The following is a 49,175-nucleotide window of genomic DNA, read 5'->3' on the forward strand; positions in this document are numbered from 1 at the left end:
CGGGCGTCGCGCGGGTGTGGGGCGTCGCCGAGCTGCCCGCGACGCCGGGCCTGGACACCGAAGCCGTCCTCGCGGCGGCGGCGCGCGGCGAGCGCGGCGCGCTGCTGGTCGGCGGCGTCGACCCCTACGACCTCGCCGACCCGGACACGGCGCTGCGCGCGCTCGACGCCACCCCGTTCGTGGTGAGCCTGGAGCAGCGGCCGAGCGCCGTCACCGACCGCGCCGACGTGGTGCTGCCCGTCGCGACCGTCGCGGAGAAGTCCGGGACGTTCGTGAACTGGGAGGGCCGCGGCCGCCCGTTCGACGTCGTGCTGAAGTCGGCCGGGGCGCTGTCGGACCTGCGGGTGCTGAACGCGCTCGCCGACGAGATGGACGTCCACCTCGGGCTGCCCGGACCGGAGGCGGCCCGCCGCGAGCTGACCGACCTCGGCGGGCACCGCGGCGAGCGGCCCGACGCCCCGAACGTCCCGCAGGCGGTCCCGGCCGAGCCGGGACGCGGCGAGGCGGTCGTGGCGACGTGGCGGCTGCTGCTCGACCGGGGCCGGATGCAGGACGGCGAGCCGTTCCTGGCCGGGACCGCCAAGGGCGCGGTCGCGCGGCTGTCGCCCGCGACGGCCGAGGAGATCGGCGCCCGCGCGGTCGACGGGGTCGGCTCGGTCACCGTCTCGACCGGCCGCGGGTCGGTCGCGCTCCCGCTGGAGATCACCGCCGACCTGCCCGACCGGGTGGTGTGGCTGCCGACGAACTCGGCCGGCTGCGCGCTCCACCGGGACCTCGGGGCGGTCGCCGGGAGCGTCGTGCAGATCGCGGCCGGAGGGCGCGCGACCGAGAACGCTGGAGGCACCGAATGAGCCCGCTCGCGGCGGTACCGCTCGCGGCGCCGGCCGACCCCACGCTCGCCGACTTCGGCAAGGACCCGTGGTGGCTGATCGGCGGCAAGGTCCTGGTCATCTTCGTCTTCCTCGTCGTGATGGTCCTGTTCGGCATGTGGGTCGAGCGGCGCGTCATCGGCCGGATGCAGTTGCGGGTCGGCCCGAACCGGGCCGGGCCGCAGGGCCTGCTGCAGAGCCTCGCGGACGGCATCAAGCTGGCGCTGAAGGAGGACATCGTCCCGCGCCAGGTCGACAAGGTCGTGTTCGTGCTGGCGCCGGTCATGTCGGCGGTCCCGGCGTTCATCTCCTTCTCGATCATCCCGTTCGGCCCGACGGTGTCGGTCTTCGGGCACCACACGCCGCTGCAGGGCACGGACCTGCCGGTCGCGGTGCTGCTGGTGCTGGCGATGGCGTCGATGGGCGTGTACGGGATCGTGCTGGCCGGCTGGTCGTCGATGTCGCCGTACTCGCTGCTCGGCGGGCTCCGCTCGTCCGCGCAGGTGATCTCCTACGAGATCGCGATGGGGCTGTCGTTCGTCGCGGTGTTCCTGTTCGCCGGGTCGATGTCCACGTCGGAGATCGTCGCCGCGCAGCAGGACAAGTGGTTCGCGGTGCTGCTGCTGCCGTCGTTCGTCGTGTACGTCATCACGATGATGGGCGAGTCGAACCGCATCCCGTTCGACCTGCCCGAGGGCGAGGGCGAACTGGTCGGCGGCTTCCACACCGAGTACTCGTCGCTGAAGTTCGCGATGTTCTTCCTCGCCGAGTACATCAACCTGACGACGCTGTCGGCGCTGGCGACCACGCTGTTCCTCGGCGGCTGGCGGGCCCCCGCGCCGATCTCCACGTTCTGGGCGGGCGCCAACTCCGGCTGGTGGCCGGTGCTGTGGTTCATGGTCAAGGTCTGGCTGTTCTTCCTGTTCTTCGTCTGGCTGCGCGCCTCGCTCCCGCGCGTCCGCTACGACCAGCTGATGAAGCTCGGGTGGAAGGTGCTCATGCCCTTCTCGCTCGCCTGGATCATGCTGGTCGCCACCATCCGCGCGCTGCGCAACGACGGCCACGACATGCGGCAGATCGTCATCATCGCCGCCGTGGCCGCCGCGATCGTCCTCGTCCTCGGGGTCATCTGGGAGATGATCCGCGGCGGCGACGACGACAAGGAGGCCGCGAAGCGCCGCACCGGCGGTGCGGGCGGACCGGCCGCGGGCGGTGCGACGGCGGCGGGCGCGGGCGGACCGGCGGACGGCGGGTTCCCGGTGCCGCCGATGGACGCGCCGCACTACCACGGCCGGGGCGCCGCCGCGCGCGTCCAGACGCCGCCCGGACCGTCCACGATCGAAACCCCTCCTGAGGAGGTCACCAGTGGGAGTCACTGATTTCCTGAATCCGGTCAAGGGGTTCGGGGTCGCGTTCCACCAGATGTTCAGCAAGAGCGAGACCATTCAGTACCCCGAGGTGAAGCGGCCGACCGCGCCGCGCTTCCACGGCCGCCACCAGCTCAACCGGTGGCCGGACGGGCTGGAGAAGTGCGTCGGGTGCGAGCTGTGCGCCTGGGCGTGCCCGGCCGACGCGATCTTCGTCGAGGGGGCCGACAACACCGCCGACGAGCGCTACTCGCCCGGCGAGCGGTACGGCCGCGTCTACCAGATCAACTACCTGCGCTGCATCCTGTGCGGGCTCTGCATCGAGGCGTGCCCCACCCGGGCGCTGACGATGACGAACGAGTACGAGCTCGCCGACGACAGCCGCGAGAGCCTCATCTACACCAAGGACATGCTGCTGGCGCCGCTGCGCGAGGGCATGGAGGCGCCGCCGCACGAGATGCGGCTCGGCGACACCGAGGAGGAGTACTACCGGCTCGGTCTGCAGGACGACGCGGGCGCGGCACCGACCGTCCCGTCCGAGGGCGGCGGCCGGGCGAGCGCGGACGAGGCCGTCGCGGCGGAGAAGAGCAAGAAGGCGAAGAGCCGCAAGGGCGGTGAACGGAAGTGACGCCCACGTCCTCGCCGGAAACGTCCTGGCGGCGGAGGTCGCCGACAAGCAGGCCGGGGAGCCGTTCTTCTTCTGGCTGCTGGCCATCGTGTCGGTGAGCGCCGCGCTCGGCATGATCTTCATGCGGCGGGCGGTGCACTCGGCGCTGCTGCTGGCGACCGTGATGCTCTCGCTCGCCGCGATGTACGCGCTGCAGAACGCGCCGTTCCTGGCGTTCGTCCAGGTGATCGTCTACACCGGCGCCGTGCTGATGCTGTTCCTGTTCGTGATGATGGTCGTCGGCGTCAGTTCGACCGACTCCCTCGTCGAGACGCTCCGGGGACAGCGGTTCTGGGCGGCGGTCGGCGCGATCGGGTTCATCGTCCTGCTCGGCGCCGGCATCGGCAACGCCGCGCTGGACGACTCCAAGGGCCTGGCGGCCGCGAACGCGGAGGGCAACATCGTCGGGCTGGCCCGGCTGCTGTTCTCCAAGTACGTGTTCGCGTTCGAGGCGACCAGCGCCCTGCTGATCACCGCGGCGCTCGGCGCGATGGTGCTGGCGCACCGCGAGCGCACCGAGCCGAAGCCGACGCAGCGCGACCTGGCCGCGCGCCGGTTCGCGTCGGGCGGGCACCCGGGGCCGCTGCCCGGTCCCGGCACCTACGCCCGGCACAACGCCGTCGACATGCCGGCGCTGCTGCCCGACGGGACCCCGTCGGAGCTGTCGATCAACCCGGTCATCGCCGCCCGGGCCGACACGGCCGAGCGGCACGCCGACCTGCACGGCGCGACCGAGGCCGAGGCGGCCGGGGCGGACGTCGCCGCGGTGCGGGACGTCACCCACGAGGCGGACGACGCCGACGCGAGTCGCGCGCCGTGAAGGCGGGCTCCCCGGCCGCGGGCGGTCCCGCGGACGGCGGGTCCGCGCAGGGCAACGAAGGCGAGGCCGGTAAATGAGCCCGGAGCACTACATCGCGCTCTCGGCGATCCTGTTCACCATCGGAGCGGTCGGCGTCCTCGTGCGGCGCAACGCGATCGTGGTGTTCATGTGCGTCGAGCTGATGCTGAACGCGACGAACCTCGCGTTCGTGTCGTTCTCCCGCATGCACGGCAACCTGGACGGCCAGATCATCGCCTTCTTCGTGATGGTGGTGGCCGCCGCGGAAGTCGTGGTGGGTCTGGCGATCATCATGACCATCTTCCGGACCCGCAGGTCCTCGTCGGTCGACGACGTGAACCTGCTGAAGTACTGAGAGGGCGGGGATGCAAGCCGAAGGCATCCAGGCCGCGGCCTGGCTCCTGATCGCGCTGCCGCTCGCGGGCGCGCGATCCTCCTCCTCGGGGGGAGGCGCACCGACCGCTGGGGGCACCTGCTCGGCGTCGCCATGTCGGTCGGATCGTTCGTCGTCGGCGCGGCGATGTTCGCGCAGATGCTCGGATACGACGCCGAAGAGCGGCGCCGCACCCTGCACCTGTGGGACTTCATCGACGTCGGCACGTTCAAGGTCGGCATGGACCTGCTGGTGGACCCGCTGTCCATCAGCTTCGTCCTGCTGATCACCGGGGTGGGTTCGCTCATCCACATCTACTCCATCGGCTACATGGAGCACGACCCCGACCGGCGCAGGTTCTTCGCGTACCTGAACCTGTTCGTCGCGGCGATGCTGCTGCTCGTCCTGGGCGGCAACTTCGTCGTGCTGTTCGTCGGCTGGGAGGGCGTGGGCCTCGCCTCGTACCTGCTCATCGGGTTCTGGCAGCACAAGCCGACCGCCGCGACCGCCGCGAAGAAGGCGTTCGTCGTCAACCGCGTCGGCGACATGGGGCTGATCATCGCGATCGCGCTGCTGTTCAGCGCGGTCGGCTCGATCGACTTCACCGAGGTCCTCGGTGAGGGCGCCGAGCACGTCGGCCTCGCCTCGCAGCTCAGCACCGGGACGGCCACCGCCATCGCGCTGCTGCTCCTGCTCGGCGCGTGCGGCAAGTCGGCGCAGCTCCCGCTGCAGTCCTGGCTGCTGGACGCCATGGAGGGCCCGACGCCCGTGTCGGCGCTGATCCACGCGGCGACGATGGTCACCGCGGGCGTCTACCTGATCGTCCGGTCCGGGCCCATCTTCGAGCTGTCGACGACCGCGCAGCTCGTCGTGACGATCGTCGGCGCGGCCACGCTGCTCGCCGGTGCGATCATCGGGTGCGGCAAGGACGACATCAAGAAGGCCCTCGCCGGGTCGACGATGTCGCAGATCGGCTACATGACGCTCGCCGCCGGGCTCGGCAAGGCCGGGTACGTCATCGCCATCGCGCACCTCATCGCGCACGGCTTCTTCAAGGCGGGCCTGTTCCTCGGCGCCGGTTCGGTCATGCACGGCACCAAGGACGACGTGAACATGCGCCACTACGGCGCGCTCCGCGGCGTCATGATGGTCACCTACGCGACCTTCGGGCTCGGCTACCTGGCGATCATCGGGTTCCCGGGCCTGTCCGGCTGGTTCACCAAGGACGTCATCATCGAGACGGCCCTGAACAAGGGCGGCACGTCCGGGTACATCCTCGGCGGCTGCGCGATGCTCGGCGCCGCGATCACCGCCTACTACATGTCCCGCGTCATGTTCATGACGTTCTTCGGGGAGAAGCGCTGGGCGGACGACGTCCACCCGCACGAGTCGCCGAAGGTCATGACGGTCCCGCTGATCCTGCTGTCGCTCGGCTCGCTGTTCGCGGGCGGGTTCCTGGTCCTCGGCGGGTTCGGGACCTTCCTGGAGCCGGTCGTCGGCCACCCCGAGGAGGAGCACCACTTCCAGGCGCTCACCGGGCCCGGCATCGCCACGTTCGTGCTGGTGCTGATCGGCGCGGCCATCGCCTGGCGGCAGTACGGCGCCCGCAAGGTGCCGCGCGAGCAGCCCAAGGGCTCGTTCGTCACCGTCGCGGCCCGCAAGGACCTGTACGGCGACGCCATCAACGAGTCGCTGCTGATGCGGCCCGGGCAGTGGCTGACCCGCCTCGCGGTCTGGTTCGACGGGCGCGGCGTCGACGGCGCCGTCAACGGCCTCGCCGCCGGGATCGGCGGCGGCTCCGGTCGGCTCCGCCGCGTCCAGACGGGCTTCGCCCGGTCCTACGCACTCTCGATGTTCTGTGGCGCCGCCGTCGTGGTGGCCGCCCTCCTGGTGGTGAACGTGTCATGAGCGACTTTCCCTGGCTGACCGTCCTCATCGCGCTGCCGCTGGTGGGCGCCGCCCTCCTCACGGTGCTGCCGTCCGGACGGGACGCGCTGGTCAAGCAGTTCTCGCTCGGCGTCTCCATCGTCGTCGGGGTGCTCACCCTGGTCATGGCGGCGATGTTCGAGCCGGGCGGCGCCCGGTTCCAGTTCGAGGAGAAGTACGACTGGATCCCCGCGTTCGGGGTGCACTGGGCGGTCGGCGTCGACGGCGTCGCGCTCACCCTGATCGTGCTCTCGGTGATCCTCGTGCCGCTCGTCATGCTGGCGTCCTGGAGCGAGGACGACCGGTCCGGCGGCGTCGACGTCCCGGCCAAGCGGTCCGTGAAGACGTACTTCGCGCTGCTGCTGACGCTGGAAGCGGCCATGATCGGCGTCTTCGCGGCGACCGACGTGTTCCTCTTCTACGTCTTCTTCGAGGCGATGCTGATCCCGGTGTACTTCATCATCGGGTACTTCGGCGGCGCCCAGCGGTCCTACGCCGCGGTCAAGTTCCTGCTGTACTCCCTGTTCGGCGGGCTGATCATGCTCGTCGCGGTGATCTGGCTGTACCCGCTGTCGGCGCGGCCGGAGGCCGAGGGCGGCCTCGGGCAGGGCACGTTCCTGTTCTCCGAGCTGTCGCAGATGAACATCGACCCGACGACGGCGAAGTGGCTGTTCCTCGGGTTCTTCATCGCGTTCGCGATCAAGGCGCCGATGGTGCCGGTGCACACCTGGCTGCCGACGCAGCCCAGCAGGCCCCGGCGGGCGCGCTCGTCCTCATCGTCGGCGTCCTGGACAAGGTCGGCACGTACGGGATGCTGCGGTTCTGCCTGGAGCTGTTCCCGGGCGCCGCCAAGTGGGCCACGCCGGTCGTGCTCGGATTCGCCGTGCTCAGCATCATCTACGGCGCGATCCTCGCGATCGGGCAGGTCGACCTGAAGCGCCTCATCGCCTACACGTCGGTGTCGCACTTCGGGTTCATCGTCCTCGGCATCTTCGCGATGACCTCGCAGGGGCAGTCCGGCGCCGCGCTCTACATGATCAACCACGGGTTCTCGACGGGCGCGCTGTTCCTGATCGTCGGCTTCATGATCGTCCGGCGGAGGTCGGCGCGGATCGGCGACTACGGCGGCGTGCAGAAGGCCGCGCCCGTCCTCGCCGGCGCGTTCCTGATCGCGGGCCTGTCCGGGCTGTCGCTGCCCGGCCTGTCCACGTTCGTGTCCGAGTTCCTGGTGATCGTCGGGACGTTCAGCCGGTACGAGTGGGCCGGAGCCCTCGCCGTCACCGGCGTCGTCCTCGCCGCGATCTACATCCTGTGGACCTACCAGCGGACCATGGGCGGCCCCAAGGCCCCGGCGGTCGAAGGCATGAAGGACCTCACGGCCCGGGAGAAGTGGGCCGTCGCGCCCATCATCGCGATCATCGTCGCGATGGGCTTCTTCCCGCAGCCGGTGCTGAACGTCATCAACCCGTCGGTCGAGCAGACGCTGGTGCGGGTCGACCAGCATGACCCGGCACCGACCGACGTCGCCGAGAACGGAGCCCGTCCATGACCCCGAGCGCACCTCTCCTCACGAAGGGGGTCCTCGCGCAAGGCGCCGACATCCCGGCGCCGCACATCGAGTACGCGGAGATCGGGCCGCTGCTGGTCGTCCTCGGCGTCGCCGTCGCCGGGGTGCTGGTCGAGGCGTTCGTCGGCCGCACCTGGCGGCCGCGCGTCCAGGTCCCGCTGGCGTTCCTCGGCCTGCTCGCCGGGTTCGTCTGGACGATCGCGCTGGCGTGGGACGGCGTCCCGCACCACGTCGTCGCCGAGGGGGCCCTCGGCGTCGACGGGACCACCCTGTTCCTGCAGGGCACCATCCTGGTGCTGGCGCTGGTCAGCCTCCTGCTGATCGCCGACCGCGCGGGCGACCGGTCCGGCGGGCACTTCGCCGCGCAGGCGTCCGCGCTGCCCGGCAGCGAGGCCGAGCAGCGCTCGCAGGCCGCGGGAATCGTGCAGACCGAGATCTACCCGCTGATGATGTTCGCCGTCGCGGGGATGCTGATCTTCCCGGCGTCCAACGACCTGCTGACCATGTTCATCGGTCTCGAGGTCATGTCGCTGCCGCTGTACCTGCTGTGCGGTCTCGCCCGGCGCCGCCGCCTCCTCTCGCAGGAGGCCGCGATCAAGTACTTCCTGCTGGGCGCGTTCTCGTCGGCGTTCTTCCTGTACGGCATCGCGCTCCTGTACGGGTACGCCGGATCGGTCACCCTGTCGGCCATCTCGCAGGAGATCAGCCGGGACGCCGGCAGCGAGACCATGCTCCTCGCGGGCGTCGCGCTCCTCACCGTCGGGCTGCTGTTCAAGCTCGGCGGCGTCCCGTTCCACATGTGGAAGCCGGACGTCTACCAGGGCGCACCGACCCCGATCACCGCGCTCATGGCGTCCTGCACCCTCGTCTCGGCGTTCGGCGCGATCCTGCGCGTCTACTACGTCGCGTTCGGGACCCTCGAATGGGACTGGAAGCCCGCCCTGTGGGGTGTGTCGATTCTCACGATGGTCGTCGGCGCGATCGTCGCGATCACCCAGACCGACATCAAGCGGCTGCTGGCCTACTCGTCCATCGCGCACGCGGGCTTCCTGCTCATGGGCGTCATCGCGACGTCGCAGGAGGGCCTGTCCGGGTCCCTGTTCTACCTGGCGGCCTACGGGTTCACCACGGTGGGCGCGTTCGCGGTCGTCACCATGGTGCGGGACGCGGGCGGTGAGGCGGCGCACCTGTCCCGCTGGGCCGGGCTCGGCAAGCGCTCCCCGGTCGTCGCGGGCGTGTTCACGCTCTTCCTGCTCGCGTTCGCCGGTATCCCGCTGACCAGCGGCTTCACCGGGAAGTTCGCGGTGTTCAAGGCGGCCATCGAGGGCGGGGCCACGCCCCTGGTCATCGTCGGCGTCATCGCCTCCGCCGTCACCGCGTTCTTCTACGTCCGCGTGATCGTCGTCATGTTCTTCAGCGAACCGGAGGCCGACGGCCCCGTCGTCGTGGCCCCACCGGCCACCGCGATCGTCGTCGCGGTCGGCGTGACGGCTACTGTGGTACTCGGCGTGCTTCCGCAGCCCATTCTGGACCTTGCGGGAGATGCCACCACGCAAATGTTCGTCCGGTAGGGAGTCTTGGGTGAGCAACGCCTTCGCTGAGGAGTCCGGCGGGCCGGCCGTACAGGAGACCGGCCCGTTCGGGCTTCCCGTGGACTCGGCGCTCGCGGCCGACAGCAGGCAGTTCCTGAACGCCGTCGAGGAACTGCTCCTCGACTCGGTCCGCAGCGACAACCCGCTGCTCAACGAGGCGTCCAAGCACCTCGTCGAGGCGGGCGGCAAGCGCTTCCGGCCGATGCTCGTCAGCCTCGCCTCCCACTTCGGCGACCCGACCGCGGCCGGGCTCGTCCCGGCCGCGGTCGTGGTCGAGCTCACCCACCTCGGCACCCTCTACCACGACGACGTCATGGACGAGGCGACCGTCCGCCGCGGCCGGCAGTCCGCGAACGTCCGGTGGGACAACACCCGCGCGATCCTCACCGGCGACTACCTGTTCGCCCGCGCGTCCGACCTGCTCGCCGACCTCGGCACCGAGCCCGTCCGGATCCAGGCCCGCGCGTTCGCCCGGCTCGTCCGCGGCCAGATCGAGGAGACCACCGGCCCCGCCGAGGGCGCCGACCCCCTCAAGCACTACCTGCAGGTCCTCGCCGACAAGACGGCGTCCCTCATCGCCGTCTCCGGCCAGTTCGGCGCCCTGCTGTCCGGCGCCCCCGCCCCGACGGTCGACACGGTCACCTCCGCCTGCGAGAAGATCGGCATCGCCTTCCAGCTCTCGGACGACATCCTCGACATCGAGTCCGAGACCGAGGAGTCCGGCAAGACCCCCGGCACCGACCTCCGCGAGGGCATCCGCACCCTCCCGATGCACCACGTCCTCGGCGGCGTCGGCTCCGGCCCCGACGACGCGCGCCTGCGCGAACTCCTCGCCGCCGACCTCACCGACGACGCCCTCCACGCCGAGGCCCTCGCCCTCCTGCGCGCTCACCCCGCCATGGACCGCGCCCGCGCCGACCTCCACCGCGTGGCCGAGGACGCCCGCGCCGAACTCCTCACCCTCCCCGCGAACTCCGCCCGCGACGCCCTCACCGCCCTCTGCGACTACGTCGTCTCGCGCACCGGCTGACCCGTACGGCGGCGGGTTTCCCGGCGCCGTCCACGCCGGGAACCCGCTCGGCGGTCAGCCGCTCGGAACGTTGTCGACCTTGAAGTTCATCTTGACGTCGCCGCCGACGACGGACGTCGCGGTGACCGTCACGCCGTACTGCTTCCCGTCCGCCGTCAGCTTGCAGCGGACGGTGGCGTTCACCCGGGCCGGGAGGTCCTGAGGGCAGGAGAAGGCGTCGGGTGCACGGCCCACCTGGGCGGTCAGAGCCGCCTTGCCCTGCCGGGCGACCTCCGTCCGGCTCACCGACGGGACGTTGCCGCCTGCGGCGGGGCTCTGCGCACCGGGCGCGGACGTCCCGGGCGCCGGGGTCGTGGGGGCACCGGCGCCCGGGGCGGCGTCGACCTTGAAGTTCATCTTGACGGTGCCGCCGTCGACGGACGTGGCGGTGGCCGTCATGCCGCGCTTCTCCCCGTTCACCGTCAGTTCGCAGCGCACGGTCTCGCCCACCTCGGCCTTGAGGTCGGCTTCGCACGTGACGTCGTCCGGTTCCTGACCGACCTGCTTGCCCAGCGCCGCCTTCGCCTGCTGCGCGACGTCGTCCTTGCCGACCGTTTTCGTGCCCACGCTGAACGAACAGCCCGCGGCGAACAGCACCGCCAGTGCTCCCCCCGCGGCCTTCGCGACCACCCGTCTCCGGGTTGACTGCTGCATTGAATCTCCTTGGTCAAGTACCTGTGGCATGCGCTTGGACGCGAGGAGGTGACATGGGGTTCCGGTCCGTGTGACCCTTTTATTAAGGATCGTCCGGTATATGACCTCGGTCGGGCCGTGCCGGACATGACGAAACCCTGGTTTGGCGAGGTCGCCGGAAACCAGGGTCGTCGCGTGCCGGGCCGTCGGGCCGGTGTCAGGCCGGTTGTTCTTCGGTCAGGCCGCGGGCCTTCATGGCGTGCAGGACGAGGTCGATGAGGACCTCCTTGCACGAGTCGAGCTTGCGGGCGTCGCACAGCATGACGGGGACCTTCGGGCCCAGGTTGAGGGCCATCTGGATCTCCGCCAGGTCGTACTGCTGCGCGCCCTCGAAGCAGTTGACCGCGACGATGAACGGGGTGTTGCGGCGCTCGAAGTAGTCGACCGAGGGGAAGCAGTCGGACAGGCGGCGGGTGTCGGCGAGGACGACCGCGCCGAGCGCGCCCAGCGTGACCTCGTCCCACATGAACCAGAACCGCTGCTGGCCGGGTGTGCCGAAGAGGTACAGGACGTACTCGTCCTGCATCGTGATGCGGCCGAAGTCCATCGCGACGGTCGTGGTGTGCTTGCGTTCGACGCCGGAGACGTCGTCGATGCCGACGCTCTCGTCGGTGAGGACTTCTTCGGTGCGCAGCGGGCGGGTCTCGGAGACGGTCCCGACCATCGTGGTCTTGCCGACCCCGAAGCCGCCCGCGATCACGATCTTGACCGCGGTGGGCAGCCGACGCGCGCGCACACTAGAGGGCCCGGAGACCATCGATCACCGCCTTGTAGAGCCTGATGTCGTGCATGTCCGCCTCCGGTTCGGGCTCCTGCATCATGACGAACCCCTTGTCGAGGAGGTCGCCGAGCATGACCCGGACGGTCGCGACGGGAAGGTCGAGGTGGCCGGTGAGCTCCGCCACCGACATCACCGACTGGCACAGCCGGATGATCGCCAGGTGTTCGGGACCGAGGCCGATGGCGCCCTCGGGGTCCGGCCCGGACGCCACCACGAGGGTGATGAGGTCGAACTTGCCGCGGGCCGGTTCCATCCGGCCGCTGGTCATCACGTACGGACGGACCATGGGCCCCGCGTGGTCGTCGAGGAGTTCGCCCTCGGCCGGGGAACGCGGGGCCGGTTCGTCCGGCCAGTGCTCCGGATCCTCGGGGGGCATCATCAGGAGCCCGCCTCGCTCCGCGACGGCGATGTCAGGTGGTGCCCCATGCTCGTGACCAGCATCGCCATCTCGTAGGCGATCAGGCCGACGTCGGCCTCCTCCTCGGCGAGCACCGCCAGGCAGGCGCCCTTCCCGGCCACGGTGACCAGCAGGAACGCCGACTGCATCTCGATGATCGTCTGCCGGACGGGGCCGCCGCCGAAGCGGACCCCGGCGCCCTTGGCGAGGCTCTGGATCCCGGCCGCGACGGCGGCGAGGTGCTCGCCGTCGTCCTGTGTGACCCCTTCGGAGGACGCCATGAGCAGACCGTCGGCCGACAGGACGACCGCGCTGCGGGTGTGCGGGAGTCGGCGGACGAGGTCGTCCAGCAGCCAGCCCAGGTCGGAAGCCGACCCCGTCTTCTGCGTCACTGCTCTTCCTCGCCTTCCGTGTTGCCGAGGGTCGCGGCCGCGTCACTGCGGCCCTGCCGGGTGCCGCGCTGGTACGACCCCATGATCCGCTTGATGTCCTCGGGGGAGCGGCCGGGGTCGTCGTCCTCGTCCGGCTGCGGGGCGGCGGGCTCGTCGGTGCGCAGGGGTTCGGCAAGGTTCGCCTGCGGCACCCGGACGGGCAGTCCGGACGGTGTGATGGAGATGTCGGGCACGGGTGGCAGATCCTCCGGCTCGATGGGCACGGGACGTTCCCCGGTGTCCGCCGGACGGGCGGGCGGGGGGACGTCCGCTTGGGAGCGTGTCTCGTCCACGGGCGCTTCGTCGGTCCGGGTCACGGTCGGTGCCGCGGGCGGACGGGACGTGTCGGCGGGTTCGTCGCCGCCGTTCGCGGGCTCCGCGCCGGACCCGCCGCGCACCGCGACGAGCGCGGGCCCGGCCGGGGCCGCGGCGGTCGCCGCGCCGACTCCGGCGGGCTGCCGCACTTCGAGACCGTTCGGCGTGGTGGCCCCGCCGGTGGCGGCGGCCTGTGCCGGGGCGCGGTGCCGGTCGTCGGGCTGCTCGACGATCAGGTCGCTGGGGATCACGATGACCGCGGTGGTGCCGCCGTACGCGGAGCGCTTCAGCATCACCTGCAGGCCGTACCGCTCGGCGAGCTTGCTGACCACGAACAGGCCGAGCTGGACGGAGCTCTGCAGGTTGAAGTCGGGCGGGTCGCGATCCGGCCGTTGATCTCGGCGAGCTTCTCGTCGGTCATGCCGAGCCCGCGGTCCTCGATGTCGATGGCGAAGCCGTTGCCGACCAGGTGGCCGCCGACCTGCACGACGGTGTCCGGCGGGGAGAACGACACCGCGTTCTCGATCAGTTCCGCCAGCAGGTGGGTGACGTCGCCGACCGCTCGTCCGGCCAGCCCGACCGGGCCGAACGGGAGCACGCTGACGCGGGTGTAGTCCTCGACCTCGCCGACGGCGGCGCGGATCACGTCGACCATCGGCACCGGGTTGCGCCAGCCGCGGGCGGGCAGCGCGCCGGAGAGCACGATGAGGTTCTCGGCGTTGCGCCGCATCCGGGTCGCCAGGTGGTCGAGGCGGAACAGCTCTTCGAGTTCCTTGGTCTCGATGTCGCGGCGCCGCTCCATGGTGTCGAGCATGGTCAGCTGCCGGTGCACCAGGGTCTGGGTGCGGCGGGCCAGGCTCAGCAGGACGTCGCGGATGCCGCGGCGCAGTTCGGCCTGCTCGACGGCGGTGCGGATCGCGGTCTCCTGGACGACGTTGAACGCGCGGCCCACCTGGCCGATCTCGTCGCTGCCGAACTGCAGCGGCGGGGCCTCGGTGGCGACGTCGACCTTCTCGCCGTGACCGAGGCGTTCGACGACGCCGGGCAGCCGCTGCTCGGCCAGTTCGAACGCGGCCTGGCGCAGCCGTTCCAGTTGCCGGACGAGCGCGCGCGCGGTGGTGATCGACACGATGACCGACGCGATGACCGCGAGGAGGCCGAGGCCGCCGGCCAGGGCCAGCCGCAGGATGACCCCGGCGGCGATCGGCGTCGCCCGGTCGACCAGCCGGTCACCGGACGCCTGGATCTTCGCGCGCATCTCGGCGAGGGCCGGTTCCGCGGCGGCGTTCCACTGCTCGGCGGTCACCGGCGGGCGCACCCCGGTGCGCGTCGGCCGTCCGGTGCGGTAGCCCTGCATGATCTGGTTTTCGAGCGCGGAGATGCCGACGATCTTCGGGTTCTTCGTGAGGTCGGCGTAGACGGTCCCGTCCGATTCCCGGATGTCGTTGAGCGCGGACTCGGTGTTGTGCCGCCGCGTCCCGACGATCTGGGTGAACTCGACCATCTCCGCGTCGCTCATCCGGCCGGTCGCGAGGGCGCCGGCCAGCAGGGCGTCCTCCAGGGACAGCAGTTCCCAGGAGCGGTTGAGGTCGAGGAGAAGCCGGGTGTCGCGGGCGAAAGCCTCGTCGTCCAGGGTCGCGAGGGAGTCGTAGACCTCGAAAATGGACGCGATGATGTCGGTGTACTGGTCCTTCACGCGGTCGCGCTCGCCGGAGCGGGCGTCGACGACCTGGCGGGACGTCTCCAGCGACTCCAGCCGCTTGAGCATTTCGTCGCGCCGCTGTTCGAGGGTGTCGTCGGCGAACCAGTCGACGCGTCCGCCGGTGGCGAGTTCCATCGCCTCCGTGCGGGCTTTGTCGGTCTCCTCGCGCTGCGCGGCCAGGGCGTTCTGCGTGGCGGTGCTCGGGTGTGCGAGCTGCACCATGGACAGCCGCCGCTCGCGCTGCAGTTCGGCGATGAGCGGGTCGGTCGGCTGGGCGAGCGCGCTGTCCAGCGTGCTCACGCCGAGGAGATTGACACCCTCGCGCAGGGTGACCCAGGCCGCGAAAACCCAGAGCGCAGTGAGGGAAAGCAACAGGGCCGTGATCTTAGTTCTCAGGCGCGAGTTGCGGAAGCGCATTACTATCGCCCCAACAATTTGTGAATTGACTCGCAACCGCTTCCGCCTGGCTTAGCGGCACGGTCCGCAGAGGGTTCGGTGAGATGCAAGGGCGACCGCTAGCCGCCGTTCCATACGGCGTAGAAGACTAGCAACATGACCATACCCCCTCAAGGTGAACCGCCAACAACCACGGTTTTGTCGCATTTGAGAGGAGTATCGGGCAAGGCGGATGTGGCGGAATTCACCTCACCGAATGTCCTCGACCAGGGAGAGCGCCGCGACGATCGCCGCGCGGACGATCGCCCCGGGCCGGTACAGATCCTTGTCCTGCCACATCTCCGGTTCGTCGCCCGCGTCCGGCGGCGCGTCCAGCGCGCGCCGCAGGTGCGGCCGTCCCCGCTCGACCGCGCGCAGCACCGCCGCGTCGGGCGTCCCGCCGGTCAGCAGGAGCAGCTGGACGGCGTAGGCGTCTCCTCGGCCGTGCCCCGCCAGAGCCCCCACGAGCCGTCCGCCCGCTGCGACCCCAGCACCCAGCGGCGCGCCGCCGCGACCGCGCCCGCCGAGTCCGCGCCGCCGAACGCCGCCAGCGCCGTGGCCGCGCACGCCGTCGCGTAGAACGGCGACGCGTGCCAGCGGTCCGACCAGCTCCCGTCCGCGTCCTGCCGGCCGCGCAGCCAGCGGGCCGCCTTCAGCGCGGACGCCTCGTAGCGTGCGGTGGCCGCGGCGTCCGTGTCCGTGGCGTCCGGGGACGCCGCCAGGTACTGGCCGAACGCCTCCAGCACGTGCGCGTTCGTCGTGACGGAGTCGCCGTCCTCGCCCTGCCACGTGCAGAAATGCGTGTCCAGTTCGTAGGCGTGCAGCGCGTCGGGCGGGTGCGGCACGCCGAGCAGCGCCAGCGCGTACAGCGCCCCCGACGTCGTGTCGCGTCCGCCGGCAGGCCGTCCGCCGCCGCGGTGCCCAGCGGGCCGAGCGGCGCCGTCAGGCTCAGCACCAGTTCCGGCGGCACCGCGAACGGGACGCCCGCGCGCGCCAGCCACGCGAGCACCCACCCGCGCTCGAACACCGTCAGCGGGAAGCCGCACGGCACCGGGCCGCCGTGCTCGGCCACGACCGTCTCCAGGTACCAGCGCGCCGGGTTGCTCGGCTCGGCGGGCTCACGGCCCAGCCACACCGCGGCGGCGGCCGGGGACGCGCCGATCGTCCCGGTCGGTTCCGGGCGCAGCCGCGGCAGCCCGGCGGCCGCCTCCCCGGCGACCTCCAGCGCGTGCACCAGCTTCTGCGGCAGGTCCGCCCCGGATGCGAACAGCGACCGGACGAGGCCGAGCTTCGCGCCGTCCAGTCCCGCGGGGGCGCCCAGCGTGCGCCCGGCCCACGCCTTCAGGCCCGGCACCGGATGCTCCTGCAGCGTCTCCAGGGACGCGTTGATGCGCGCGACCAGCGCCGGTGCGATCAACTCGATCGCCGGAAGGTCGGGCAGGTCGAGGGACGCGGCGGACGGGCCGCACATCCGCGCGGCGATCGCGTCGAGCGCGCGACCGGCCGCCCGCGCGACCGTCGCATCGTCATCGGTCGCCGCGCCGTCGCCGCCCGTCCGGTCGGTGGTCAGGACGGACAGCAGCGCTTCGGCGGCGCTCAGCGTCGGGACGAGCGCGTATCCGTCGTCGGGCGCGCCCCACGTTCCGTCCGGGCGCTGCCGCGCGAGCAGGAACGCCACCCGCTCCGCGTGCCCGCTGAGCCACGGGGCGAACGTGATGAGCCGTCCCGTCTCGTACACCGAGGCGGACGACTGCCCCCAGGGGCGCGCGATCAGCCCGTCCACCAGCTCGCGGACGGCCACGGCGAGATCGGCGGCCGGCGGCCGGACGGACGTGAGGGAGGTGAGGGAGGTGCCGGCCAGCGGCCGGTCGTCAATGCTCACAGGGCGCCCCAGAAGTCGGTAACTCCGTAGAAGCCCGCACAGAAGTCCATCTGGCGTTCCATGTACGCCGCCAGTTCCGGCGCGGTCGCCGCCGCGTCCCGGAGCAGCGAGCGGGCCTCGCTGGTCAGCCCCCCGATCCGGTCCTCGACCTGCGCGCGGGTCCGGTCGAGCAGCAGCGCGTTGAGGTCGCCCCACTCCAGGTCCCGCTTGTACGTGCCGAGGTCGTTCAACAGCCGCACGACCCGCTGGACCGCCCGGCTCGCCTCCCGCACGGCGGCGACGTCCCCGCCGCCGCCGGAGGAGATCCAGTGTGACGCGAACACGAACGAGAACCCGAGATTGTCGGCGTTCGCGAGGTACTCCTCGAACGTCGGGCCGCCGCGTCGGCCGTCGGCGTCGGCGCCGCTGTTCGCGGCGGTCTCGGCGGCGCGGGCGGCCTTCCAGTCCCATTCGAGGGCCATCGCGTCGAGGACGCGGCGCAGTTCGTCCAGCCAGACGTCACCGAGCGCGCCGGACGCGGCGGCGCCCGCCAGCTCGTCCCGGACGTCGGCGAGGAACCGCAGCAGCTCGGCCTCGGCCGCGGTGCAGCCGTCGTCGACGGCGCCGGGCGCTTCGCCGCCCGCCACCGCGGCGCAGCGGCGGACGAGACCGTCCACCTCGGCGCGCGACGTCGCGGCGTAGTCGACCAGCCAGTCGAGCCCGAAGCACCACAGGCAGACCCGGTTCGCCATCCGCAGCCCGTCGGCGGTCAGGCCCGGCCCGCTGAACGCCGCGGCCAGCGCCAGCGTGCTGAACAGCGCCGGATCGAACGCCTTCGCGTCGTACAGCGCCGGATACTCGGCCGCCCAGGCGCGCATCTGCCGCTGCGACTGCCCCGCGACGGCGCAGATCGTCCCGGCCTCCATGGCCGGGGTGCGACTATGCGGAGGCTCCGCCGGTTCGCCCGGCGCCGTCTCCTGCGCGACTTCGACGACGACGGCGGCGCCGTTCGCGGACTCGTTCGGTGCCGGGGGCATCAGCGTTCCTCCGCGGGGTGCAGGAGTATCTGGAGCGGCTGGTTCGGACGGAGCGTCGCACCGATCCGCGCCTCGACCCGTCCCTCGGTCGACTGCAGTTCCGGGCGGAACCGGCTGAGGATGGACGTCAGGATCAGCTCCGCCTCCATGTTGAAGACGTGCCGCCCGATGCACTGGTGGGGGCCGCCCCCGAAGGGGAAGTAGGCGTAACGGTGGTAGGTGCGCGCCTTGTCGGGCGCGAAGCGCTCGGGCCGGAACTCCGTCGGGCGTTCCCACACCGATTCCAGGCGATGCGTCAGGAACGGGCTGATCAGCACCGTCTGCCCGCCTTCACCCGGACTCCGCCGATGCTGGTCTCCTTGAGCGCGATCCGCGGGAAGATCCAGCCCACCGGGTACATGCGCAGCAGCTCCTGCACGACCTGCTTCACGTACGGCAGTTCGTGCAGGTGCTCCGGACGGACGTCCTCGCCGGGGCCGACGACCGCGCGCACCTCGTCGCCGAGCCGCTCGGCCACGTCGGGACGTTCGGCGAGCAGCGGCCAGATCCAGGTCAGCGCCACCGTCGTGGTCTCGGTGCTGGTCGCCCACATCGCCAGCAGGTTGTCGCGGATCCACCCGTCGTCGAGGCCGCTGTCCTCGGTCATCCGGGCCTTGCAGAGGGCGGTGAAGATGTCGTATCCCTCGCCCGCGTCGTGCCTGAACCGGTCGACGAGCTCGTACAGCGTCTCGTCCATGATCTGCAGGCCCTCGGCGAAGGCGTGGTCGCCGGGCAGCGGGATCGACTTCGGGACGAACGGCATCAGGAAGCGGAACGCGATCGAGGTGGCGAGCCGCTCCATCGCGGGGATCATCCGGTCGGCCTCGGCCTGCCGGATCTTGTCGCCGAACAGCACCTTGATGACGGTGTCGTTGACGATCCGTCCCATCTCGGGCATGACCTCGATGGGCCGTCCCGCCCGGGCCGGCTCGTCCAGCTTCCCGACCGCCTCGTTGATCGCCCGCGCCATGTGCGCGCTCAGCGACCTGATGGTCTTGGTCGAGAACACCGGCTGCAGGATCCGCTTGGCGCGCTCCCACTCGTCGTACTCGGACATGATCCCGTCGCCGAACAGGCTGTGCAGGGGACGCCAGAACGTTCCGTCGCGGACGAAGTTCCCCGACTCTCCCCGCAACACCTGCTGCACGTGTTCGGGATCGGTGACGAGGAACGGCCGGGAGGCCCCGAGGTCCAGCCGTGCAACCTGCCCCCCGGCCGCACCGCTGATCCGCTGGATCTCCCGCAGCGGGTCCCGGGCGAGCCGCGTCAGCGTCTGATAGAGCGGAAAGTTCTTGGCTTTTCGGGCGGGAACCGCGCCAACGTCAACGGCCACTTCCGATTGCCCCTCGATCTGGAGTTGGACTGCTCGGTGTACGACGGACGGGCCGCCGCACGGCGACTTCGTCCGAGATGGGCGTTAGCGGGGTTTCTATCCACCCATGCGGAACTTGGGGTGTTTTGTAGCTTTCGCTGGGAGTATCACATGATCAATTACCTGCTTCAAGGGGCAAAGCGGAGGAAATTTCAAACACGACAGAGTGAGCTTTATCACTGACCGGGCACCTTGTCTCAACCTCCGAGACAGGCACGCGAAGCCTTCGCAGGTCAAAGGCGAACGAAAGGTCGATGTGACGTAGCGGAGTCAGATCAATGCGTACGGCAAACGTAACAAATCGGACAAATGGACCATCACAGCAAAGGTGAAGGTGTGGTCAATTCTTAGGAAAAGCCCGATGTCTGCTAAAGGCCGGCGAATCGTCAGCCGGTGGGGAGCAGCGGCGGCCACGTGAGCCGGCTCGTCACGCGGAACGCGCCGGAGAACGTCCGGCCGTCGCACCGCACCCGCACCGTGTGGGTGCCCGACTCGGTGCCCGTCCGCACGATCACCGACGCCGCGCCCCCGGCCAGGCGGGCCCGCGCGAACGCCGGGGACGACACCGCCCCCGCCTCGCACCCGGGCACCGAGACCTTCACCTCGTCGCCCGGCCGGGCCATGCCCGGCTCCACCGTGACGCCGCCGTGCCCGCCCGTCGTGGCCTCGCCCGCGGCGGGAACCGCCAGCCCCGCGGCGATGAGGGCGCCCCCCAACACAGTGACGCTGAGCACGCGCAACGAGACTCCTCGGATCGAAATGTGACGCCCGGCACTTTAGTCCCTCCCGCGCATTCGCTCCATAGAGTCCGCTGACGCCGCTTCCGAAGAGCTAACCTGAAGACATGTTCGGCCTAGCCAAGACCCAGATGGTCTCCCCGGAGAACGCGCTGCCCGGCCGGGACGAGCCCATCCCGGTGCCGCCGCGCCACGACGTCCTCGACGCGCCCCTCGCCCCGCCCTACCCGGACGCGCCCGGATCGCCGAGTTCGCCCTCGGCTGCTTCTGGGGCGCCGAACGCAAGTTCTGGCAGACCCCGGGCGTCGTTTCCACCGCCGCGGGCTACGAAGGCGGCCACACGCCCAACCCCACCTACGAAGAGGTCTGCAGCGGCCTGACCGGCCACACCGAGACCGTCCGCGTCGTCTTCGACCCGTCCCGGATCACCTACGCCGACCTGCTGCGCGTCTTCTGGGAGGCCCACGACCCCACCCAGGGCATGCGCCAGGGCAACGACGTCGGCACCCAGTACCGCTCCGCGATCTTCTACCGCGACGACGCCCAGCGCCGTGCCGCCGAAGCCTCCCGCGACGCCTACCAGACCGTCCTCACATCCGCCGGGCACGGCCCCATCACCACCGAGTTGACCCCGGCCGGCGACTTCTACTTCGCCGAGGACTACCACCAGCAGTACCTCTCGGACAACAAGAACCCGAACGGCTACTGCGGCATCGCCGGGACCGGTCTCTCCTGCCCCGTAGGCGTCGCCCCCGCGGATGGCTAGCGCGGGCTGGTACGGAGTCCGCTGCGTCTTCCGCTGGCCGCACGAGGACGAAGGGCTGTACGAGGAGAACGTCACCGTCTGGCGTGCGGCCTCCTTCGACGAGGCCATCGCCGAGGCCGAGGCCGAGGCGCGCGACTACGCGAATGCCACCGACGGGGCGTACCTGGACTTCGCGCAGGCGTACTTCATCGGAGCCGAGCCGCTCGCCGAAGGCTCCGAGGTCTTCTCGCTGATGCGCACGAGCGCGCTCCCGGCGGAGGAGTACGTCACCAGGCACTTCGACACCGGCCACGAGCGCCAGGGCCAGGTTGATCCGGATCGCGCCGGTCGGCGCATACGCGGCCGTTCCGGTGGGGGCGCCGACGCGAAACGCCCATAGTCCCGGTGGGCGGCGTCTCGGGCGGGGTCGGCGGACCTCCCTCTCCGTGGCGTGCGTCAGCGGCGGTAGGGGGCGGCCGCCGAGCCATGGGCGGCCTCGATGCCGTTGAGGAGCAGGGGCAGGCCGTCCTCGAAGGCGGCGGGGCCGTCGGGCGAGCCGCCCTCGCCGATGGCGGCCATGAGCGTGGGCGTCTCCGCCGCGGCGTCGGGTGAAGGGACCGGCTCGTCCGGACGGGCTTCGTGTGCCTGCTCCTCCAGCACGAAGCCGGTCACGAACGCGCCGATCGCGGTGATCGCGCGCATGGCCCCGATCGGGGCGAACCCCTGCCGTACCAGTGCCGCCAGCTCCCGGTCGAAGGCGGTAACGATCGAGGGGCCCGGGCTGGTTCCGGCGACGAGACGGGCGCCGTCCCGGTGGGCCGGCAGGACGCGGCGGCGCTCGCGTGCGCGCCGGACGAGCCGGTCGCGCCACGGTTCGCCCTCGTGCGGCGGGCCGAGATCATGCCGGGCCTGGACGGCGCGGGCCATCGCGTCGACGAGTTCCTGCTTGTTGCGGAAGTGCCAGTAGAGCGCGGGCGATCGTACGTCGAGCTTCGCGCTGGGCGAGCGCGGCCGGGTGATGATCGCGAACTTCGTCGTGACCGGCCTGCTGGTCATCGCGTTCGCCGTCGGACTGCGGCGGGTGCTCGTCGGACGGTACGGCGCGACGGCCGCGCCCGTTCTGGCGATGCTGTTCGGGGTCTGCCTGATCGTGGGCGGGGTGTTCGTCACCGACCCCAAGCCCGGTTACCCCGAGGGCGCCGTCGTCCCTGACGAGCCGACGCTGCACGGCACGGTCCACGACGCGAACCCGGTGCCGTTCTACCTGACGCTGATCGCGCTCGTTTGCGTTCTGGCCCGCCGCTTCGCGTCCGAGCCCGGTGGTCGCCCGTGGATGCGGTACTCCGTCGTCACGGCCGTGGCGATCCCGGTGAGGTTCGCGTTCGCGGCGTCGTCGTACGACGTGGAGTCCGGGCCGGGCGAGTTCCATGGGATGTGGCAGCGGGTCAACCTGGCGATCGGCCTCGGCTGGATCGCCGCCGTCGCCGTCCGCTACCTCCGGCGGGCGGTGGTGCGGCGCCCGTCGTCAGGGATTCGAGGCGGGGAGGGAGTCGAGCCAGTGGGTCAGGCGGGCGCCTTCGCGGGTCATGATGCCGGGGTCGCGCAGGGCGTTGGCCAGGAGGGACATGCCCTGGTAGCCGGCGACGAGGGTGAGGGCGAGGCCGTCCGGTTCGGGTAGGTCCAGTTCGCGGAACTGGCGCTCGACCCAGGCGAGGAGGACGCGGATGACCTTCGCCGCTTCGAGATCGAGGCCGCCGTTTGCGCGTTTGTCGAGTTCGGCCGCCAGGGTGCCGGTGGGGCAGCCGTAGCGGGCGGCGACGTCGCGCCGGGCGGTCCAGGCGTCGATCAGGGCCTTCAGGCGGTCGAGGGGGTCGGGCAGCTCGTCGAGTTCGTCCGTGAGCCGGGTCAGGTTGGCGGCGTGCTCGCCGAGGGCCGCTTGGACCAGGTCGTCCTTCGTCTTGAAGTAGTAGTACACGTTCCCGGCCGGGACGTCGGCGGCCTCGGCGATGTCGGCGATGGTGGTGCGCTCGACGCCCTGTTCGTGCAGGACGCGCGCGGCGGCGGCCGTCAGGCGGCGGCGCTTGTCGGTGGCCCTGGACCTCGTTGAGTCAGTCACCCAACTCACTTTAGTCGCGATCCGTGCTACGGTTCCGAGTTAGTTAGCTGACTCACTTAGGGAGTTGTGATGATCGTTGTGACCGGAGCCACCGGGACCGTCGGCCGGGACGTCGTGCGCCTGCTCATCGAGGCCGGGGAGAAGGTGACCGCCGTGTCGCGGCACATCGCCGACGCGCCGGACGGGGCCGTGCCGATGCGGGCCGATCTCGCGGACGCCGCGAGCCTGCGGCCCGCGCTGGAGGGGGCCGACGCGGTGTTCCTCTGCCCGGCCGGGGACCTGCTGACCGGGGCCGGGAGCCCGGCGGAGATCGTCGAGGCGATCGAGGCGGCGGGCGTGCGGCGGGTCGTCCTGCTCTCCTCGCAGGCGTCGGAGACGCGGCCGGAGGCGGTCTCGCACGCGCGGCTGCGCGAGTTCGAAGGGGTGCTCCGGGCGTCCGGCCCGCACTGGACGATCCTGCGGCCGGGCGGCTTCGCGTCCAACACGTACGCGCACATCCCGGGCGTCCGCGCCGATCGGACGGTCGCCGCGCCGTTCGGCGACGTGGGGTTGCCGCTCGTCGACCCGGCCGACATCGCCGAGGTCGCGGCGGCCGCGCTGCGGGACGGGCGGCACGACGGGCGCACGTACGTCCTGACGGGCCCGGCGGCGGTCACGCCGCGGGAGCAGGCCGCGGCGATCGGCGCCGCGATCGGTGTCGAGCTCGGCTTCACCGAGCTGACCCGCGAGCAGGCGATGGCCCGGTTGTCGCAGGTCATGCCCGTGCCGGTCGCGGAGGGCACCCTCGACATCATGGGCTCGCCGACGGACGCGGAACTCGCGATCAGCCCGCACGTCGAGGACGTCCTCGGGCGCGCCCCGCGGTCCTTCGCCGAGTGGGCCGGACGGAACGCCGCCGCGTTCGGCACCATGGCGGGGTGAGCTTCGGGACGTACGCGCGGCGGGTGCGCGCCGGGTCGCTGGACCCGCGCGACCGGCACATGGCGCTGCGGTGCGCGGTCGGCCGCTACCGTCCGCTGGGCTTCAACGCGACGTGGGCGTACGTGACGGCCGTCGCGCGTCCGCTGCCGGACGTCCGCCGCGACGTCCCCGCGCTGGTGCGGGCCCTCGACGTCCTGGAGGCGAGCCGGTCGGTCCGGCTGGCGGAGGACGCGGCGTTCGCGGCGGTGCGCCGGGCCGAGAAGGCGGCGGGCCGCCGGACGCCGTACGCGCCGCCGACCTGGCCGCCTTCGCCGGACGCGGTGGCCCGGCCGGACGGCGCCGTCCCGGGTGGGGCTCGTCGCGGTGGTGGCCGACCGGCGGCGGTGGTTCCGCCGCCTGCCCTTCCCGGACGAGTCGCTGCTGCCGGACGAGCGGGTGCGCGACCTCGCGGACCTGCGTGATCGGCTCGACGCGGCCGCCGCGGCGTATCTCGCGCGGCTCGGCGAACCGGACGGGGACGTTCGGGCGTCCGCCGCCGAGGCCGCGCGGGGGATCGAGGAGTTCGTGCGTCCCGGCTACGCGCCCCTGAACGTGTACGTGCTCCCGTGGCGGCGGTTCGCGGCGCTGCTCGGGTACGCGGCGGGCGCCGTTCAGCCGAGGGACGAGACGTAGGCGAGGGCACCGAGGGCCGCGGCGAGGGCGGCGGCGCGGGCGAGGGAGCGGGACGAGGGGCGCGGGGCGCTCCGGAGGGTGCGGATCCCGAGGGGGACGAACGCGGCGGCGAGCCCGGCGGCCGCCACGATCGAGAGCGGCGTGGTGCCCTTCAGGACGCCGAGGGGCAGCGCGGCCGTGAGCGCGAGGGCGAGCGCGCCGGGCGCGCCGAGCACGCCGGCCCGGTGGGCGCCGAGGGCGAGCAGCGGCCAGCCGAGCATGATCGCGAACGACGTGTAGTGGAAGACGTGGAAGCCGGTGTAGGAGGCGGCGACCGCGTCGGTCGCGGGGACGAGTCCCCGCACGTCGACGAGCTGGAACGCCAGGTGGTCGACGCCCGCGTGGAACGTCCGGGCGAACAGGCCGACGATCGTCAGCGCGCCGCCGAGCGCGGCCGTCCGGTCGAGGCCCGCCAGGTGGAGGACGGCCGGGCACAGGGCGATGGTGCCGACGGCGAACGCGCTGTAGGCGGTGGTGATGAGGGCCGGGTGCACGTCGTACGCGGCGAGCTGGTCGGGGAAGAAGAACGGGAAGCGCGCGCGCAGCAGGACGCCCGTCAGGAGGAGAAGCGGCCCTAGGAGGAGGGACGCGGCTGTGAGGTGCGTCTTCGTCATGGCCTAAACGGTCGTGGTTTCCGGCCCACGGCGAATCGGGCCGCTGTGGACGATTGCGATGTCGTCCCAGGCTGACTCTTGGGGGCGCTCCTCCTCCTGAAGGATGATCCACAGCGGGTTGATGTGCGGGTCGGACGTGCGGATACCGTTCGGCGCGTGGAAGGCCGCCGTTGGTACGTGCTCGATCTGGCCGCCGCGTTCGCGGTGGTGGCCGCGAACGTGTTCGTCGCCGGGAATCTCCTCAAGGACCGCGACGACTTCACGCCATGGTTCCTGGGGTCGCTGTTCGTTGCCCTTGGGCTCGGGTGCGTGGTGGTCGCACGTCGCCGTGGGGCCTTGCGTGCTTTGCAGGTTGCTTTGGGGCTGTCCGGGGCCGCCACCGTCGTGGGCTTGTTGTGGGAGCCGTTCGTGACGGTCGCGCTCGTCCTTTACCTGGTTGCCGTGCAGGGCGGGTCGCGGCGTGCGTTGGTGTGGTGCTGCGGTGTCGCACTGGGCGCGACCGTGCTGGGACAGGTCGTCCGTCCGCGATGGGAGTGGACGGTCGCCGCCGGGTGGGGTGCGGCGGCCGTCGGGCTTTGCGCGGGGCTGTGGACGATCGGACGGTTCGTCCGGGCGCGGCGGCTCGACGCCGACCTGCTCGAACGGCAGCGCGAGCGGCAGATCGTGATGGACGAACGGCTGCGGATCGCCCGCGAGATGCACGACGTGGTCACGCACGGCATGGGGCTCATCGCGGTCAAGTCGGGCATCGCCAACCACATCGCGGGGGAGCGGCCGGAGGAGGCGCGGGAGGCGCTGCGGGTCATCGAGGCCACCAGCCGCGAGGCGCTCGGCGAGATGCGCAGGCTGCTCGGGGTGCTGCGGGACGGTGCGGAGCCGCCCGCGCCCGGCCTAGCGGGGCTCGCGGGCATCGCCGAGCGCGTCCGGGCCGCGGGCGTCCGGGTGGAGTTGGCGGTGGAGTGCGGGGACGGACTGCCGGACGGCGTCGGGCTCGCCGTGCACCGGATCGTGCAGGAGGCGGTGACGAACGTCGTCAAGCACGCCGCCCCGGCGCGGTGCGAGGCGACCGTCCGCGATGATCGGGGCGTGGTGCGGATCGAGGTGACCGACGACGGGCCGGGCGGCGACGTGGGGCGGGGCGGGCACGGGCTGGTGGGGATGCGCGAGCGCGTCGCCGTCTACGGCGGCCGGTTCGAGGCGGGGCCGCTCCCGGGCGGGGGATTCCGCGTGGTCGCGACGCTGCCCTACGGGACGGACGCGTGACCGTCCGGGTGCTCGTCGCGGACGACCAGGCGCTGCTGCGCGGCAGCTTCCGCGCCCTGATCGACACCGCGCCGGGCCTGTCGGTCGTGGGGGAGGCGGCGGACGGCGCCGAGGCGGTGCGGGCCGCGCGCGAACTGCGTCCCGACGTGGTGCTGATGGACGTCCGGATGCCCGGCATGGACGGGATCGAGGCCACTCGGCTGATCCGTGGCGAGAGTGACGTTCGTGTCCTGATCCTGACGATGTTCGACCTCGACGCCTACGTGTTCGCGGCACTGCGGGCGGGGGCGAGCGGGTTCCTGCTCAAGGACGTCCCGCCCGCCGATCTGCTCGCGGCCGTGCACGTCGTCGCGTCCGGTGAGGGACTGCTCGCACCCACCGTGACCAGGCGGCTCATCGAGGAGTTCGCGCGGCGTCCCGAGCCCGGACGGGCGCCGGCGCGGCGACTGGACGGCGTCACGGGACGGGAACGCGAGGTGCTCGCCCTCGTCGGGCGCGGCCTGTCGAACGGCGAGATCGCCGAGCATCTGCATCTGACCCTGGCGACGGTGAAGACGTACGTGGGGCGTCTGCTGGCGAAACTGCATGCTCGGGACAGGGCGCAGTTGGTCATCGTCGCCTACGAGACGGGGCTAGTCCCCTGACGGTTCGGCGATGCCCAGCAGCCGCAGGTACATCGCCGTCAGGTGCTTTACCGTCTCGTCGTAGCCGGACGGGTTCGCCGCAATGTGGTGGGCGAACTGGGTGAAGATCCCGTAGGTGGCTTCCGCGATGACGTGCGGTGGGGCCGCCGGACGGGCCCGGCCGTGGGCGGTGAGCCGCTCGATGTACCGGGACGTCCGGTGCATCGGCCTTTCGCGTATCTCGCTCCAGATCGCGTGGATTCCGGGGTCGGCGAGGGCCTGGTGCTCGATGACCGTCAGCAGTTCGAGGTTGTCGGTGCAGGCCCGCAGGAAGGCCGCGCTGGACTCGCGCGCCAGTTCGTACGGGTCGTCCGCGTTCACGCCGGGAAGTTCGTGGGCGGCGAGGAACGCGTCCCGGACGCGCGACGCCACGGCCTCGAACACGTCGGCCTTGGACGCGAAGTAGATGTAGAACGCGGCGCGGGAGACCTCCGCCTCCCGCGTGATGTCGGCGACCGTGGTGCGGGCGTAGCCGTACCGGGAGAAAACCCGGGCGGCGCAGTCGAGAAGGAGGGAGCGGGTCTCGCTCTCCCTGCCTTCGCGGGCGGTGCGTGCCGCCCAGGGCGTCTTCGCCATATCGGTCCAGGCTATTGCCGGTCGCGGGCCTCGGAACCGGAACCGGTCCGGTTCCGGTTCCCGTGCCCGTCAGGGACGGGTGCCGAACGACGGGCGTCCGGCCAGTTCGGGCAGCAGCCGGTAGGCGTCGCGGACCCAGTCGCACAGCAGCGCGCGGCTGTCGCGCGGGTCGATGAGGTCCTGGACGCCGAACCGTTCGGCCGTCCGGAACGGCGAGGTGATCGCGGCGAGCTGCGCCCGGAGCCGTTCGAGTTCGCGTTCGGGGTCCTCGGCGCTCCGCAGGTGCGCGCGGAACGCCGCCTCGACGCCGCCCTGCACGGGGAGCGAACCCCAGTCGCCGGACGGCCACGCCCAGCTCCGTCCGGGCCGGTGCCGGTTCACGATCCCGGCCCCGCCCACGCCGTACACGCGCCGCAGGATCAGCTCGGCCTGGGGGACTCTCGCCTGGTAGACGGCCGCGATGGCGCGGGCGCCGTGCCGGATGGTCGCGCGCCGCTCGGCGGACGACCCGATGGTCATCCCGGCCTGGTCGGTGAGGCTGACGACCGGCAGGTGGAACGTCTCGCACAGATCGACCAGGCGGGTGATCGCCTGCGCGCCCTCCACCGACATCGTGGCGCCCTTGAACGGGTCGGCGGCGATCACCCCGACCGGACGGCCGTCCAGCCGCGCCAGCGCCGTGACCGTCGCGCCCCCGTACTCGGCGTACCGGAACACCGAACCCGCGTCGAACACGGCGTCCAGGATCGGGTCGATGCGGTACGGCGCGCGCGGGTCGCGCGGGACGGCCGTCAGCAGGTCGTCGGCGCGGCGGTCGGCGGGATCGGTGCCGGGGCGGACGGGCGGGAGCTCGAACACGCTGCCCGGCAGGTACGACAGGAACCGCCGGACGACGTCGAAGGCGGCCTCTTCGGTGGGCACGAAGCGCTCGATCGCGCCGTTGCCCCGGTGGATCGCCGCGCCGCCGAGCTCCTCCTTCGTGAGGTCCTCGCCGGTGCCGCCGCGCACGACCGGCGGGCCGGCGGTGAACAGCTGCCCGATGCCCTCCACCATGACCGACAAGTGCGACATGACGAGCCGGGCGGCGCCGAGCCCCACGGTCGGGCCGAGGCACGCGGCGACCACCGGGACCAGCGACATGTTGTCCACGACCGCGTCCCACGCCGGGTTCACCGGCAGGTACGTGAACCCGGCCTCGGTCGCCATCTTGACGCTGCCGCCGCCGCTCGCGCCGTCCAGCAGCCGGACGACCGGCAGCCGCATGTCCCGCGCGTACTCCTCGGAATACACCTGTTTGGCGTGGATCGCCGCATCTCCCGACCCGCCCCGGCCGGTGAAGTCGTCCGCGCCCAGCACGACCTTGCGGCCGTCGATCCGGGCCGTCCCGGCCACGAAGTTCGCGGGCAGCAGCGCGGCGAGCCGCCCGTCCCCGTCGTGCTCGGCGAACCCGGTGAGCGACCCGATCTCGGCGAAGCTTCCGGGATCGGCCAGGAGCCCGATGCGCTCCCGGACGGTCAGCCGTCCCGACGCGTGCTGCGCGCGACCTTCTCCGGCCCGCCCATACGCTGGGCGAACTCCCGGCGGCGATGGATCTCCTCGACCTCGGCCGCCCACCCGCCGTCGGCCGCCGCGTGCTCCTCGGCCGCCCCGGTCGCGTCGGCCGCGACGTCGGCCGGTTCGACGAAGAGCAGGGGCGCGCCCTCGTCGACCAGATCGCCCTTCGCCGGGACGACCTTCCGGACGATCCCGCCCGAATCCGCCCGCACGACGTGCTCCATCTTCATGGACTCCAGGACCATGAGCCGGGCACCCGGCGCGACCCGATCGCCCTCGGCCGCTTCGAGGCCGACGACCGTGCCCTGCATGGGCGCGACGATGGCGTCCGTTCCCTCCGGCGCGGTGACCGCCGCCGTGGGCGCCGGGGCGGTTTCCTCCCCGGTCTCCTCTCCGGTTTCCTCCCCGGTTTCCTCTTCGGCTTGCTCGAAGTACAGGCGTCGGTGGTCGCCTTCGAGCAGTTCGGTCAGATGGTCGGCGACGAACGTCGTGGTCCAGTTCGCCTCTGCGACGTCCGGATGCCGAAGGAGGCTTTGCAGTAGCGGAATGCTGGTCGGCACCCCGTCCACCTGGAACTCGCTCAAGGCACCGTAGGCCCGGGCCAAGGCTGCCTCGAACGTGCTCCCACGCGTGATGACCTTCGCGATGAGCGAGTCGTACCGCGAACTCGTCCGGTATCCGGGGTAGCCGTATGTGTCGACCCGCACCCCGGGGCCGGTAGGCGGGACGAACGCGGCGAGCGTCCCCGAACGCGGACGCGGCGCGCCATCGGCGTCGAGGGTCTCCAGATTCACGCGGACCTGCACGGCGAAGCCGTCCGGCCGTCCCGGCGTCCGGTCGAGGCCGATTTCTTGCAGGGACGCACCGTCCGCGAGCCTGATCTGCGCTTGCACCAGGTCAATGCCCGTGACCTCCTCGGTCACCGTGTGCTCGACCTGGAGACGTGGATTCGCCTCGATGAACCAGAACCCGTCGGCCCGCACGAGGAACTCGAACGTGCCGAGGCCCTCGTATCGGACTTCTTCGGCCATCCGAACGGCCGCGTCCAGCAGCCGTTCCCGCACGTCCTCGGGCAGCCCGGGGCTCGGGGCGAACTCCACGAGCTTCTGGTGACGGCGCTGCAGACCGCAGTCTCGATCCCACAGATGCCGAACCGTCCCGGACCCGTCCCCCGCGATCTGCACCTCGATGTGCCGAACCGACGTGAGGAGCCGCTCCACGTACAGGTCGCCGTTCCCGAACGCCTGCAGGGCCTCCGAACGGCACCGCTCGAACGACTCGTCCAGCCCGACCGGATCGCCGACGGCCCGCATTCCGCGTCCGCCGCCGCCCGCGAGGGCCTTCAGCATCACCGGACCGTGCTCGTCCGCGAACGCCCGCGCCTCCGCGAGCGTCGTCGCGGCGCGCGTCCCCGGGACGACCGGCACCCCGAGCCGCATCGCGAGGTCGCGGGCCCGCGACTTGTCGCCGAACAGCTCCAGCAGTTCCGGGCGGGGCCCGACGAACGTCAGCCCCTCCGCCGCGCATCCGCGCGCGAACTCCGCGTTCTCGCTGAGGAACCCGTAGCCGGGATGGACGGCGTCGCACCCCGCGTCGCGCGCGGCCGCCACGAGCGCCTCGACGTCCAGGTAGGCGGCGACGCCCTCGCCGGGCAGCTCGCGCGCCGCGTCGGCGATCCGCGTGTGCAGCGAGCCCGCGTCGTCCCGCGGGTGCACGGCGACGGACCGTACCCCGAGCTGGGCGGCGGCCCGCGCGATCCGGACGGCGATCTCTCCCCGGTTGGCCACCAAGATCCCGTGCATACCGCCCTCACCTGCGCGTTGACACCAACGTCAACGCCATCATCGGCCCCGCGCGCCGCCCCGGGCAAGTGTGCGGCGGCACACGATCACGTGGTCGCGGTGTTGCGCAGGTGAGCGAGGACGGCCAGGACGCGGCGGTTCGTGTCCTCGGTGAGGGGCAGGTCGAGTTTCCCGAGGATGCTGCCGACGTGCTTGCCCACGGTGACCTCCGCGACCACGAGCCGCCGCGCGATCGCCGTGTTGGAGTGCCCCTCCGCCATCAGCGCGAGGACCTCCCGTTCCCGCGCGGACAGCCGCGCCAGCGGGTCCTCGCTGCGGCGCAGCAGTTGCCGCACGACGGACGGGTCGACGACCGTGCCGCCGTCCACGACCTGCCGCAGCGCGGCCGCGAACTCCTCGACGTCGACGACGCGGTCCTTCAGCAGGTAGCCGGTCCGGGCGCCCGCGTGCGAGTCGAGCAGCTCGCCCGCGTAGCTCAGCTCCACGTACTGGCTGAGCGCGACGACGGCGAGGCCGGGCCTGGTCGCGCGCAGTTCCACGGCCGCGCGCAGGCCCTCGTCGCCGAAGCCGGGCGGCATCCGGATGTCGGTCACGACCAGGTCGGGTTCGTGCACCGCCACCGCGTCCATGAGCGCCTCGGCCGTCCCGACCGCGGCCAGGACCTCGAAACCGAACCGCGCGAGCAGGCCCGCGAGCCCCTCCCGCAGCAACACGCCGTCCTCGGCGAGGACTACCCGGATGGTCGGCTGCAAGGCAACTCCACGCGCAGGACGGTCGGCCCTCCGGCCGGACTGGACAGCAGCATTCTCCCGTCGACGACCGCGACCCGGTCGGCGAGGCCCGTCAGGCCCGTGCCGAGGGCCGGGTCGGCGCCGCCGCGCCCGTCGTCCTCGACCTCCAGGGCGAGCACGCCGTCGGCACGGAGCAGGACGGACACGCGGGCGCGCGTCGCGCGGCTGTGCTTGGCGATGTTGGCCAGTGCCTCGGCGGCCACGAAGTACGCGGTGCCCTCCTCGTGCCGGGCGAGCCGCCCCGGCAGGTCGGCCCGGACCGTCACCGGCACCGGGGACCGGTCGGCGAGCTCCCGCAGGGCCGCGGGCAGGCCCCGGTCCGTCAGCACCCGGGGATGGATCCCGCGGATCAGCTCCCGCAGCTCGTCCATCAGCAGCTTCGCCTGCGCGTGCGCCTCGGCGACGCTGCGCCCGGCGTCCGAGTCGGGCGGGAGGTCGACGCGGGCGAGGCCGAGCTGCAGCGTCAGGCCGAGGAGCCGCTGCTGCGCGCCGTCGTGCAGGTCGCGCTCGATCCGGCGGCGTTCCGCCTCGAACGCGTCCACCAGCCGGGCCCGCGACCGGGAGACCTCGACGAGTTCCGCCCGCAGCCGCTCGTCGCGGCCGCGTCCGAGCAGCGCGCGCGCCACCGTCCCGTGCGCGCCCGCGAGGAGAGCGGCCAGGTACGGGAGGACGGCGAGGAGCGCGACCCCGGCGAGCGCGTACGGGACCGCGTCCGTGGGCGTGGCGACCTCGGCCGTACCGAGTGCGACCGGCCGTCCGGCGCCGCGGGCGAGCAGCGGGCTGAGCAGCAGCCCGGCCACGCCCAGGACGAACACCAGGAACGCCCCGTACAGGACGGGCGCCACGGTGACCAGCAGGAACGCGTACCCCATCTCCCGCCAGACCGCCGCTTCGCGGTACCGGACGGGCGACCACGGCCAGAGATCCGCGCCGGTCGCGCTCGCCGCGCGTGCGCGCGCGGGAAGGACGGGACGGTCGTCGACCAGCCGCAACCGGCGGCGTTCGACCTCGGCGAGCGGCAGCGCCACCAGCGGGCCGATCCCCGCGACGAGCAGGACCCCGAGCGCCCCCAGCAGGAGCCGCGCACCGACGCCGTGCGGCGACGAGAGCGCTTCCGTCCACGGCAGCACGAGCAGACCGAAGGGCACGGCCGCCGCCAGCATGGGGATCGGGGTCGTGAGCAGATACCCCGCGCAGCGCCACGGCCAGGACGTCAGGAGGAACCGGCGTCTGGCCGCCGATTCCAGCGCGGTCGACGGTCGGCCGTCTCCACCGGGCTCGGCGCCGTCTCTCCCCGTACTCCGGACGAGCCGCGCGGACGACGTCGCCGAACGGCCGTCGGCGTCCTGGGCCTGGACGACGAGTCCGGCCTCGCCGCCGGGGCTCTCCGGTGCGGCGGGGGAGTCGTTCGCCATCACATTGCCCGACAGTACCCGCACCGGACGGCCCGCGACCGGGCCCGGCGCTTCGCGGCGGCGGCAGGCGATTGCCCTCGCCCAATACGGGCACCTCACCCAACGGGAGACAGCCGACCGGCCGGGCGTCCCGCCCGGCACCGGAAAAGCACGCACCGCCGTCGGGATGCGCGGGATGCCATGACCATGCCTGCTTCAGCGACCAGCAGCACATCGACCCCGGGGGCCCGGGAGCATCCGCGGCCCCGGCTGGGGGTGTCGAGCTGCCTGCTCGGCGCGTCCGTCCGCTACAACGGCGGCCACAGCCGGGACCGTTTCCTCACCGGCCTGCTGTCCGGGCACGTCGACTGGATACCGGTCTGCCCGGAAATGGAGATCGGCCTCGGCGCGCCCCGGCCCGCGATGCGGCTGCGCACCGACGGGCACATCGTCACCAAGGACGAGACCGCCGACCACACCGCCGCCATGAGCGACCTCGCCGATCACCGGATCGACGACCTCGGCGACCTGGACGGCTACGTGCTGAAGGCCCGCTCGCCGAGTTGCGGTCTGTTCAACCTGCCCCGCTACGCCTCCGGGCGGCCGGGCGAGCGCACCGACGGGCAACCGGTCGACCGCACCGGCCGCGGCGTGTTCGCCGCCCGGATCCGCGCCGCCCTGCCCGACCTGCCCATCGAGGAGGACGGCCGGCTGAACGACCCGGTGCTGCGCGAGCACTTCGTCGAGCGCGTGTTCGCCCACGCCCGGCTCCGCGTGTTCTTCGCCTCCGACTGGCGGCCCCGCGACCTGGTCGCCTTCCACAGCAGGCACAAGATGCAACTGCTCGCGCACACGCCCGAGGGATACCGCGAGACCGGACGCATCGCCGCCCGCGCCGGCGACCGTCCCAGGGCCGACCTGGAGGACGACTACCGCCGGGCGTTCGCCGCCGCCCTCGCCGTCCGCGCGGGCCGGGGCCGCCACACCAACGCGCTCCAGCACCTGCTCGGCTTCATCGGCGACGGCCTCGACCCGACGCGGCGCCACGACATCCTCACCGCGATCGACTCCTACCGCCGGGGACGGGCGCCGCTCAGCGTCCCCATCGCGCTGCTGCGCCACCACGCCGAAGGCGAACACCTCCGCTACGTCGCCGACCAGACCTACCTCGACCCGTTCCCCGACGACCTCGTCCTGCGCCACCACCTGTGATCACCCCGGTGAGGCCCTGAAGCGCCGCCTTCCCGGCTGACATGGTTATGCCTAGCCATACCTCCAAGATGGTGGCCAGACATGATCCGGCCGCCACGCCTCCGCTGGTTCCTTGGAAGGCGGATGCGAGGAGGCATGACATGTCGATCACACCGATGGCCGGGGTCCCGGCGTCCGAACTGCGCGGAGTGATCCGTGATCACGGGGGCGGGAACGCGCGGGTCCGCGCTCTCGACGGGGTCAGCATGGCCTTTCCCGCCGGATCGTGGACGGCCGTCATGGGCCCGTCCGGGTCCGGGAAATCGACGTTGCTGCACTGCGCCGCAGGGCTCGACCGGGTCGACGGCGGCCACGTGTTCCTCGCCGGGCAGGACATTACCTGGGCGCCCGACCACGTGCTCACCGGGCTGCGCCGCCGCACCATGGGGTTCATCTTCCAGAGCTTCAACCTGATCGGCTCGCTGACCGCCGAACAGAACGTGGCGCTCCCGCTGAAACTCGCCGGCCTCCGGGTGTCCCGCGCGGACGTCCACGCCGTGCTCGCCTCCGTCGGGCTCGGCGACCGGCTGAGACACCGGCCCCGAGAACTCTCCGGCGGCCAGCAGCAACGGGTGGCGATCGCCCGCGCGATGGCCACCAGACCCGCCGTCCTGTTCGCCGACGAGCCCACCGGCGCCCTCGACTCCGCGTCCGCGCGCACCGTCCTGACCCTGCTCCGCCGGATGGTCGACCAGGAAGGGCAGACGGTCGCGATGGTCACCCACGACCCGGCCGCCGCCGCCCGTGCCGACGCGGTCGTGTTCCTGGCCGACGGACGGCTCGTCGACCGCCTCGAACATCCGACCGCCCGTGCCGTCGCCGAACGCCTCGCCCTGCTGGAGGCCGCACCGTGCTGACGGTCTCCCTGCACACCTTCCGCGAGCATCGGCGCCTGTTCGCGTGGGCCATCACCGCGGTCGCGCTCGGCGTGGCTCTCGTCCAGGCGTCCCTCCTGGTCATGATCGCCACCGACCGTGCACCGCTCCCACCCGGCATCACGGGCCGCGCCAGGGAACAACTCCGCGAGGACTACGCCGGAGCCGCCACCGTCCTCGGCATGACGCTCATGCTGGCGACCTTCCTCACCGTCTTCATCGTCAGCTCGACCTTCGCCTTCACGGTGGCGCAGCGCCGCCGCGAACTCGCCCTGCTCCGCCTCCTCGGCGGAGGGCGCGCCGGGCTCGTCGGGTTGCTGCTGGGGGAGGCGCTGCTGCTCGGCCTGGCCGGCACCGCCATCGGCATCATCGCCGGAATCCCGGCGATGTGGCTGCAGTCCTGGCTGATGATCCGCCTCGGTTTCCTGCCGGACGGCTTCGCCCCCGGGTGGGACGCGGGCGTGCTCGTCGCTTCGCCCTGCGTCGGTGTCGGGGTCTCCCTCATCGGGGTCCTCGCCGCCGCGCGCCGCGCCGCCAAGGTCCGTCCGCTGGACGCCCTGCGCGATGTCGGTGCCGCCGCCCGGGTGATGACGCCGGCCCGGTGGCTGTCGGGAGTGTCCTGCCTCGCCTTCACCATCTGGATGGCGACCCTCGCCCAGTCGGCCGATCTGCTCGGCGCGCTCCTCCTGGGCATCGGCATCTCGATCATGGGGTCGGTGGCCCTCAGCGCGCTCAGCCCGCTCGTCGTGCCGCTCGTCGGCCGCGTCCTCGGCGGCCTCCTGCGCCGCAGCGTCCTCGGCGAACTCGCCCAGGCCAACCTGCGCGACGGCGTGCGGCGCAGCGCCTCCACCGCCGCCCCGCTCATCGTGCTCGTCGCCCTGCTCGTCGGCCTCACCGGCACGCTCGGCTCGCTCGCGCTCATGGCCGGAGAGGAACAGCGGCGCCTGGTCGACGGCGACCTCGTGGTCGCTTCCACAGGCGCCGAAGCCGAACGCATCGGGTCCGTCCCCGGAGTCGCCGCGGCGTCCACCGAACTGTCCGTCGACATGAGCGTGCGGGTCCGCCACCATGTGGCGGGCCGAACGGCCCGCCGCACCCACTACGCCGGAATCATCGCCGTCGACTCCGCCGCCTACCGCCGAACACATCACCTGCGGGCCGGCACGGGCTCCCTGAAACGCCTGCACGGCCGCACCATCGCGATCGGACCGGGCCTCGCCACCGAGGGAATCCGCGTCGGTTCCACCGCCACCGCGAAGATCGACGGCCGCAAAGTCCGCCTGAAGGTCGTCGCGGCCCTTCCCGCGACCTTGGAGAACTACTCCGAACGCTTCCTGCTGCCCCGAGAACTCGTCCCCGCCCGGATCCGCGCCGCCGCCCCCGCCCGGACGGTCGTCCAGACGGCTCCCGGAGCCTCCAGGGGCGCGGTCGCGGCCGCCATCCGAAGATCCGGCCTCGGCGAGGTGCAGACGGTCGCCGAATGGTCCGATGACAGAGCCGCCGCCCAGCAGCGCATGAACATCGGCATTCTGGCCGTCCTGATGGGCATGGCGGGCGGCTACGCGGCCGTCGCGGTCGTCAACGCCGTCGTCATCGCCGGAAGCGAACGCCGCACCGAGTTCGCCGCGGCCCGCGTGGCGGGACTGACCCGCGCCCAGGTCGTCCGCGCCGCCCTGATCGAGTCCTGGGCGGTCACCGCGATCGGGCTCGCCCTCGGCTGCGTCGTGGCCGCCGGAGCCCTGTCCGGCATGCTCGCCGCGTCCCTGCGCGCCGTCGACCGCCCCCTCGTCGCCGTCCCCTGGACCCTCCTGGCCGCCATCACCCTCTCGGCCTTCGCCGTGACCGGCCTCGCCTCCGTCTGGACCACCCGCACCGCCACCCGCGCCGCCCCCGTAACCGAACTGGCGGCCCGCGAGTAAACCCCCGCCCGGGGCCTCCCGGCAAGCAATCCGTCACCCCGCCGCAGGGCCTGCCGGGGATGGGGTGCCACTGCGTCACGGGGCCTGCCGGGGATGGGGTGTCTCCGTGTCACGGGGCCTGCCGGGGAGGGAGGTGTGTCCTTGCTGTGGCGGGCCTGCCGGGGGGCGGGGGCATCGCGCCGTGGGGCTGTCGCCGGGGTGAGGTGCGGGTTTGTCCCTGGGGCCTGGTTGTGGGGGAGTGCCGTGCTGCCGCTGCGCGCTCGTGCGGGGGCGCTGCTGCGATCCGCGCGTGCGGGCAGCGGCAGGCGGTCGGCCTTCGGGAGGTCGGGTCGGTCGGTCAGTCTTCGGTCGGGGTGTGCTGCTCGTCCAGCGGGACGGTCCGCGCCTCGGGCAGCGTGTCCGTCCATTCGCCCCGCGTCGTCGTGACGCCCGTGCTCCAGCCGTCGAACTGGGTGAACGCCTCGGTGCTCACCCGCGCGTTGGCGGGGTCGACGATCAGCCTGGTTCCGGCGCCTCCGTAGGAGAACTCCAGCCGGTGCCCGTCCTCGCCCTTGCCGAGGTCCTTGATGTGCGGCAGCGTCGCCAGCGCCCGGAACGCGGCGGCACGGACCTTCGGTGCGGACGGCCACGTGTTGATCAGGCTCAGCAGCATGGCGACCATGACGCCGGTCTTCTCGTCGGCGCCGGGGGCCGGCAGTCCCTCCTCTTCGGGGGGCGGCCGCTGGGCGTCGAGGACGGCCTTCAGCCGCTCCGGGTCGGTGGGCAGCTTCGCGACCTCGTCGAACGTCAGGCCGAACCGGTCCGCCGACGTCGGCGTTCCGGCGGGGACCTTGCTGATCAGCCCGGGCTTGCTGCTGACCCAGGTCTGCCCGTCGCGCCGCCGCCAGGTGGTCGACGAGGTGCCGTCCGGGGACGTTTCCGTGACCCGCCAGTAGGTACCGGATCCCTGGGGCTGGGTCTCCGCGGTGTCCGCGGCCGCGAGGAGGACCGCACGCCCGTCCAGCGCCGCCGACGACGGCGGCGTGCCGTCCGGGGAGCCGACGCCGGGGACGACGACCACCGCTGCGGCCGCGGCCGCCGCCACGCCGATCGTGGCCAGGGCGAGCACCGGCTTGCGGAGCACCCGCCGCCGGGACCGGGACGCGGGGGCGTCCATCGTCGCGCGCAGCGTCCTCATGCTGCGGTCGATGGTCTCCTGGGAGGGGTCGGGTTCGTCCAGCAGCGTCCCGAGCAGTCGCATCTCATCCATGCGGGTTCTCCTGTTCGATCGCTTTGTGCAGCTTCTTGCGGGCGCGGCTGAGCCGGGAGCCCACCGTCCCCTGGGGGACGCCCAGCGCCTGGGCGACCTCGTCGTAGCCGAGGCCGCCGAGCGCGACCAGCAGCACGACGTCGCGTTCGCCCTGGTTCAGCCGGGTGAGGGCCTTGGCCAGCGCGGGCCGCATCCGGGCGGCCGCCACCGAGGTGAGGACGCGGTCCTCGTGGCCGCCCGCGACGGTGGAGTCCGTCACCGTGCGGGCGAGGGCCCGGTAGCGGCGGGCCTCCGTGCGGCGGTGCCTGGCGATGAGGTTGGTCGCGATCCCGAACAGCCAGGACCGCAGGGTGCCGCGCTCCGGGTCGAACCGGTCGCGGCCGCCGAAGGCGACGCAGAACGTTTCGGCGGCGACGTCCTCCGCCTCCTGGGCGCCCAAGCGGCTCGCCGCGTAGCGGTAGATGTCGCGGAAGTACCGTTCGTGGACGGCGCTGAACCGGCCGGGGTCGCGCCGGAACGCCTCGGCCAGGTCGGCGTCGGAGGCCCGTTCACCGACCTCGGCGGTCACGTTGCTTCTTCCGTCATGGTGAACCTCTCACGGGGGTGCGCTCGACTGTCCCCCATGGTTCGCCGAGCCCCGGAAACGTCTTCCAAGCGAGCCCGGGCAGTGGCGTGGCGGCGGTCGCGGCTTCGGCTCTACCCGGAAAGATCGTATTTCGCGCACCAAAAAAGGACCTCCCGGAAAGGGAGGTCCTTTTTGGATCTCGATCAGAAGTTCATCAGTACGGCAGGAGGCGCCCGGACGGCGTCCTGAGATCGGGCTGGCTCGGTTGACGTGGAGGCTTGGGGCGTTTGATGAGCTGCTGCCGTGCCATGGTGATCATCTCCCCCGTAGGGCGGGATTTAACCCGTCCATCGAGCCGATGCGGCGTTCCCCTCGTACGATGCCGACGGCGTGTGCGAGGTTCGGTGAGTTTATGCGACCACCTCTGCCTGTTCGACCGATTTTGCAGAAGTCTCCATCGCGGAGAGTGATTGCGCAATAGCTGTGCGTTGTTTTGAAGTGGCCGGACTCGGTCAGTTCAGGAGACGATGTCGCGGTTGCGGAAGCGGCGGAATGCGAGGGCGAACAGGACGGCGGCGTAGGCGACGGAGATCGCCGTGCCCTTCGCCATGCCCGTCCATTCGATGTCCGGCTGGAGCGCGTCCATCCACGCGTACATCCAGTGGGTCGGCAGGAAGTCGCGCAGCGAGCCGAGGGCGGTGACGGCGTCCAGGATGTTGCTGACGATGACGAGGCCGACGGCGCCGCCGACCGCGCCGAGCGGGGAGTCGGTCGTGACCGAGAGGAGGAAAGCGAGGGCCGCGACCACGAGCTGGGCGATCAGGGAGTAGCCGACGATGATCGCCATGCGTTGCAGTGCCGTCCCGACCGGGACGGTGCCGCCCGTGGGGAGTTCGACGTCGCCCCAGCCGAACGCGACCGTGCCCGCGACCAGCGACATCAGGGGCAGGGAGAGGACTGCGACGACCGCGTATCCGAGGGCGACGATCAGTTTCTGCCTGAGGAGCCGGCCGCGCGGGACGGGCGCGGCGAGCAGGTAACGCAGCGAGGACCAGCCCGCCTCGCTCGCCACGGTGTCGCCGCAGAACAGGGCGACCGCGACGACGAGCAGGAAACCGGTCGAGACGAACAGGGCGAAGAGGGCGAAGTTGAGCGCGCCGGCGGTCGCGACGTCCACGAGGCTCGGGACGCCGTCCGTCCCGGGGTCACCACCGATCTTGAAGGCGGCGACGAGCACCCACGGGAGGGCGAGGAGGACGCCGAAGGCGAACAGCGTCCGGCGGCGGCGGAACTGGCGGACGGTTTCGACGTGCAGGGGGAGCGTTCGGCGAACGTGGTAGCCGGTGGCGGTCATGGTCCCTCCGCGATGAGTTCGAGGAAGGCGTCCTCGAGTCGGCGGCCGGATCCGACGATCTCGGCGACGGGGCCCGCGGTGACGCGCCGTCCGCCCGCCATGACGACCGCGTGCGTGCAGGTCTGCTCGACCTCGGCGAGGAGGTGGCTGGAGACGATGACCGTGCGGCCCGCCTCGGCGTAGCGGACGAGCACGTCGCGCATCTCGCGGATCTGCGGCGGGTCGAGGCCGTTGGTGGGTTCGTCCAGGACGAGCAGGTCCGGGAGGCCGAGCATCGCCTGGGCGATCGCGAGCCGCTGCCGCATGCCCTGCGAGTAGGTGCGGACGGCCCGGTCGAGGGCGGGGCCGAGGGCGGCGATGTCGAGCGCCTCGTCCATGTGGGCCTCGGCGCGCGGGCGTCCGGTGGCGCGCCAGTACAGGTCGAGGTTGTCGCGGCCGGACAGGTGCGGCAGGAAGCCCGGGCCCTCGACGAACGACCCGAGCCGGGACAGGACGGGCGCGCCGGGGGTGACGCGCTGCCCGAAGATGCGGATCTCGCCCTCGTCCGGGTGGATGAGCCCCATCAGCATCCGGAGTGTCGTGGTTTTTCCTGCACCGTTGGGGCCCAGCAGGCCGAGGACCTGGCCCTTCTCGACGCGGAAGGAAAGGTCCGCGACGGCGAGATGTCCGTTCTTGTACTTCTTCGTCAGCCCGATGATCTCCAGCGGGACGTCGCCGTCTCCGGAGTCGGCGGGCGTGCGGCGGCGGGCCAGGAGACCGGCGGCGACGGCCAGGGCGGCCAGGGGCAGCGCCCACACCCAGGCGGGGAGCGGGCTCGCCGCGGTCGTCAGTGCAGGGACGGTCGGGACGGTCAGCGGCGAGACGGCGCCGATCTTGTACGAGGCGGCTTCGGGGGGCGTCGCGAAACCCATGTCGGTCGTGGAGACGACGACGCGGAGGCGGTGGCCGCGGTCGAACCGGTGGTCCATCGGCGGGAGCGTGACCGCGACCTCCTCGCCGCGGGTGGCGCGGAACGGGGCCGCGAGGCGGCGGGCGGGCGTCGCGCGGCGTCCGGCTCGACGTCGTAGAGCTTCGCGAACAGCGCCACGTCGCCTCCGCCGTCGCCGCCGCGCCCGCCGACGCCGTCGTCCCCGCCGTCGCCGTCGTCCCCGCCGTCGTCGGCCCCGGTGACGCGGAGCCGGACGGTCGCGGCGCCGGTGAGGTGCACCGGACGGTCGAGCGGTGCGGTGTCGAACGTCGCGGACTGGCCGGGCGGGTCGGTGAGCGCGCCGCCGCCGAGGGCGCCGACGTCGAGCGCGCGAGCGAGCCGAGGCCCGGCAGGGCGGAGATGCCCGCCGGGACGCCGCCCGCCGGGTGGTGGACCGCCTGCTCGCGGCCCGTGAGGGGCAGGGCGCGGGGGGCGTTCGCCAGGCCCGGGTAGCCGGGCGCGGTGGCCTCCTCGGCCACGACGTTCCCGGTGGACGAGTCGAGCCCGCCCGACCGCGTCACCGTGAAGCCCGGCACTTCGGCCGGGCGCCCCGCAGCCGCGCGTCGAAGAAGTCGCCGACCAGGCCGCGGAGCCGCTCGGTCTCCTCGGGGCCGCCGTCGTGGCCGCCCCGGTACCAGACGACCGACACGGGCGCGCCGTTGCGGGCGATGGCGCGGGCGGTCGCGTCGGCGTGCGACAGCGGGAACAGGGAGTCGGACTGCCCTTGGACGATCAGGGCGGGGACGTCGATGCGGTCGGCGACCGCCGCGGGGCTGTTGCGTCGCAGGGTCTCGATCGCCTCGTCCGTGGGCCGTCCGGTCTCGGCGACCTCCTGGAACATCTCGCACAGGGACGGAAGGAACCGGCCGCAGGCCGTTCCGCCCGAGCCGCTGGTGAAGAACAGCCCCGCCCACAGCTTCTTGTAGACGCCGTTCGCGGGCCCTTCGCCGGAGGCGTCGGGGAACAGCGCGTCGGCGAGGTCGTGCCAGGTGATCCGCGGGGCGATCGCGTCGATCCGGTCGTCGTACGCGGCGGTGAGCAGGGTGATCGCGCCGCCGTAGGACGGTCCGGCCATGCCGAGGCGCGGGTCGCCGGGGCCGTCGAGCCGGACCTCGGGACGGGCCGCGAGCCAGTCGACCAGCTGCCGCGCGTCCTTCACCTCGTAGTCGGGGGAGTTGAGGGCGATCTCGCCGGTCGACGCGCCGAACCCGCGCGCCGACCAGGTCAGGACGGCGTACCCGTCCTCGGCGAGGGCGCGGGCGTCGCCCGCCACCTCGCGTTTGGTCCCGCCGAAGCCGTGCGCGAGCATGATCGCCGGGACCTTGCCGCCGTCCGTGCCCGCGCCCTCGGGCGTGTAGAACGAGACGTCGAGCGAGACGCGCCGGTCGTCGTCCGGACCGTCCATGACGGTGACGCGCTGCTCCACGACGCGCACGCGCGGTGCGCCGTCGGCCGTTATGCCCCAGAGTGCGCCCGCGCCCGCGATCAGGAGCGCGGCCCCGGCGGCCGACCAGCGCGCGGCCCGTCCCGTCCGGTGCAGGCGCTCGCCGAGCCGTCCCCCCAGCCTCATGGCAGCAGCCTATGGGCGCCGGGCGGCCGCCCGCTCCGCCCGGAGGCCGATCCGCGCTGCGCCCCGCGCGGTACGCGGCGGCCGTCCCGTCCGTCTCGCGGACGACCGGGAGGGTCAGGGCGCGAGGGCGGCGGAGAACATCGCGGTGAGGCGGTCGGCGAGCTCGTCGGGGTCGGCCTCGCGGAGATCGTTGAGGCCGAAGAGCCGCCGGACGGGCCCGCCGCCCATCAGGATCGCGGACGCGAGCAGCGCGCGCGCACGCGGGTCGGGGCCGTCGAGCTGGGCGACCATCGGTTCGACGATGGAGTCTTCGAGGTAGCGCAGGAGGCTCTGCTTCACCTCGGGATGCCCCGCGGAGCGTCGAGCAGCCGGGACACCGAGGTCACCGAGCGGTGTTCGACCTGGTGGGCGAAGTGCTCGGCGAGGCGGCGGGGGAGCCCTTCGGGGTCGCCGGCGATGACGCGGCGCAGAACGGACTCGCCGGACAGGACCTCGGTGAACAGGTCGACCTTCGAGCCGAAGTAGCGATGGACGAGCGCGGTGTTCGCGTCCGCCTCGGCGGCGATCATCCGGATGGTGACGCCGCCGTATCCGTGCTCGCCGAACAGGTCGCGGGCGGCGTCCAGGATGCGCCGCCGCGTGGCCTCCCGATCGCGCTTGCGTGCGTTCGGCCGCGTCTCGCCGTCGGTCTCCGCCGGGCCGGTGACCTGTATCGCGTCCATCACACAAGTATCCCTTGAGTTGCAAGTAAACAAGCGTCTACATAGGATACATGCTAAGCACAGATAATTGAGTTCGATGGGGGCAGAGTGGCTCGAGGGAGCGCGGCTACGGCCGAGCCTGAGCAAGAGATCCCGCAGTACACGCATCGCCAGGTCCTGAAGATCCTGTCGGGTCTGATGATGGCGATGCTGACTTCGATGATCTCGACGTCGGTCATCAGCACGGCGCTGCCGACGATCGTCGGCGAACTCGGGGGACAGGATCAGCTCGCCTGGGTGGCGAGCGCGTCGCTGCTGACGATGACCGCCTCGACGCCGCTGTGGGGCAAGCTGTCGGACGTCTTCGGCCGCAAGCTGATGTTCCAGAGCGGCCTGCTCGTCTTCGTCCTCGCCTCGGTGGGCGCGGGACTGTCGCAGAACGTCGGGCAGCTCATCGCGGCGCGGGCGTTCCAGGGCCTCGGCGTCGGCGGCCTGTCCGCGCTGGCGCAGGTCATCCTCGGGGACGTCGTCGAGCCGCGGCAGCGCGGCCGCTACGCCGGGTACATGGGGGCGGTGTTCGGCGTCGCGACGGTCGCCGGGCCGCTGCTCGGCGGGTTCATCGTCGACGCGGGCTTCCTCGGCTGGCGCTGGTGCTTCTACGTGTGCATCCCGCTCGCGGTGGTGGCGTTCATCGTCATCCAGAAGGTCCTCAAGCTGCCGAAGACGCAGAACGACACCACCATCGACGTCTTCGGCGGCATCACCATCACCGGCGCCGCCGCCGCGCTGATGTTCCTGCTGTCCATGGGCGGCGACCAGTTCGCGTGGAACTCCACCTGGACGTACGTCCTGATCGGCATCACGGTCGTGCTGACCGCGCTCGCCGTCGTGGCCGAGCGGACCGCGCGCGACCCGATCCTGCCGCCGCGGCTGTTCCGCGACCGGTCGTTCCTGGTGTCGAGCGTCGGGCTGCTGTGCATGGCCGTCGCCATGTTCGGCGCGATGATCTACATGCCGCAGTACCTGCAGATCGTCAAGGGGATGAGCCCGACGGCGTCCGGGCTGATGACGCTGCCGCTGGTCATCGGCATGCTGGTCACCTCGACCGTCTCCGGGCAGCTCGTCACCCGCACCGGCCGCTACAAGGTCTTCCCGGTGGTCGGCATGGTGTTCGTGGCGGGCGCGCTGTTCCTGCTGTCGCGCCTGCACGTCGACTCGTCCAAGCTGGAGATCGGCACCGGCCTCGCGCTGCTCGGCATCGGCCTCGGCCTGACCCTGCAGATCCTGATCCTCGCCGCGCAGAACTCCGCCGCCCGCGCCGACCTGGCCTCGACCACGTCCGGGCTGTCGTTCTTCCGCAACCTGGGCGGCGCGATGGGCGTCGCCGCGTTCGGGTCGATCCTCACCAACCGGCTCGGCGACGAGATGGCCGAGGGCGCGCGCGCCGCGGGCGTCTCGCTGCCGACGGGCGGCGGCGGCTCGCTCGGCTCGCCCGAGCAGATCGCGGCGCTGCCCGAACCGATCAAGCACATCGTGCTGACCGCGTTCAACAGCGCAGTGGAGACCGTCTTCCTCATCGGTGTGCCGGTCGCGGTCCTCGGATTCCTCGTGGTGCTCGCGCTCAAGGAGCTGCCGCTGCGCGGTTCCGGCCCGGTCCCCGCGACCGCCGCCGCCGGTGGCCCGCAGGACGGCGCGACGGCCGCGGACCTCGCCCGTCCGGTGGCCCCGGCCGCGACCGGACGGCACGAGCGGACGCCCGAGCCCGCGCGGCCCGGCGAGGAGCTCGTCGGCGCGGGCGCCGTCCCCCACGGGGCCGCGACGTCCGTCAACGAGATGTCGCACAACGCGTTCGGCCCGCCGTCGGGCAACGGCGGCCCGCGCTCCGCGGGGGCCGACACGAACGTCGACGGCCCGGCGGAGGCCCTCTTCGAGGCCCGGCCGGGCGGCGGCACCGGACCCGGCGGCGTCCCGGTCCGCGGTGTGGTCCGGACGTCCGACGGCGCGCCCGTCCCGTCCGCCGCCCTCACCCTGATCGGCGTGGACGGCCACCAGCTGGCGCGCGCGCTGACCCTCGCCGACGGACGGTACGCGCTCCCGACGCCCGGCCCCGGCACGTACGTGCTGATCGCCGCGACCGGGGAGCACGAACCGCAGGCCGCGACGCTCGTCGTCGGCGACAAGCCGGTCGAGTTCGACCTGCTCCTGGCGGGCAACGGGGGCCTCGCCGGGACGGTCCGCGGCGCCGACGGGCTCGCGGTGCCGAACGCGATGGTCGTCGTCACCGACGTGCGCGGCGAGGTCGTCGGCACCGGGAGGACCGGGCCCGACGGGCGGTACTCGTTCAGCGACGTCGTGTCCGGCATGTACACGCTCGCCGTGAGCGCCGCCGCGCACCGTCCGGTCGCGCTGCCCGTCGAGGTCGGCGGCAGCGGGCAGACCACGCAGGACGTCGAGATGCCGCCCGGCGCCCGGGTGCGCGGGACCGTCCGCAACGAGGCGGGCGAGCCCGTCGGGGACGCCCGCGTCACGATCGTCGACGCGGCCGGCAACGTCGTCGCCATGATGATCACCGGGCCGGACGGGGAGTACGCGTTCGCCGACCTGACGGGCGGGCAGTACACCGTGATCGCGTCCGGCTATCCTCCGGTGGCCACCGGCCTGTCGCTGTCGGGCGGCGGACGGGACGAGCACGACCTGAAGCTCGGCTACCCGGAAGAGTGACGGACACCGCCCGGACGAACCGGGACCAACGAGCACGAGGCTGGTCAATGGACGAGAGTCGGGGTCTGCGCGGCGCGGTGCGGACGAAGGACGGCTGGGCCGTGCGGCACGCGATCATCACGGTCACGGACCTGGCCGGGAACCAGGTGGCGCGGGAGCGGACCGGGGAGGACGGCGTGCTCGCCGCCGGTCCGCTGCCCGCCGGCACCTACACGGTCATCGTGACGGCGATGGGCTTCCAGCCCGCCGCCGCCACGCTGATCGTGACCGGTTCGGGCACCGCCGACATCGGCAAGATCGCGCTGGCGCGGGCGGGCGGCACCGAACTGCCCCCGCCCGGCCCGTGGACGATCGATCCCGCGCACTCGGCCGTCGGCGCCGTCGCCCAGCACCTCGGACTGTCGAGCGTCCGCGGCCGGTTCGGCGCCTTCGAGGGACGCGTCGACGTCGCCGAGCCGGTCGAGGAGTCGCGCGTCGTCGCCCGCATCGACGCGTCGTCCATCGACACCGGCAACAAGCTCCGCGACGACCACCTGCGCTCCGCCGACTTCCTCGACGTCGACGAGCACCCGGTCATCGAGTACGCCGGGACGGGCGTCACCGCCGCGGGCCCCGACCGCTGGACCGTGCACGGGCTGCTCACCCTCAACGGACGCACGCGGCCGGTCGACCTCGACCTCGCCTACCTCGGGACGGGCGCCGACCCGTGGGGCGGCGTCCGGGCGGCGTTCCGCGCGACCGCCGAACTCCGCCGCAAGGACTTCGGCATCCGCTACAACGAGCTGCTGGAGGCCGGTATCGCGATGGTCGGCGAGAGCCTGCGCGTCGAGCTGGAGATCCAGGCCGTCCAGGGCACCGAACTCCCGCAGGCGTGAACACCGCCGGGCGGGTTCCCGCCGGGCGGGCTCCTGCCGGGCGGGCGGCGGGCCCCCGCGCTCGGCCGCCGCCCGGGGATCGTGCGCGGTCGGGCGTCACTCCACGTCGCGCCTCCGGGTCAGCGAGAGCGTGCCGCCCACCAGCAGGGCGAGATAGCCGAAGAGGACCGCGGTCGCCGTCGCGCCGCCGAGCCCCTCGGTGATCCCGGGGGTGCCCCCGGCGTTCTGCGGGACCGCGCCGAGGGCGGCCACGAGGGAGCCGCCGGCACTGCCGGGCGTGTACTGCTGGAGCGTCCCCAGCACCGGGATCTCGACGCCGGCCCGCAGCAGGTTCTCCACCGCGAGGCACCAGACCAGCCCCAGCCCGATCGGCAGGGCGGTACCGCGCAGGAGCGTCGCGACGAAGACGCCGAAGGCGCACCACACCGCGCCGATCAGGAGACCGCCGCCGAGGGCGGCGAGCAGATCCACGATGCCGGGCCAGACGATCGCGCGGTCGGCCGCGCCGACGACCACGACACCGGCCACGGCGTTCAGGACGAACGAGCAGGCGATGATACCGAGAAGCAGAGCGACCAGGGACGCGACCTTCCCGGCCAGGACGCTCGTCCGGCTCGGGCCCTGGGTGAGGATCATCTTCTGGGTGCGCCAGCCGTGCTCGCTTCCGGCCGAGAGGACTCCCAGCAGGATCGCCAGTGCCCCCGCGAAGATCGGAAGCCCGCGGACGGAGGTGGGGCCGAGGGAATCGGGAAGCGCCTGCAGGAGCCCCTGCAGGGCGGCCGCGCGCTGTTCCGCGGAGGCGGCGTCGTCCAGTCCGGTGTAACTGAAGTAGGGGAAGACGTAGCCGAAGACGACGGCGAGCACGAGCCATACCGCGATGGCGGTGAGGACGGCCGGACGCTTGCGGAGCTTGCGGAACTCCGCCGCGAGACTGGCGATCATCGGTCGCTCCCGGTGGGCGTGCCGGTCTCCGACGCGGTCAGTTCGAAGGAGACATCGGCCAGCGAGCGCTCGTGCCATGACAGCGCGCTCACCTCCAGCAGCCGCGCCACCCGCGTCGCGCCGACCGAGGTGTAGCGCCCGACGACCAGCAGGTTGTCCCGGCCGGACAGGTACGGATACAGGGCCGGTTCCTCGATCAGGAGCCCCGTCCGCGCCAGCGATCGCGGATCACCGGCCGGACGGCCGAGGACGGTCGCGGTCCCGGCCGTGGGCGCGGTCAGGCCGAGCAGCATTCGCATGGTGGTGTCGCGTCGGCCGCCCCGCCCCGGCGGGCTCGGCGGGCCTTAGGCGCCCCGCAGCTCCCGGACGAGCCGGGCGGCCGCCGCCCGGTCCTGCGGGCCCGTCACGATGACCTTGCCGTCGGTGATGGCCATGTCGACCCGCGGCAGGGTGACGATCCGGTCGTCGACCACGAACGCCAGGTCGCGGCCCACGGTCGACCGGGTGAGGTCGGCGAACGCGCTCCGGTCCGCGGGACGCAGCGTCAGCGCGACGTCGTACCCGCCCTGCCGCATCCGCGACCGCTGCACGTGCAGTTCCGACACCTCGTGGATCGAGAGCCCCTGCTCCAGCCGGTAGCAGGTCGCCCCGCCGCCCGTCTGCCCGGTGATCCCGCGCGTCCCGGGCGGGCACTGCCCCGGCGTCGTCTGCGTCACCGGGTAGATGTGCAGCGGATCGGCCAGCGGCACCGGCCGCGTCCGCATCGACGACGCGATCAGGCCGCCGGTGACCGCCACCGCCGCGATCAGCAACCCGAGCGTGAGCACCATGACCAGCAGCGCCGAGCGGTGCCGGTCCGCGGCTTTGGCCTCCGGCGGCACCCGGCGCGCCGGGACCCGGCGGCGCGCTCCGCGGCTCCGCTTCGCCTCGGCCGCCGCCGCGCCGCTC

48 protein-coding genes and 5 pseudogenes are annotated in these 49,175 nt (G+C 72.4%); 22 read left to right on the plus strand and 31 right to left on the minus strand.

The window, feature by feature from the left end:
- The 9 genes and pseudogenes from BJF79_RS35180 to BJF79_RS35220 all read left to right on the plus strand — a co-directional run.
- Positions 1 to 851 (plus strand): molybdopterin-dependent oxidoreductase (locus BJF79_RS35180; protein WP_158079390.1); only part of this gene is annotated, 851 nt, incomplete at its 5' end.
- Positions 848 to 2,248, plus strand: a complete 1,401-nt coding sequence (gene nuoH / locus BJF79_RS35185) for an NADH-quinone oxidoreductase subunit NuoH (RefSeq protein ID WP_075903911.1) — start codon at positions 848 to 850, stop codon at positions 2,246 to 2,248. The genes BJF79_RS35180 and nuoH, both read left to right, overlap by 4 nt.
- Positions 2,235 to 2,864 carry an NADH-quinone oxidoreductase subunit NuoI gene (gene nuoI, locus BJF79_RS35190; protein ID WP_075903912.1) on the plus strand — a complete coding sequence of 210 codons (630 nt, stop codon included), beginning with the start codon at positions 2,235 to 2,237 and terminating at the stop codon, positions 2,862 to 2,864. Before nuoH ends, nuoI begins: the two co-directional genes overlap by 14 nt.
- Positions 2,851 to 3,723, plus strand: a complete 873-nt coding sequence (locus BJF79_RS35195) for an NADH-quinone oxidoreductase subunit J (protein ID WP_410050185.1) — start codon at positions 2,851 to 2,853, stop codon at positions 3,721 to 3,723. Before nuoI ends, BJF79_RS35195 begins: the two co-directional genes overlap by 14 nt.
- A gap of 73 nt (positions 3,724 to 3,796) precedes the next feature.
- On the plus strand, positions 3,797 to 4,096 hold the full coding sequence (gene nuoK / locus BJF79_RS35200; protein ID WP_075903914.1) for an NADH-quinone oxidoreductase subunit NuoK: 300 nt from the start codon (positions 3,797 to 3,799) through the stop codon (positions 4,094 to 4,096).
- Positions 4,097 to 4,106: 10 nt separating this feature from the next.
- Positions 4,107 to 6,022, plus strand: a pseudogene (nuoL, locus tag BJF79_RS35205) (NADH-quinone oxidoreductase subunit L).
- A pseudogene (locus tag BJF79_RS35210) lies at positions 6,019 to 7,589 on the plus strand (NADH-quinone oxidoreductase subunit M). Before nuoL ends, BJF79_RS35210 begins: the two co-directional pseudogenes overlap by 4 nt.
- Complete coding sequence (gene nuoN / locus BJF79_RS35215) at positions 7,586 to 9,178, plus strand: NADH-quinone oxidoreductase subunit NuoN (RefSeq protein ID WP_075903916.1); 1,593 nt, start codon at positions 7,586 to 7,588, stop codon at positions 9,176 to 9,178. The pseudogene BJF79_RS35210 and the gene nuoN overlap by 4 nt, the downstream one beginning before the upstream one ends.
- Before the next feature lie 10 nt (positions 9,179 to 9,188).
- Positions 9,189 to 10,229, plus strand: a complete 1,041-nt coding sequence (locus BJF79_RS35220; protein ID WP_075903918.1) for a polyprenyl synthetase family protein — start codon at positions 9,189 to 9,191, stop codon at positions 10,227 to 10,229.
- Positions 10,230 to 10,283: 54 nt separating this feature from the next.
- Here BJF79_RS35220 and BJF79_RS35225 read toward each other — a convergent pair whose 3' ends face one another.
- The 12 genes and pseudogenes from BJF79_RS35225 to BJF79_RS54305 all read right to left on the minus strand — a co-directional run bounded on the left by BJF79_RS35225 (position 10,284) and on the right by BJF79_RS54305 (position 20,065).
- Positions 10,284 to 10,922, minus strand: coding sequence for a DUF4333 domain-containing protein (locus BJF79_RS35225; protein WP_075903919.1), 639 nt, complete (start codon positions 10,920 to 10,922; stop codon positions 10,284 to 10,286).
- Positions 10,923 to 11,118: 196 nt separating this feature from the next.
- Positions 11,119 to 11,718 (minus strand): GTP-binding protein, encoded by a 600-nt coding sequence (locus BJF79_RS35230; protein WP_075903921.1) that lies wholly within the window; start codon positions 11,716 to 11,718, stop codon positions 11,119 to 11,121.
- The gene (locus BJF79_RS35235; RefSeq protein ID WP_075903924.1) at positions 11,699 to 12,121 is read right to left on the minus strand and encodes a DUF742 domain-containing protein; all 423 of its coding nucleotides are present in this window, start codon (positions 12,119 to 12,121) and stop codon (positions 11,699 to 11,701) included. Before BJF79_RS35235 ends, BJF79_RS35230 begins: the two co-directional genes overlap by 20 nt.
- Positions 12,121 to 12,531, minus strand: a complete 411-nt coding sequence (locus BJF79_RS35240; protein WP_075903927.1) for a roadblock/LC7 domain-containing protein — start codon at positions 12,529 to 12,531, stop codon at positions 12,121 to 12,123. The genes BJF79_RS35235 and BJF79_RS35240 overlap by 1 nt, the downstream gene beginning before the upstream one ends.
- Complete coding sequence (locus BJF79_RS63130; protein WP_262403031.1) at positions 12,528 to 13,217, minus strand: hypothetical protein; 690 nt, start codon at positions 13,215 to 13,217, stop codon at positions 12,528 to 12,530. Before BJF79_RS63130 ends, BJF79_RS35240 begins: the two co-directional genes overlap by 4 nt.
- A complete protein-coding gene (locus BJF79_RS35245; RefSeq protein WP_262403032.1) occupies positions 13,178 to 14,887 on the minus strand; it encodes a nitrate- and nitrite sensing domain-containing protein in 1,710 nt (569 codons plus the stop codon). The genes BJF79_RS63130 and BJF79_RS35245 overlap by 40 nt, the downstream gene beginning before the upstream one ends.
- Before the next feature lie 345 nt (positions 14,888 to 15,232).
- On the minus strand, positions 15,233 to 15,487 hold the full coding sequence (locus tag BJF79_RS63135; protein WP_262403033.1) for a hypothetical protein: 255 nt from the start codon (positions 15,485 to 15,487) through the stop codon (positions 15,233 to 15,235).
- Positions 15,427 to 15,768 (minus strand): prenyltransferase/squalene oxidase repeat-containing protein, encoded by a 342-nt coding sequence (locus BJF79_RS63140; RefSeq protein ID WP_262403034.1) that lies wholly within the window; start codon positions 15,766 to 15,768, stop codon positions 15,427 to 15,429. Before BJF79_RS63140 ends, BJF79_RS63135 begins: the two co-directional genes overlap by 61 nt.
- Positions 15,675 to 16,904, minus strand: a complete 1,230-nt coding sequence (locus tag BJF79_RS35250) for a hypothetical protein (RefSeq protein ID WP_262403035.1) — start codon at positions 16,902 to 16,904, stop codon at positions 15,675 to 15,677. The genes BJF79_RS63140 and BJF79_RS35250 overlap by 94 nt, the downstream gene beginning before the upstream one ends.
- Positions 16,901 to 17,920 carry a terpene synthase family protein gene (locus BJF79_RS54300; protein ID WP_262403036.1) on the minus strand — a complete coding sequence of 340 codons (1,020 nt, stop codon included), beginning with the start codon at positions 17,918 to 17,920 and terminating at the stop codon, positions 16,901 to 16,903. The genes BJF79_RS35250 and BJF79_RS54300 overlap by 4 nt, the downstream gene beginning before the upstream one ends.
- Positions 17,920 to 19,292 (minus strand): annotated as a pseudogene (locus BJF79_RS56305) (cytochrome P450). The gene BJF79_RS54300 and the pseudogene BJF79_RS56305 overlap by 1 nt, the downstream one beginning before the upstream one ends.
- A gap of 425 nt (positions 19,293 to 19,717) precedes the next feature.
- Positions 19,718 to 20,065, minus strand: a complete 348-nt coding sequence (locus BJF79_RS54305) for a hypothetical protein (protein ID WP_143220660.1) — start codon at positions 20,063 to 20,065, stop codon at positions 19,718 to 19,720.
- Positions 20,066 to 20,175: 110 nt separating this feature from the next.
- Here BJF79_RS54305 and msrA point away from each other — a divergent pair.
- Together msrA and BJF79_RS35275 are read left to right on the plus strand one after the other, a co-directional pair.
- Positions 20,176 to 20,834: pseudogene (gene msrA / locus BJF79_RS35270) on the plus strand (peptide-methionine (S)-S-oxide reductase MsrA).
- Positions 20,827 to 21,213: a hypothetical protein gene (locus tag BJF79_RS35275; protein ID WP_075903934.1), complete on the plus strand. Its 387-nt coding sequence runs from the start codon at positions 20,827 to 20,829 to the stop codon at positions 21,211 to 21,213. Before msrA ends, BJF79_RS35275 begins: the two are co-directional and overlap by 8 nt.
- Before the next feature lie 56 nt (positions 21,214 to 21,269).
- Here BJF79_RS35275 and BJF79_RS35280 read toward each other — a convergent pair whose 3' ends face one another.
- Complete coding sequence (locus tag BJF79_RS35280; protein WP_075903967.1) at positions 21,270 to 21,869, minus strand: TetR/AcrR family transcriptional regulator C-terminal domain-containing protein; 600 nt, start codon at positions 21,867 to 21,869, stop codon at positions 21,270 to 21,272.
- On the opposite strand from BJF79_RS35280, the pseudogene BJF79_RS63145 reads away from it, so the two are divergent.
- Positions 21,832 to 22,242: pseudogene (locus BJF79_RS63145) on the plus strand (DUF998 domain-containing protein); the annotation flags it as partial. The gene BJF79_RS35280 and the pseudogene BJF79_RS63145 sit on opposite strands and share 38 nt — an antisense overlap.
- 96 nt (positions 22,243 to 22,338) lie before the next feature.
- Here BJF79_RS63145 and BJF79_RS35290 read toward each other — a convergent pair.
- A complete protein-coding gene (locus BJF79_RS35290) occupies positions 22,339 to 22,929 on the minus strand; it encodes a TetR/AcrR family transcriptional regulator (protein WP_075903936.1) in 591 nt (196 codons plus the stop codon).
- Positions 22,930 to 22,998: 69 nt separating this feature from the next.
- On the opposite strand from BJF79_RS35290, the gene BJF79_RS35295 reads away from it, so the two are divergent.
- The 3 genes from BJF79_RS35295 to BJF79_RS54310 are packed head-to-tail and all read left to right on the plus strand — an operon-like array spanning position 22,999 to position 24,522.
- The gene (locus BJF79_RS35295) at positions 22,999 to 23,850 is read left to right on the plus strand and encodes an SDR family oxidoreductase (RefSeq protein ID WP_075903968.1); all 852 of its coding nucleotides are present in this window, start codon (positions 22,999 to 23,001) and stop codon (positions 23,848 to 23,850) included.
- On the plus strand, positions 23,847 to 24,311 hold the full coding sequence (locus BJF79_RS35300) for a hypothetical protein (RefSeq protein ID WP_143220664.1): 465 nt from the start codon (positions 23,847 to 23,849) through the stop codon (positions 24,309 to 24,311). Before BJF79_RS35295 ends, BJF79_RS35300 begins: the two co-directional genes overlap by 4 nt.
- Positions 24,286 to 24,522: a hypothetical protein gene (locus BJF79_RS54310; protein WP_075903940.1), complete on the plus strand. Its 237-nt coding sequence runs from the start codon at positions 24,286 to 24,288 to the stop codon at positions 24,520 to 24,522. Before BJF79_RS35300 ends, BJF79_RS54310 begins: the two co-directional genes overlap by 26 nt.
- On the opposite strand, the gene BJF79_RS35310 is transcribed toward BJF79_RS54310, so the two are convergent.
- Complete coding sequence (locus BJF79_RS35310; protein WP_075903941.1) at positions 24,501 to 25,175, minus strand: hypothetical protein; 675 nt, start codon at positions 25,173 to 25,175, stop codon at positions 24,501 to 24,503. The genes BJF79_RS54310 and BJF79_RS35310 overlap by 22 nt on opposite strands.
- Positions 25,176 to 25,331: 156 nt before the next feature.
- On the opposite strand from BJF79_RS35310, the gene BJF79_RS63150 reads away from it, so the two are divergent.
- Together BJF79_RS63150 and BJF79_RS35320 are read left to right on the plus strand one after the other, a co-directional pair.
- Positions 25,332 to 26,438, plus strand: coding sequence for a sensor histidine kinase (locus BJF79_RS63150; protein WP_075903943.1), 1,107 nt, complete (start codon positions 25,332 to 25,334; stop codon positions 26,436 to 26,438).
- The gene (locus BJF79_RS35320; protein ID WP_075903945.1) at positions 26,435 to 27,082 is read left to right on the plus strand and encodes a response regulator; all 648 of its coding nucleotides are present in this window, start codon (positions 26,435 to 26,437) and stop codon (positions 27,080 to 27,082) included. Before BJF79_RS63150 ends, BJF79_RS35320 begins: the two co-directional genes overlap by 4 nt.
- On the opposite strand, the gene BJF79_RS35325 is transcribed toward BJF79_RS35320, so the two are convergent.
- The 5 genes from BJF79_RS35325 to BJF79_RS63170 all read right to left on the minus strand — a co-directional run bounded on the left by BJF79_RS35325 (position 27,071) and on the right by BJF79_RS63170 (position 33,259).
- Positions 27,071 to 27,697 carry a TetR/AcrR family transcriptional regulator gene (locus BJF79_RS35325; protein ID WP_075903947.1) on the minus strand — a complete coding sequence of 209 codons (627 nt, stop codon included), beginning with the start codon at positions 27,695 to 27,697 and terminating at the stop codon, positions 27,071 to 27,073. The genes BJF79_RS35320 and BJF79_RS35325 overlap by 12 nt on opposite strands.
- Positions 27,698 to 27,766: 69 nt before the next feature.
- Positions 27,767 to 29,311 (minus strand): acyl-CoA carboxylase subunit beta, encoded by a 1,545-nt coding sequence (locus BJF79_RS63155; RefSeq protein WP_262403037.1) that lies wholly within the window; start codon positions 29,309 to 29,311, stop codon positions 27,767 to 27,769.
- A complete protein-coding gene (locus BJF79_RS63160) occupies positions 29,212 to 31,053 on the minus strand; it encodes an acetyl/propionyl/methylcrotonyl-CoA carboxylase subunit alpha (protein ID WP_262403038.1) in 1,842 nt (613 codons plus the stop codon). Before BJF79_RS63160 ends, BJF79_RS63155 begins: the two co-directional genes overlap by 100 nt.
- 86 nt (positions 31,054 to 31,139) lie before the next feature.
- The gene (locus BJF79_RS63165) at positions 31,140 to 31,805 is read right to left on the minus strand and encodes a response regulator (RefSeq protein WP_075903949.1); all 666 of its coding nucleotides are present in this window, start codon (positions 31,803 to 31,805) and stop codon (positions 31,140 to 31,142) included.
- Entirely contained in the window at positions 31,784 to 33,259 is a 1,476-nt protein-coding gene (locus tag BJF79_RS63170; RefSeq protein WP_262403039.1) for a sensor histidine kinase, read from the minus strand. Before BJF79_RS63170 ends, BJF79_RS63165 begins: the two co-directional genes overlap by 22 nt.
- Before the next feature lie 186 nt (positions 33,260 to 33,445).
- Between BJF79_RS63170 and BJF79_RS35345 the strand changes: the two genes are divergently transcribed.
- The 3 genes from BJF79_RS35345 (at position 33,446) to BJF79_RS35355 (ending at position 37,283) form a co-directional block, all read left to right on the plus strand.
- Complete coding sequence (locus tag BJF79_RS35345) at positions 33,446 to 34,450, plus strand: YbgA family protein (RefSeq protein WP_075903971.1); 1,005 nt, start codon at positions 33,446 to 33,448, stop codon at positions 34,448 to 34,450.
- 140 nt (positions 34,451 to 34,590) lie between these two features.
- Positions 34,591 to 35,346: an ABC transporter ATP-binding protein gene (locus BJF79_RS35350; RefSeq protein ID WP_075903950.1), complete on the plus strand. Its 756-nt coding sequence runs from the start codon at positions 34,591 to 34,593 to the stop codon at positions 35,344 to 35,346.
- On the plus strand, positions 35,340 to 37,283 hold the full coding sequence (locus tag BJF79_RS35355) for an FtsX-like permease family protein (RefSeq protein ID WP_075903952.1): 1,944 nt from the start codon (positions 35,340 to 35,342) through the stop codon (positions 37,281 to 37,283). Before BJF79_RS35350 ends, BJF79_RS35355 begins: the two co-directional genes overlap by 7 nt.
- Positions 37,284 to 37,620: 337 nt before the next feature.
- Here the strand turns inward: BJF79_RS35355 and BJF79_RS35360 are convergent, their stop codons facing one another.
- From BJF79_RS35360 to BJF79_RS63195, 8 genes are all read right to left on the minus strand, one after another.
- Positions 37,621 to 38,532, minus strand: a complete 912-nt coding sequence (locus BJF79_RS35360) for a CU044_5270 family protein (protein ID WP_143220666.1) — start codon at positions 38,530 to 38,532, stop codon at positions 37,621 to 37,623.
- Positions 38,525 to 39,100, minus strand: coding sequence for an RNA polymerase sigma factor (locus tag BJF79_RS35365; RefSeq protein WP_083734481.1), 576 nt, complete (start codon positions 39,098 to 39,100; stop codon positions 38,525 to 38,527). Before BJF79_RS35365 ends, BJF79_RS35360 begins: the two co-directional genes overlap by 8 nt.
- A gap of 514 nt (positions 39,101 to 39,614) precedes the next feature.
- Positions 39,615 to 40,451 carry an ABC transporter permease gene (locus tag BJF79_RS35370; RefSeq protein ID WP_075903955.1) on the minus strand — a complete coding sequence of 279 codons (837 nt, stop codon included), beginning with the start codon at positions 40,449 to 40,451 and terminating at the stop codon, positions 39,615 to 39,617.
- Positions 40,448 to 41,419, minus strand: coding sequence for an ABC transporter ATP-binding protein (locus BJF79_RS63175; protein WP_262403040.1), 972 nt, complete (start codon positions 41,417 to 41,419; stop codon positions 40,448 to 40,450). Before BJF79_RS63175 ends, BJF79_RS35370 begins: the two co-directional genes overlap by 4 nt.
- Entirely contained in the window at positions 41,302 to 41,658 is a 357-nt protein-coding gene (locus BJF79_RS63180; protein ID WP_262403041.1) for a hypothetical protein, read from the minus strand. The genes BJF79_RS63175 and BJF79_RS63180 overlap by 118 nt, the downstream gene beginning before the upstream one ends.
- 277 nt (positions 41,659 to 41,935) lie before the next feature.
- Positions 41,936 to 42,988, minus strand: a complete 1,053-nt coding sequence (locus BJF79_RS63185; RefSeq protein WP_083734483.1) for an alpha/beta hydrolase family protein — start codon at positions 42,986 to 42,988, stop codon at positions 41,936 to 41,938.
- A 114-nt stretch (positions 42,989 to 43,102) separates the two neighbouring features.
- On the minus strand, positions 43,103 to 43,327 hold the full coding sequence (locus tag BJF79_RS63190) for a hypothetical protein (protein WP_262403042.1): 225 nt from the start codon (positions 43,325 to 43,327) through the stop codon (positions 43,103 to 43,105).
- Complete coding sequence (locus BJF79_RS63195) at positions 43,324 to 43,710, minus strand: TetR/AcrR family transcriptional regulator (RefSeq protein WP_262403043.1); 387 nt, start codon at positions 43,708 to 43,710, stop codon at positions 43,324 to 43,326. Before BJF79_RS63195 ends, BJF79_RS63190 begins: the two co-directional genes overlap by 4 nt.
- Before the next feature lie 87 nt (positions 43,711 to 43,797).
- Between BJF79_RS63195 and BJF79_RS65995 the strand changes: the two genes are divergently transcribed.
- Positions 43,798 to 46,410, plus strand: a complete 2,613-nt coding sequence (locus tag BJF79_RS65995) for an MFS transporter (RefSeq protein ID WP_075903957.1) — start codon at positions 43,798 to 43,800, stop codon at positions 46,408 to 46,410.
- Between the two features lie 47 nt (positions 46,411 to 46,457).
- Positions 46,458 to 47,285, plus strand: coding sequence for a YceI family protein (locus BJF79_RS35390; RefSeq protein ID WP_075903959.1), 828 nt, complete (start codon positions 46,458 to 46,460; stop codon positions 47,283 to 47,285).
- 96 nt (positions 47,286 to 47,381) lie between these two features.
- On the opposite strand, the gene BJF79_RS35395 is transcribed toward BJF79_RS35390, so the two are convergent.
- From BJF79_RS35395 to BJF79_RS56310, 3 genes are all read right to left on the minus strand, one after another.
- Complete coding sequence (locus tag BJF79_RS35395; RefSeq protein WP_075903960.1) at positions 47,382 to 48,227, minus strand: ABC transporter permease subunit; 846 nt, start codon at positions 48,225 to 48,227, stop codon at positions 47,382 to 47,384.
- Positions 48,224 to 48,526: a hypothetical protein gene (locus BJF79_RS35400; protein ID WP_143220668.1), complete on the minus strand. Its 303-nt coding sequence runs from the start codon at positions 48,524 to 48,526 to the stop codon at positions 48,224 to 48,226. The genes BJF79_RS35395 and BJF79_RS35400 overlap by 4 nt, the downstream gene beginning before the upstream one ends.
- A 45-nt stretch (positions 48,527 to 48,571) precedes the next feature.
- Positions 48,572 to 49,175, minus strand: a 604-nt coding sequence (locus BJF79_RS56310; protein WP_075903964.1) for a SecDF P1 head subdomain-containing protein, incomplete at its 5' end; no start/stop codon positions are given.

This window comes from Actinomadura sp. CNU-125 (genome assembly GCF_001942465.1).
GTDB lineage: Bacteria > Actinomycetota > Actinomycetes > Streptosporangiales > Streptosporangiaceae > Spirillospora.

Bases quoted from the DNA above. Each gene is read 5' to 3' on its own strand.
- nuoH (WP_075903911.1), top strand. From the start codon at position 848: ATGAGCCCGCTCGCGGCGGTACCGCTCGCGGCGCCGGCCGACCCCACG.
- nuoK (WP_075903914.1), top strand. From the start codon at position 3,797: ATGAGCCCGGAGCACTACATCGCGCTCTCGGCGATCCTGTTCACCATC.
- nuoN (WP_075903916.1), top strand. From the start codon at position 7,586: ATGACCCCGAGCGCACCTCTCCTCACGAAGGGGGTCCTCGCGCAAGGC.
- BJF79_RS35225 (WP_075903919.1), bottom strand. From the start codon at position 10,922: ATGCAGCAGTCAACCCGGAGACGGGTGGTCGCGAAGGCCGCGGGGGGA.
- BJF79_RS35230 (WP_075903921.1), bottom strand. From the start codon at position 11,718: ATGGTCTCCGGGCCCTCTAGTGTGCGCGCGCGTCGGCTGCCCACCGCG.
- BJF79_RS35235 (WP_075903924.1), bottom strand. From the start codon at position 12,121: ATGATGCCCCCCGAGGATCCGGAGCACTGGCCGGACGAACCGGCCCCG.
- BJF79_RS54300 (WP_262403036.1), bottom strand. From the start codon at position 17,920: ATGCCCCCGGCACCGAACGAGTCCGCGAACGGCGCCGCCGTCGTCGTC.
- BJF79_RS35275 (WP_075903934.1), top strand. From the start codon at position 20,827: ATGGCTAGCGCGGGCTGGTACGGAGTCCGCTGCGTCTTCCGCTGGCCG.
- BJF79_RS35280 (WP_075903967.1), bottom strand. From the start codon at position 21,869: ATGACCAGCAGGCCGGTCACGACGAAGTTCGCGATCATCACCCGGCCG.
- BJF79_RS35295 (WP_075903968.1), top strand. From the start codon at position 22,999: ATGATCGTTGTGACCGGAGCCACCGGGACCGTCGGCCGGGACGTCGTG.
- BJF79_RS35310 (WP_075903941.1), bottom strand. From the start codon at position 25,175: ATGACGAAGACGCACCTCACAGCCGCGTCCCTCCTCCTAGGGCCGCTT.
- BJF79_RS35325 (WP_075903947.1), bottom strand. From the start codon at position 27,697: ATGGCGAAGACGCCCTGGGCGGCACGCACCGCCCGCGAAGGCAGGGAG.
- BJF79_RS63160 (WP_262403038.1), bottom strand. From the start codon at position 31,053: ATGCACGGGATCTTGGTGGCCAACCGGGGAGAGATCGCCGTCCGGATC.
- BJF79_RS63170 (WP_262403039.1), bottom strand. From the start codon at position 33,259: ATGGCGAACGACTCCCCCGCCGCACCGGAGAGCCCCGGCGGCGAGGCC.
- BJF79_RS35345 (WP_075903971.1), top strand. From the start codon at position 33,446: ATGCCTGCTTCAGCGACCAGCAGCACATCGACCCCGGGGGCCCGGGAG.
- BJF79_RS35350 (WP_075903950.1), top strand. From the start codon at position 34,591: ATGTCGATCACACCGATGGCCGGGGTCCCGGCGTCCGAACTGCGCGGA.
- BJF79_RS35360 (WP_143220666.1), bottom strand. From the start codon at position 38,532: ATGGATGAGATGCGACTGCTCGGGACGCTGCTGGACGAACCCGACCCC.
- BJF79_RS35370 (WP_075903955.1), bottom strand. From the start codon at position 40,451: ATGACCGCCACCGGCTACCACGTTCGCCGAACGCTCCCCCTGCACGTC.
- BJF79_RS63175 (WP_262403040.1), bottom strand. From the start codon at position 41,419: ATGGACCACCGGTTCGACCGCGGCCACCGCCTCCGCGTCGTCGTCTCC.
- BJF79_RS63185 (WP_083734483.1), bottom strand. From the start codon at position 42,988: ATGAGGCTGGGGGGACGGCTCGGCGAGCGCCTGCACCGGACGGGACGG.
- BJF79_RS63195 (WP_262403043.1), bottom strand. From the start codon at position 43,710: ATGGACGCGATACAGGTCACCGGCCCGGCGGAGACCGACGGCGAGACG.
- BJF79_RS35390 (WP_075903959.1), top strand. From the start codon at position 46,458: ATGGACGAGAGTCGGGGTCTGCGCGGCGCGGTGCGGACGAAGGACGGC.
- BJF79_RS35395 (WP_075903960.1), bottom strand. From the start codon at position 48,227: ATGATCGCCAGTCTCGCGGCGGAGTTCCGCAAGCTCCGCAAGCGTCCG.
- BJF79_RS35400 (WP_143220668.1), bottom strand. From the start codon at position 48,526: ATGCGAATGCTGCTCGGCCTGACCGCGCCCACGGCCGGGACCGCGACC.